This is a genomic window from Paraburkholderia monticola, from assembly GCF_001580545.1.
Lineage (GTDB): Bacteria > Pseudomonadota > Gammaproteobacteria > Burkholderiales > Burkholderiaceae > Paraburkholderia > Paraburkholderia monticola.
The window spans coordinates 452,364-507,365 of sequence record NZ_LRBG01000035.1; the positions used below are offsets into that span (position 1 = coordinate 452,364).

Sequence of the window (55,002 nt, forward strand, 5' to 3'; positions counted from 1 at the left end):
CGGCACGCCGATCACCCACAGGCCGAGCGTGTTGGTGGCGGGCGAGCGCTCGACGAACGACAGCGTGCCGAAGAAAAACAGATTGGTGAAAAGGCGGATCAGGTTCAGCAGAACGAAAGCGGCAATCGTGCTGACGAAGCCGATGCACGCGGCCAGCGCGAAAATGCCGGGTAGCCGTGCATTCGCCGCGAAGTCGCGTTTGTGGGTATCCATGCTCATGGTTAGTCGAGGTCGATCTGTGGAATCCGGAAGGAGCCTTCGAGCGATCTCAATTCGGCGCGATGCAGTTCCGCGAGCCGCTCGAGTACCCGTTCTCCCGCTGTTTCAATGTGTACTTCAACCTGGCGGCGATCGGTCTCGCTGATCTGGCGGCGCACCAGATTCAGTGCCTCGCAGCGCGATACCAGGGCGACGACGCCGTGATGCTGCGCCTGCAGACGCTCCGCGAGTTCGCCGACGGTGGCCCAGTCGCGCTCCGGATAGCCCTTGATGTGCAGCAACAACAGGTATTGCAGCGGCGTGATGCCCTCGTTTTGCGCGGCCTGCTCGGAGAAGCGCTCGAAACGCCGCATCTGGTAGCGAAACTCCGACAACTGCTCGAAATCGCTCTTGTGGAGCTTGCGAGTCCGTACTTTCATGGGTTATCCGCCGATCTGAAGAAATGCAAAATATATCACGACATGATGTATGTGGGTGAATTGCGGCCCTCGCAACGGCAGCGCGCGCCAGGTCTCCTCGGTCTTTTAGCTGACGTTCAGGCCGCCTCGCGGGCTCGGGTGGCGGTCTGTCGATACAGGCCGGAGATCAGGTCGACCTGCGTGATCATGCCGACCACGCGCCCCGCGTGATCGAGCACCGGTACGTGGTGATGGCCGAAGTTCGCGAACATCGGCACGAGTTCCGTGATCGGCGCGGTTGCGGCGACGGTGCAGACGTCGGTGGTCATCACGCTGCCGACGTTCGGGGTACGAAGCGCATCGCCGCGCAGCCAGCCGTCGAAGTAGTTCAGGATCGGCCCGAGCACGCCAAAGCTTTTCCGGTCGACGAAATCGGCGCGCGTGACGATGCCGAGCAATTTCTGTTTCGAGTCGACGACCGGCAGCGCCTTGACGTTGTGGCGCTTGAACAGCTCCCATGCGGCGGCGGCGCGCGTGCCCGCCGAGACTGACACGACGTGGCGCGACATCACGTCTTCGCAGCGCAATTCGTTGAAGCTGCGCGAAAAAGCCTGAAGCTGCGTTTCGCGCAGCAGCGAATAGAGGTCGTCGGTGTCGATGTCGAGCATTTCGTCGCGGCGTTCGAGCACGGCCTTGACGTCGTCGCGCGTGAAGCCGACGCGGGCGGCTTCGTCAGCGGCCTGGCTCGGCGTCGCGCGGTCCTGACGGCCCGCGTGAGGGTAGCGGTGGCCGGTCGCCGCGTGATAGACGAGCGCCGCGAACAGCAGCGCGGCCGACTGGATCGCGATCGGTTCGAGCACGAAGCGGTAGCCGAGCGCATGAATGACTGGCCCGCCCAGCACCGCGGTCAACGCGACTGCACCCGACGGCGGGTGCACGCAGCGCAGCGCGAACATGCCGCAAATCGACAGCGACACCGCGAGCGCGGCCGCGAGCGTCGGATCGCCGATCAGCATCGCACAGGTCACGCCGATCGTCGCGGACACGAGGTTGCCGCCGATGATCGACCAAGGCTGCGCAAGCGGGCTCGCGGGCACCGCGAACAGCAGCACGGCCGACGCGCCCATCGGCGCGACGAGCAGCGGAATGCTCGCGGTGGAACCGAGCAGCAGAAACATCAGACCACCGGTGAACGCGATGCCGAGCAGCGCGCCGAGGCATGAACGCGCACGCTCGTGCCATTTCACGGTGACCGGTGCGGGGAGAAAGCTGGCAAGCCGGCCGGGAACAGAGGTGCGGGACAAGATAGGAGCGGAAGTAGTCGAAAATGCCGGGCCCGACATTACCGGGGAAACCCTGGCAACGCGAATACAGCCTGGTCATGATTATATTTCAATGTGATATAAAAAACTCCCGACCCGTTTCGCGGCGCTGGAAAACCGTGGTCTATCGCAGACAGTCGGGAGCGCGGATGACGTCGTCCAGCAGGGGCCCGGATCGTCCTGCGCGCGCTCGTTTTATCATGTTGTGATATAAAATGATGGCAGATGGATTGGTAGATAGGGAGCCATTATGATGATCACATTTCAATCGACGGCGTCGCCCGATGTCGTCATGCTCCGGGATCTCGCGCAGTATCTGCTTGGCCTGATCGGTAAGCGGCTCGGCGAACGCGGCGTCATCAGTCACGATGAACTGCCGCGCGCGATCGATCGGCTCGAAACCGCCATCACCGAAGACGCGACTGCGGAAATGACGCTCGAAGCGTTGCACTGCTCGAGCAGCAATCAGCGCGATTCGCCCAACCGGCTGTCGCAGCGAGCGTGGCCGTTTCTCGACATGATGCGCGCGGCACACGCCTCGAACGCGGACATCATCTGGGGGCTGTAGTTCGTCGAAGGAGTCGACGATGAAACCATGTGCTGCGCGGCGACGTTTCGCAATCCTGCTGATTTCGGTTTGCGCCGTTCCGTTTGCCTATGCTTTGCCACCTGCGCAGGAGACCGGCCGATACCCGCCGCCGATGCGCGGCCCGTCGGCCGCAGCGTGCGATGAAGGGGTGCCAGGCAGCGTGATCGGTGTGTATGGCGGCACCGTTGTCGACCAGTTATCCAGCGGAGCCGTGGTGCTCGTGAAATGGCCGAACGGTTCGCCGCACGAAAAATGGAGCGCGCGATCGCACGGCTACCGGTTGCCGGTCGATCACACGACGAACGCTGCTCATGTTTTCTTCCTGTGGCCGGAGTCGTAGCGCGGCGTTCCGGGCCGACGCAACACACGAATCCCCTATCTTCACCCGACCGCGAGGAGCAGCAGTGCAGACCAACGCGTCAAAAGGCGACTTTGCCACCGATACCCGCCTGCTGCGTATCACGACGATTGCCGCCGTGGTCGGCAGGCTCAGCACGTTTGCCGCGGACTTCCTGCTTCACCTGATCCGCTTTTTCACCAACGTGTTCTTCTTTCGGACGTTGTCGATCGCGTGCCGGTCGTCGCCGATGCAACCGGTTATCGGCTGGTCGGCATCGTGTCGCGCCACGATCTCGTCAAACCTTCGCTGTCCATCTTCAACGAGGAACGCGAGCGAGAACGATTCCGCCGTTTTTCGCTATTTCACGGCCGCGATTCCGTTGCCACCGAACCTCGCGAATAGAGCCTTAATCCGGCGTTTCTGTAGGTATTTGCATGCATGAGTGTGCCCGGTATATATCACAAATTGACATATAATCAATTGACGATGTGCGGCGCACGCAACCCAAGGAGGTTCTCATGTCGGGCTTCAGGCGCATTCTTCTCTGCTACGACGGAACACGCGAAGGACAACACGCGTTGAAGGACGGTGCCGCTCTCGCACAGGATCTGACCGCGGAAGTGCACCTGCTCTCCGTGCTCAACAATACGGCCTGGATGCAGGGCGCGGACATCACGTCCGCGGTACCGCTCGACTTCATCAACGAATCCGCCAAAGCGGTGCTCGACGAAGGCTTGCAGAAACTCGCCGCACGCGGCATTCGCGCGACAGGTCACCTCGCAATCGGCGAACCGCTCGATGAGATTCCGTTTTTCGCCAACCATCTGAATGTCGATCTGGTCGTCGTCGGGCATCGTCGCAGTCATGGACTCGCGCGCTGGTGGAGCGGCCGCCATGACGGACTGCTGCTCGATCGCGTCACCTGCAGCGTCCTCGTGACGATGGGCGCGGCGGTCGAAGCGCCGGCCGCGGTCGCGGGCACGGGCGAAACCGCGCAGTCCGCCGAACAATCATGAGCGTTGAGTTGTGATGCGTTGGTGCGGTAGGCGAATCGCCCGGCACGGGCGACCACGTCACGTCGGAGCATTAGAAGTCCGTGCTGACCGACAGCAGGAACGTACGCGGCGCGCCCTGAGTCAGGTACGTCGTCGCACCATAGGCCGACACGGCCGACCAGTAAGCCTTGTTCGTCACGTTTTCCACGGTGGCGCGGAACGTCGTCCTCTTGCCATAGATGGACGTCTCGTAGCGCGCCCCCAGGTCGAAGCGGTTCCACGACGGGATCGACAGCGTGTTGGCCTGGTTCGCTTCCTGCGCGCCGGTGTGGATCCAGCGTGCGTTGACCGCGAGCCCCGGCACCTGCGGAATGTCGTAATCGGCACCCAGGTTGAACAGGAAGGTCGGGACGCCAACCGGACGGTTGCCGTCGAAGGTTCCGCCTTGGGTATTCTCGAGCGTCGCGTTCATCAGCGAAGCGCCGGCGAGCAGACGCAGGCCTTTGAGTGGCTCGCCGTGCACTTCGGCTTCGAGGCCGCGATGGCGTTCGTTGCCGTTCAGGCCATAGATATGCGTGGTCGGGTCGGTGTACGCCGACGGTTGTTCGATCTGGAATGCCGCAAACGACGCGCCGAGTCTTGCCGTGTCGTACTTGACGCCCACTTCCCACTGTTTGGTGCGCATCGGCGCCAGTTGCTGACCGTAGTTGAGCGTGCCGGCCGGCGCGATGCTGCCGGCGGCCAGCGCTTCGCTGCGGTTCGCGAAGATCGAGACGTTCTGCGTCGGCCGCAGCACGAGGCCGAACAGCGGCGTCGTAATGCCGTCGCTGTAGTTGCCGCTGCCGATGCCCGTGTTGTCGTAGTTGGCCGTCGCGATCTGCTGACGTCGCGCGCCGACCGTGAACAGCACGCGGTCGTGCAGGAAGCCGAGCGTGTCGGACGCGGACACGCTGCGGATCACCGTCGTGGCCGTCATGCCCGGATCGGCCAGATTGCCGCCCGATAGCGTCGTCGGCGGGTACGGCGTCTGGACCGTGTTGTAGAGCGAGACGTCGCCCATGTAGGCGTAGGTCCACGCGGAGTTGGTGTTCTCGCTCGTGATGGCGCCGCCCATGGCGACCATGTGCGACACCGGGCCGGTGTCGAAGCGGCCGCGCACGCCGACTTCGGCGGAGGTCGAGTTCTGGTTGTACGGCACGCCGAGACGGGCGCCGGTGACGGCGGTCGACGAATAGGTCGGCGAGTAGTATTCGCCCTGCTCGACCGTGCGACGCACACCGCCGGTCGCATAAGCGGTCCAGCCCGGCAGGAAATCGTATTCGGCCTTCAGGATGCCGACGGTATCTTCGAGGTTCGTGTACGACCAGTTCTGCGAGTAGTTGTAGGTTGCCGGCGGCACGGCGGGAATCGCGTCGGTGAAGTAGACGACCGGGCGGCCGTCGCTGACGTGCTCGCGCTGATACAGGAAGTCGCCGGACAGACGCAGTTTGTCGCCGCGCCAGTCGAGCGCGACCGCGGTGGTGTTGTCGCGGCGGTGTTCGCCGTCGATGCTGGTCTCGCCGTCGCGATTCGCCTGGTTCACGCGAATCCCGAACTGGCCTTCGCTGCCGAAGCGCCGGCCAACGTCGACGTGCGCGCCGAACTCGCCGGAGCCGCTGGTTTCGAGCGTGACGTTGTTCGTGGGTGTGTCCTCGGCCCGCTTCAGTTGCACGTTCACGCCGCCGCCGATCGCCGAACCCGTCGGCGATGCGCCGTTCAGGAACGCGTTCGCGCCCTTGAAGACGTCGACCCGTTCGACCGCCGCGGTCGAGACCAGCTGGCGCGGCGTCACGCCGTACAGACCGTTGATCGAGATGTCGTCGGCATTGAGCTGGAAGCCGCGAATCACGAACACTTCCGAGAAGTTGCCGTAGCCGTACGCAGTGCGCACCGACGGGTCGTTTTCGACCACGTCCGCGAGCGTGCGCGCCTGCTGATCCTTGATCAGCTTGGCCGTGTAAGTGGTCATGCTGAACGGCATGTCGATGTTGCGCTGCTTGCCGAGCACGCCGTAGTCGGCGCCGCGCGCGACCTGGCCGCCCGCGTAAGTCGGCGACAGATCGCCGGGCAGCTCGTCGACGGCGCTCGCCTGCACTTTGACGGTCGGCAGCGTGTTGTCGGCGGCGGGAGCCGGATCGGTGGATTGGGCGAACGCGCCGGCCGGGACACTAAAAGCGACGGCGATGGCGGCGAGGATGGTGGCGCGATGCAGAGTGGCTTGGGCAGGGATGGACTGCGGGCGATTCCAGGGTGAAACGGACATGAATTGGCAAATAGGCGTGGTCGTCGATCTTCCGTCCCGGGGCGCTGATTGGAATCCGGGCGGCATTTTCTTGGTTGCGCGTGCGGCCGCTGTTTCTTATGTAAGCGATCCGGACGCGGAACGAAAGGTTCGGCGGAATTATAGTGCAAATAGGAATCATTCCTATTGTAGAATTGCAACAATTAATAGAACAGATGGCAAAAGCGGGTGTTTTTGATGGTGTCAGACCGTCTGGATGCGCGGAATATGCGGCACCGCAGCCGGGGTACAGCGCTTGCTACCTCGCAAAAGGTTTATCCGCAGGCCGCCCTACATGCCACGAAATCCGACTACCTGCCAGAGATGGAGCGCCCGAGAGGTCCAGCTATTACACGACGTGCCGCGCGTTCTGGTCGTCGACGACAACGAGAACGCGGCCGAAGCGCTCGCCACCTGGCTTTCCTACGAGGGCGTCGAGGCGCGCGCGGCGACCGGCTGCGCGGCGGCGCTGCGCTGCGTGCGCAACTGGGTGCCCGACGTCGTCGTGCTCGACATCATGATGCCGGAGCGCGACGGCTACGAAACCGCGAGCGCGCTGCGCCGCTATCTGCCGACGCACAGCCTGGGCATCGTTGCGTTCACGTCGCTCGATGAAGACCACGTCAGGGAAACCGGCCGCGAGCGCCATAATTTCGATGGCTACTGCCAGAAGGGCACGGCACCGGCCACGCTGCTGGCACTGCTGCGACGGCTGTGGCGCGGCTAGCGTAGCGCGCTCGCGTCGACAAAAAAACGCGGCGGCGTGGAGACTGCTCCACGCCGCCGCGCTCTTTAGCCGGGCTCCTGGCCCGCCGCGCTCGACCGCTCAGCTCTTCTGGGCCACCTGCATCCAGCCGGCTTCGACGCCAATCCGTGCGATCTGTTTCGCGACCGCATCGCCGAGGCGCTTCGCATCGTCCGATACGCTCGCACGCTTCGTTTCAGTTACACCGTGCAAGCCCGCGCCGGCCGCGGCCGCGGTCGCGGCGGTGCCGGCCGCCGCGCCGACCCCGGCGGTTTCGACCATGCCCGGCATCTTGCCGCTGTCCGCGTTGGCCGTGAAGCTCTGTACGACACGCGGCGCGCCGCCCGCGGGCTGGTAGACGATCTGCACCGTGCTGCTCACGTCGCTCTTGCCCGCGCCCAGGCCGATCAGCGTGCGACGACGGCGATTGCCGGCATCGATCGTGTCGAAGCTGCCTTGCACGAGCAGCACGTTCTGGTCGGCGGGCACCGGCGCGTCGGTGCGCACCGCGTGCAGACCCATGGCCTGCAGTTGATGAACGATCTCGTCGGCGACCTGCTCGCGCACCTGGGCGGCGTCGGCAACCTGTTTCTGCTCGTCCGTCGAACCCGACATCTGCGTCTTCAGCTTCTGCAGCATGCCGCCGTGGTCGAGCTTGACCTGCTGCGGATCGGCATCGAACGTGTACACGTAGATCGTGTCCGGATGCACCGTCGATTGCGTGCCGGCGTTGGCGCTCACGGACGGGTTCGTCGCGCTCAGATTCGTGACGGTGGCGCCGGCACAGCCGCTCAGCAGCGCGCTGCCACATACGAGTGCCATGCAGGTGAAACGGGCGGCGTTCTTTTTGATGAAGTTCACTGAAGTCAACATGATGATCCTGTCGTCGGCACGCGGTGCCAGTCTGTTCGAGTCCATCGCCGATGATCGGGCAACCGAGGGATCGTCGATCATCGGCGAACGGATTCGCACGTGAAGCCTTTCGATCTCATGCGTCTGTGTTTCGTCACGCACCGGCAGCGAACGAAGTATGGGAGAGTCGGCCGTCGAACTCCATTCAACAATTATTTCGAGCGATGTCACGGGGAAATGAAGGCGCACAGCGCGGGTGCGCGCGGCGCTATGCGCGACGAAGCGCGACACCAAACAGGGGAAAGCGAGACGAAACAGTGGACGCGAACGTCGGGCAGCCGCTCAATTCAAAGCGAGCTTGACGATGCAGACGAGGACGAATACGAGCAGGGCGGCGGCAATGGCCATGTCCAGCGGATAGCGCATTCGATCACCCTGGGCGAGATGAGGTTACGTGGCGAAGCCCCTATCGTAATCACCTGACGGAAGATGAAAAGTGTCAGTGAAGCGCCAATGTGGGACAGCCCACGAAGTCCCGGAGAGCCGCGCGGGACGGGGCTGCGGGAACGCTTCCAGGGCAGGCGAGGGGCTGCGATCGCTTGCTCCCGCGCAAAAAAAGAGCGCCGCGTGGCGGGGCGCTCCATTCGCAAATCGCGATTGCAAAAACTATTGCGGCTGCGCTGGCGGCTGGCCCGGCGGCATGTCGCGCGGCGCCTTGTTCGCCGCCGCGAGATCCTCGGCGAGACTCGTGCGCAGTGTCGCGATCGCCTGCTCGGGATTGGCGGGCTTCAGTTGCTCGCGTGCCAGCGAGTCGTACACGTAGTGACGCAGCATCGGGTCCTGGGTCTTGTTCAACACGTCGTGGTAGACCGCGACGATTTCGCCCGCATGGCCGTTCAGCGCATACAGACGACGCAACTGCTCCAGGTCGTTGATCACCGCGAACGCGGGGGTCGGGTGGGCCATCATCGGGTCATGCCCGCGCGGGCCTTCGCCGCGCGGGCCGTCGCCGTGCTGAGCGGCGGGCGGGGCCGGCGGCACGCCATCGTCGGCGAGCGCGGCCGTCGTGACGATGCCGAGAACGGCGGCGAGGGCCGCGCTGAAGAATGCTTTTTTCATGATGTCGCTCCCATCGAAAACAGCGCCGGCGCCACGATGGTCCGGCTCCTCGCAACGATAGGCGACAGCCCGATCCGTCGGGTTACGAAAACCATTCAGTAACTTTCCCGGCCTTTCGCGGTACACGTCAGCGCGGGCCTTTCGCGTCAGGGTGAGTCCGCTGGCGCAATGCGGCCGGATAGCGCATGATTGCTGCGATGTGCCGTGCGACCCCAAAACCACCTCGCCGTGGCGGCACGCGCGGCACACGCCGCCGCCGGCATCGGCGTCGCGCCTCACGTGGGCGGCGTAATGGCGACGAGTCTTCAACCGCAAGGAGGATTTCGCATGGACCGACCTGAAGCCGCCAATCCGTTTGGCGATCTCACCAAAATGCTGGAGCAGTTCAAGCTCCCCGGCTTCGACGTGCCCGCCATCATGGAAGCGCGCCGCAAGGACATGGAAGCGCTGGTTCAGGCGAATCAGACCGCTTTCCAGGGGATGCAGTCGCTCGCGCAGAAACAGGCCGACATGCTGCGCGCCACGCTGGGCGAGCTACAGTCGCTGACGACGCAGCTCACGGCGGCCGGCGCCGCGCCGTCGAGCAAAACCGCCGAGCTGATCCAACAGAGCCTGCACAAGTCGCTCGCCGACATGCAGCAACTCGCGCAAGCCGCGTATCAGACGCAAGCGGAGTCGTACGCGGTCATTGCGAAGCGCGTCGAGGAGAACGTGCAGGAGCTGAAGTCGGTGCTTCAGCAGCAGAAGAAGTAACGCACTTCTTCGCACTTCTTCGCACGTTTTCGCACGTCTCGAGCGATCGATAACGCGGAGGGCCGCCCAGGCCCTCCGCGTTTTTTTTGCGCTTCGCGTTTTGCGTCGCAAGACGCATGTGGTCAGAGGAATGTGCCCTGGGTGCGCCCGTATTCAGAAAACGCTTACATCAGCGAAAAAACACGGCCCGCGTTCGCGACTTTTATCGATCGAGCAGGCGATTGCCTCAGTCTTGTCGCACTAAACGTCATACGGAAACGAAATAGGCGTCAAAGCATTGTCCCTAAAAGACTTTGTCCGCGCTGAGCGAACGGAATCGCACGACCGACGAATCCGCAAAGGTTTAAATCGCGCCGCAAACGATTGCCGCTCGCCATTCCACTGACTAAAGTTTCGCCCCGCCCTTCCGTAGACGCATTCACGCAGCCGAACCGGCGTGAAGGCAACCCGCCCTGGCCGGTCAGGTGTGCGCCCCTAGTTTCGCGTTTGTGATCGGCTTCATGCAGGTCGCGGGCGTTTCACCTCGAAGGAAGTCTCTTGAAACCGACGCTTTTCACCCGCATTGCCTGCGCGATGCTCGGGGCAAGCTGCGCGTTGCCGTTCGCCGCGCACGCGACACTCGGCCAGAGCGCCAGCACCGTCGACAGCGATCAGACGCGATTGCACGCGGTGGCGCGCGCGGCCAGCGCACAACGCGCGTATTCGGTGCACGCGCTGACGCTGCCGTCCGGGACCGAGGTGCGCGAGTACGTGGCGGCCAACGGCATCGTGTTCGGTGTCGCATGGGATGGCCCGACGCTGCCCGATCTGAAGGCCATGCTCGGCGCGTCCTTCGACACCTACATCGCCGCCAGCGCGGCGCGGCGCGGCGTGCCGCTCGCCGTGTCGAACAGTGACCTCGTGGTGTTCTCGAGCGGCCATCTGCGCGCTTTCACCGGCTACGCGTATCTGCCGCAGGCGGTGCCCGCGGGCGTCGACGTCAGCGTCATTCAATAACGGAGCGAATCATGCGATCCAGGTCTTCGTGGATGACTCTGCTGGGTGGGGTGCCCATCGTGGTGTTGGCGCTGCTGCTGAGCGCGTGCGGCGGCGGGGGCGGTGGCGGCGGTGCGAGCAGCACCGCCAGTTCGAGCACCTCTAACAGCCCGAACAGTTCGTCGGGTTCGACCGTGACCAACACCTCGCCGTCGCCGCAGGTGCTGGCCGCGAACGCGGTGCGCGTGACGGTCGACTCGGGCATCAGCAACGTGCCGAACATGCCGTTCGTCAGCCTCACGATCTGCGCGCCCGGCACCAGCAACTGCCAGACGATCGATCACGTGCTCGTCGATACCGGCTCGTGGGGCGTGCGCGTGTTCGCGTCGCAACTGCCCGCGTCGGTGAGCCTGCCGCAGCAGCAGGACGGCTCGGGCAACCTCGTCGCCGAATGCATGCAGTTCTTCGATGGCTATACGTGGGGCGCGGTCAAGCTCGCCGATGTGCAGATCGCCGGCGAGAAAGCCGCGTCGCTGCCGATCCAGGTGATCGATCCGGGCTATGCGTCGGTGCCCAGCGATTGCGCGGCCGTCGGCGCAGCGCGCAATACGCCGGGCGCCTTGCAGGCCAACGGCATTCTCGGCATTGGCGTGTTCAAGCACGACTGCGGCGCGAACTGCGTGACGCAGGCGATTCCCGCGACCTACTACGGTTGCAGCGGTTCGAGCTGCGCGTCGATCCCGCTTGCGGAGACCTATCAGGTCGCCAATCCGGTGCCGTACTTCGCGACCGACAACAACGGCTCGATGCTGAGCCTGCCGACCGTGTCGGGCGGCGCGCCATCGGTGTCGGGGCAACTCGTCTTCGGCATCGGCACGCAAAGCAACAATGCGCTCGGCGGGGCGCAGGTGATCGGCGTGAGTCCGTCGAACGGCACGTTCACGACGGTGCAGAACGGCGCCACCTACACGCGCAGCATCATCGACAGCGGCTCGACCGGACTGTTCTTTCAGACCAGCGCGATGCCGGCCTGCGCGAGCCCGAACGGCGCGTATTACTGCCCGACCTCGACGCAGCAGTTGAGCGCGATGATCGAAGGCGTGAACGGCACGACGAGCGCGGTGACGTTCAACGTCGGCAACGCGGTGTCGATCGCGCAGACCTATAGCGGGGACTCGGCCTTGCCGGGGCTCGCGGGACCGGCATTCGTCACGTCGACGGTGTTCGACTGGGGGCTGCCGTTCTTCTACGGCCGCAACGTGTACGCGGCGATCGAGCAGAAATCGACGCCGGGCGGCACGGGACCTTATGTGGCGTACTGAGGTGGCGTAGCCAGCTGCGCGCGGCACGATGATAGGTGTAATGAAAGCCCGCTGCGGCCCGGTCCGGCAGCGGGCTTTTTCATGCGCCGATGGACTCGCGCTCGCCATGCTTGTCGCGCTTGTCGCCCGCCGCCGCGATCACGCGATGCACGAAGCGCAGCTTGTCGACGACCGGCGCGGCGAGCGTGAACGGATAGCCGTCGGGCATGCCGAGACTGCGGTTCAGGCTGTTCAGCGCATAGGTGAGCGGAAACCAGCGCTTCATCAGATTGCCGAAGCTCGCATCCTCGACCGGCGTGCGGTCGGTCAGTGTCGGCTCGCTCGGATCGTCGGGCAGCAGGGCGAGTCCGTAGGTCGTCGACGTATCGAGCACGTCGACGATCAGCAGATAGTGCGCCCAGGTCTCCGCCCAGTCTTCCCACGGATGCATCGTCGCGTAAGCGCTGATGTAGGAGGCCTGCCAGTCGGCCGGCGCGCCGTTGCGATAGTAGGCGGCGAGCGCTTCGCCGTAGTCGGCCCGCTCGTCGCCGAACAGCTTGCGAAAAGGTTCGAGCCGGCGCGGCTCGTTTTCGATCAACTGGCTGAAGAAGTAGTGGCCCGTCTCGTGGCGGAAGTGGCCGAGCAGCGTGCGGTACGGCTCACCCATCGCGGTGCGCACTTTCTCGCGATGCGCGTCGTCGGCCTCGGCGATGTTCAGCGTGATCAGCCCATTGTCGTGGCCGGTCATCACTTGCTCGCCGTCGCCGCCGTCGGCCAGAAATTCGAAGGCGAGGCCGCGCTCGGGGTCCGCATCGAGCGATTGCGCGTCGAGGCCGAGCTCGGCCAGCGTGTACAGCAGACGCCGCTTGGCGACTTCGAGCCGATACCAGTAGAGCCGGTTGTCCGGTTCGCTCAGATTCGGAATCGTGCGGGTCAGCCGGCAGGCCTGACACAAGGTTTCGGGTGAATCGGCGGGAATCATCCAGTTGCAGATATTTTCGACCGCGTAGTTGTGGCATTGGCGGAACAGCGCGCCGTTCGCCTGGGGATGCAGGCTCCGCCAGCGGCCGTCGCCGGCATCTTCGAACGCGCTGATTTCTCGCAGTTCCGGCAGAAATCCGAGCAGCGACTCGCAGCGCTCGCAGCGGACGTTCTCGTAGAACACGAGTTGCTCGCAGCGGTTGCAGTGGAAGGTTTTCATCGGGCGGGCCTCGTGAGGAATGCGATGTCGTTGGCGAAAGCGGATCGCAATCTTCATGCCGCGATTGCCAGACGTCACCGCTTTAACGCACAGTATTGTCATGATCGTGCATCGGCGCTGCGCCGCTTTGGTGCACGGTCCGAGGCGAACCCTCGGCTAGGCAAAAGATACGCAACGCACACGCAATTCAGGCAATACCAGGCGGTTCACACGAGTTTGTCCAGTCACGGCATAGAGCTTGCTTTTTTGGCGGGCTGCCCCTTTCGTCGAGGAGTCCGGAGTGTCCATACGCGTCGCGTTGCATCACGTTACTCATTACCGCTACGACAGGCTCGTCACGCTGTCGCCTCAGGTCGTGCGGCTACGGCCCGCGCCGCACTGTCGTACGCCGATCCTGTCGTACTCGATGCGTGTCGAGCCCGCGAGGCACTTTATCAACTGGCAGCAGGACGCGTTCGCCAACTACCAGGCGCGGCTCGTGTTTCCCGAGCAGACGCGCGAGTTCAAGGTGACCGTCGATCTGGTCGCCGAAATGGCCGTCTACAACCCGTTCGATTTCTTCCTCGAACCGTCGGCCGAGCAGTTTCCGTTCGACTACGCGCCGGAGCTCGCGGCCGAACTCGCGCCGTACTGCGTGAAACGGCCGATGACACCGCGCTTCGCGGCGTTCGTCGCGAGCATCGACCGCACGCCGGCCGGTACCGCGAACTTTCTCGTCGCGCTGAACCAGCGGCTGCAACACGAGATCCGCTACCTGATCCGGATGGAGCCGGGCGTGCAGACGCCCGAGGAAACCTTGACCAACGCGTCGGGCTCGTGTCGCGATTCGGGCTGGCTGCTCGTCGAGACGCTCAGGCAACTCGGCTTCGCGGCGCGCTTCGTGTCGGGCTATCTGCTGCAGCTCGCGCCCGACCTCAGATCGATCGACGGCCCGAGCGGCACCGAGGTCGACTTCACCGACCTGCACGCGTGGTGCGAAGTCTATCTGCCCGGCGCGGGCTGGATCGGGCTCGATCCGACCTCGGGGCTGCTCGCGGGCGAAGGGCATATTCCGGTCGCCTGCACCCCGGAGCCCGGCAGCGCGGCGCCGATCTCGGGCGCGGTCGACGAATGCGAGGTCGAGTTCGAACATGCGATGTCGATCGCTCGTGTGCTGGAGTCGCCGCGCGTCACGAAGCCGTACAGCGAAGCCGCGTGGCACGACGTGCTGAAGATGGGTGAGCGGGTCGATTACGAACTCGCCGACATGGATGTGCGACTGACGATGGGCGGCGAGCCGACCTTCGTCTCGGTGCGCGATCGCGACGCCGCCGAATGGAACACCGACGCGCTGGGGCCCACCAAGCGCGGCTATGCGGTCGCCCTGATGGACCGGCTGCGCGAACGCTACGGCGCGAACGGCTTTCTGCATATTGGCCAGGGCAAGTGGTATCCGGGCGAGCAGTTGCCGCGCTGGGCGATGTCGTTGTACTGGCGCGCCGACGGCGAGCCGTGCTGGCACAACCCGGCGCTGTTTGCCGACGAACGGGAGCCTGGCCGCTACACGGCCGGCGACGCGCAACGCTTCATCGCGCATCTGGCCGCGAAGCTGTCGCTCGACGCGGATTGCATCCAGCCCGGCTACGAAGACACCTGGTACTACCTGTGGCGCGAGCGTCGCCTGCCAGTCAACGTCGATGCGTTCGACGCGCGCCTCGACGACGAACTCGAACGCGTGCGGCTGCGGCGCGTGTTCGACGCGGGGCTCGCGAGTCCGTCCGGCTACGTGCTGCCGATCGGCCGCGAGCGCGACGTGCCAGGCACCGCGCCGACATGGGTCACGGGCCGCTGGTTCTTCCGCGACGAACGCATGTATCTGATTCCCGGCGACTCGCCGATGGGCTACCGGTTGCCGCTCGATGCGCTGCCGTGGGTGTCGAAGACCGACTATCCGTATCAGCACGCGCACGATCCGTTCGCGCCGCCGCAGCCGCTGCGCACGGCCGCGCAGTTGCGCGTGCAGTACGACGTCGGGTACGAAGGTCGGCAGATCGCCGACGAAGAGATCCGCACACGGCAGGCGGCCGCGCTGTCGCTGTCGGCCGCCGATGTGCTGAGCGGCATGCCGCACGGCGGCGCGCTCGCCTATGCGCCGCAGCGCCACGACGAGTCGCCGCCCGCGCGCGGGCAGTCGTCGAAGGACACGCTGCGCACCGCGGTGTGCGTCGAGGCGCGCGACCCGAAACGCGCGGCCGGTCCGAAAGCCGAAGCCGATTCGTTCGGCAGCGGCCGCACCTTGCTGCACGTGTTCATGCCACCGCTGACCGAACTCGACGACTATCTCGACCTGCTCGCCGCGGTCGAGGCCACTGCCTCCGAGCTGCAGATGCAGATCGTGCTCGAAGGCTATCCGCCGCCGCGCGATGCGCGCCTGAAAGTGCTGCAGGTGACGCCCGACCCCGGCGTGATCGAGGTCAACATTCATCCGGCCGCGAACTGGGACGAACTCGTCGATCACACCGAGTATCTGTATCACTCGGCCTCGCACAGCTATCTGAGCAGCGAGAAGTTCATGCTCGACGGACGCCACACCGGCACCGGCGGCGGCAATCACTTCGTGCTCGGCGGCGCGACGCCGCCCGACAGCCCGTTCCTGCGCCGGCCCGATCTGCTGGCGAGCCTGATCGCGTACTGGCACAACCATCCATCGCTGTCGTATCTGTTCTCGGGCTTGTTCATCGGGCCGACGAGCCAGGCGCCGCGCGTCGACGAAGCGCGCAATGATCAGGTCTATGAACTCGAACTCGCGTTCGCCGAACTGCAACGGCAGGTCGATCTGCTCGGCGGCCGCGATAGCGGCAACCTGCCGCCGTGGATGATCGACCGCGCGCTGCGCAATATCCTGATCGACGTGACCGGCAACACGCACCGCGCCGAGTTCTGCATCGACAAGCTCTATTCGCCCGACGGCCCGACCGGCCGTCTCGGCCTGCTGGAGCTGCGCGGCTTCGAAATGCCGCCGCACGCGCGCATGAGTCTCGTGCAGCAACTGCTGCTGCGCGCTCTCGTTGCGCGATTCTGGCGCACGCCGTACACACAGCGCCTCACGCGCTGGGGCACCGAACTGCACGACCGGTTCCTGCTCGGCACCTTCGTGAAGATGGATTTCGACGACGTGCTCGCCGAGCTGGGCGAAGCCGGTTTCGCGTTCGACAGCGCATGGTTCGCGCCGCACTTCGAATTCCGCTTTCCGCTCGTCGGCGAGATGTCGCTGAGCGGCATCGACCTGACGATCCGCAACGCGCTCGAACCGTGGCACGTCATGGGCGAGGAGGGCTCCCCCGGCGGCACGGTGCGCTATGTCGATTCATCGGTCGAGCGGCTGGAGGTGCGCGCGCTGGGCCTGAACGGCAATCGTCACGTGCTGAGCGTCAACGGCGTGCCGGTGCCGTTGCAGCCCACCGGCCGCGTCAGCGAGTACGTGGCGGGCGTGCGCTTTCGCGCGTGGGCGCAACCGTCGGCGCTGCATCCGACCATCGGTGTGCATGCGCCGCTCACGTTCGATCTCGTCGACACCTGGAGCGGCCGCTCGTTAGGCGGATGCCAGTATCATGTCGCTCATCCGGGCGGGCGCAACTACCAGACCTTCCCGGTCAACGCCTACGAGGCGGAAAGCCGGCGGCGCGCGCGTTTCTTCGCGTCGGGTCATACGCCGGGGCCGCTCGCAGTGGGCGCGCCGCAGCGCAGCCTCGAGTTTCCGTTCACGCTCGATCTGCGCCACAGTTGAAAAACATGCATCACTGACATCACACGATCTTGGCCTTTCAATCGACTTTGCCCTTCGAAGCGTCCGCGATGCCCGCGGACGCTTCGTCCCTGCTGCGGTTACTGCCGGGTCATGACGGACATTGGGACGAGTTGCGCGACGCGTCGGGGGCGCTGCGCGAACCGTGGCGGCAGTTCTTCGCGCAGTTCGGCGAAGACGGCATCGCGCGCCTCGCGGACCATCACGTTTCGATCGCGCGGCAGATCCGCGATAACGACATCAGCTACAACGTCTACGCGGACAACGGCAAGTCGCGGCCGTGGGCGCTCGACCTGCTGCCGTTCCTGATCAGCGAAGCCGAGTGGGCGCATATCGAGCGCGGCGTGGCGCAGCGCGCGCATCTGCTCAACGCGATCGTCGCCGATATCTACGGACCGCAGACGCTGCTCGAACATGGCCAGTTGCCGCCCGCGCTGGTGTTCGGTCATCCGGGCTATCTGCGGCCGGTGAGGGGATTCACGCCCGCGGGTGGTCAGTACCTGCAGGTCGTCGCGCTCGATCTGGCGCGCACGCCGGGCGGCGAGTGGAGCGTGCTCGCGCATCGGACCGAGGCGCCGTCCGGTCTCGGCTACGCGCTCGAAAACCGCCTGATCGTCTCGACGCTGCTCGCCGAGCCGTTCCGCTCGCTGCGCGTGAGCCGGCTCGCGCCGCTCTACTCGCAACTGATCGCGACGCTCGTGCAGGCCGCCCAGGCGACGATGCGCGACGAGCAAGGCAACGACGCGTCGCCGCATATCGCGCTGCTCACGCCGGGGCCGTACAGCGAAACCTTTTTCGAACACGTGTTTCTCGCGCGCTATCTCGGCGTCACGCTGGTCGAAGGCAAGGATCTGACGGTGCGCGGCGACCGGCTCTATCTGAAGACCTTGGCCGGGCTCGAACGCGTGCACGTCGTGCTGCGCCGTCTCGACGATGCGTTCTGCGATCCGGTCGAGCTGCGCGCCGATTCGACGATCGGTGTGCCGGGTTTGTTGCAGGTGATGCGCGCGGGCAATGTGATCGTGTCGAACGTGCCGGGCTCGGGTTTCGCCGAATCGCCGGCATTGCACGGCTTCATGCCGGGTATCGCCGAAGCGTTGCTCGGCGAAGCGTTGTTGCTGCCCGGTGTGCCGACCTGGTGGTGCGGCGAACAGGCCGCGCGCGAGCATGCGTTCGCGCATCTCGACGAGGCGTTCATCGTGCCGACCTGGCCACTCGCGGGACGCGATGCGCCGCCCGATATCGAGGGGGGCACGCAGCCGCTCGCGGCATGGCGAGAGCGCATCGACGCATTGCCCGACGCGTTCACGATCCAGCAGGAGCAGCGCTTTTCCTGCACGCCGCGCTACGAGGAGGGCACGATCGGCGGCCGGCCGTCGGTGCTGCGCGTCTATGCGATCGCCGATGTCAACGGCGGCTGGCACGTGATGCCGGGCGGCTTCACGCGCATGGCCGCCGAGCGGCAAACGACGGTATCGATGCAGCACGGCGGCAGCAGCGTCGATACCTGGGTGCTGTCGAGCCAGCCGAGTTCGACGTTCACGCTGCTGCCTTCGCCGATGCAGCCCGCCGACCTCACGCGCAAGCATCGCACGGTGTCGAGCCGCGCGGCGGAAAACCTGTTCTGGGCGGGCCGCTACGGTGAGCGCGCGGAAAACAATGTGCGGCTGCTGCGATTGATTCTCGGCTCGCTCGAAGGCAACGACGCCGACGCGATGTTCACGACGTTGGTCGAACTCGCGACCTGGTGCGGCCTCGTGCAGCCAGGCGACCTGGCATCGCCGCACGCACCGGCCTCGCCGCGGACGTTCGAGCGCGCGCTCATCGCGAATCTCGGCGAGAACGCGGGCAGCGTCAGCATCAGTCAGAACCTGAATTGCCAGGCACGCTCGAACGGCGAGGTGCGCGGGCGTCTATCGAACGATCATTGGCGCATGATCCTCGCGGCCCGCAACGACTTTCAGGACGCGTTGCAGGGGTTGCTGCCGGGCGCGGGCAATGGCGGTACGAACGGCGTCGGCAGCGGCGGCGTCTTCGATCGCTACGACCGCGTGACGCTCGCGAATGCGCTCGAGCATCTGTCGGTGCAGCTCTCGGCGATCAGCGGCGCGCAGGGCGACCGCATGACGCGCGATGAAGCGTGGCGCCTGCTGTTCGTCGGACGTCATATCGAACGCGTCGCGACGATGGCCGCTTTCATGAGCGGCGTCGCCGCGAACGGCCAGCTCGCGACGCCGTCCGGCTTCGATCTGCTGCTGCAGGTGTTCGACAGTACGCTCACGTATCGCTCGCTGTATCCGGGGCGTTTCGAAGTGCCCGCGCTGCTCGACCTGCTCGTGATCGAGCCGCACAATCCGCGCGGCATTTACGGCGTGTACGAGCGGCTGCGCAACAAGCTCGACGAAATCGCGATCGCGGCGGGCAGCGTGCGGCATCGGCCGTTCGCGGAGCTGCTGCCGCCCGTCGAGTCGCTGCCGTCGCTCGAAGCGCTTTGCGAGGTCGACGAACATGGCTCGTACGGCAAGCTGATCGCGCTGTGCGATCAGATCGGCGGCTTCGCGAACGCGGCCGCGCATGAGATCAGCGCGCGCTATTTCAGTCACGCGACCACCGTCGCCTCGCAGGTGTGGGTATGAAGAACGCGTCGACGGTACTGTCGGTGTTGCATCGCACTACCTATCATTATTCGACGTATGTCGAAACCGCCCAGCATCTGGCGACGATCCGGCCGCTCGCGTGTCCGTGGCAGCGGGTGATTTCGCGCAGCGAACGGATCGAGCCGGAGCCATCGTATCTGCATAGCCGCATCGACGCGTTCGGCAACGACGTCCTGTACTTCGCGCTCGATTCGCCGCACGAGCGCCTGCAGCTCGTCAGCGAAACCACGGTCGCGCTGACGCCGCGCTGGACCGACCTCGACGCCGAGGCCACCCCCGGCTGGGAGAGCGTGGCCGAGGCGCTGCGCTTTCGCGTCGGCGGCGCGTTCCGTGCGGAGGCGGAGTATTGCTTCGGGTCGCCGAATATCGCGCTGCGGCCGTCGTTGCGCGCCTATGCGTTGCCGAGCTTCACGCCCGGGCGGCCGCTCGTCGCGGGCGCGATCGATCTGATGCATCGCATCTACGAGGACTTCGCGTACAAGCCGTCGGCGACGCTATTCGATACGCCGGCCGAACGCGCGTTCGAACTGAAGAGCGGGGTATGTCAGGATTTCGCGCAGGTGATGATCGGCTGTCTGCGCTCGCTCGGTTTGCCGGCGCGCTATGTCAGCGGCTATCTGCGCAACGATCCGCCGCCAGGTCATCCGCGCCTGATAGGCGCCGACGCTTCGCATGCGTGGGTGTCGGTGCATTGTCCGGGCAGCGGCTGGATCGATCTCGATCCGACCAATGACGTGCTCGCCGACGTCGATCATGTGACGCTGGCGATCGGCCGCGATTACAGCGACGTGTCGTTGCTGCGCGGGACGATACTCGGCGGCGGCGCGCATCGGATCGAAGTGGGGGTGACGGTGTTGGAGTTGTGAAGGCGGGCGCGGTTCGTTGCCGGTAGGCGACGTAGTTCGGCCATAATGGCGAAAACGTCGCCGGAGTTCATCCCCTCATGAAGTTCCTTTGCTTCGCAGCGGTTCTCGTCGTTCTCACTGCCGGCTGCACTTCGACGTCGCCGCCGGCGAATCCTCAGGCCGCGTACGATACGAACGCCTACATGCTGCACGCTCCCGACGCCGTACCACCCGGCGACGCCGCGTCGAGACCACCGCGACTCACCGTCGGCACCAGCTATTCCGACACGCAGCTGATTCTGCCGTGGTTCCTCAACGACATCATCAACTTCGTCAACTATCGCTAGCCGACGATCTGGCCGTGCGGCTCTTCACATGATCGATGAACGCACGCAGCTTCGGCATGATCTGGCGGCGGCTCGGATAGTAGAGAAACACGCCCGGGATAGTCGGCGCGTACGGCTCCAGCACCTGCGCCAGCTTTCCCGATCGCAAGCCTTCGGCGGCCATCGGCTCGGGTAGCTGGGCAAGGCCGATGCCTTCGATCGCCGCACCCAGCATGCTCGGAAAATCGCTGGCGATGAAAGGACCCGCGACGGCGATCTCGACCGGCTGGCCGTTGTTGTTGAACGACCACAACGCGAGTGCGCCGCTGGAGCGGCGCCAGCGAATACAGGCATGCTCGCGCAGATCGTCCAATTGCCCGGGGCGGCCGCGCGCCGCGAAATAAGCAGGACTCCCCACGACGACAAAACGGAACGGCGCCGAGAGCGGCACCGCGACCATGTCGGCGGCGACGAACTGACCCAGCCGCACGCCGGCGTCGAAGCCTTCCGTCGCGAGATCGATCAGTTCCTTGCTGGTCGCGACTTCCACCTCGACATCGGGATAGGCCTTGCAGAACGACGCGATCAGCGGCTCCAGCAGGATCGGCACGACTGCGCGCGGCACGGAAAGACGCAGCAGGCCGGACGGCCGCTCGCCGAGTCCGCGGGCTACCTCGCTGGCGGCGACCAGTTCTTCGAAAGCGGGCTTGGCGCGCGCCAGAAAGCGCTCGCCGGCTTCGGTCAAGCCGACGCTGCGCGTGGTGCGGATGAAGAGGGTCGCGCCGATGCGGGCTTCGAGCACACGCACCGCCTGACTGACGGCCGACGGCGTCACGCCGAGTTGCGCGGCGGCGCCGCGAAAACTGCGATGCTCGGCAACGCTGAGGAAGACCTCGACGCCGTCGAGCGCGCCCTGCCTGACTGTGAAGTTCTGCTTCATAGCCCATCAACATTGTGAGGAATAGTCGCTCGCGCGAGACGATGGTACACCTAACACCTGCGCAACCAACGTTCGACAGGAGACACCATGTCACCGCGGCTTCTTTTTCAGTTGCATCTCGTTCTCGGCTATGTCGCCTGGCTGTTGTGCTTCGGCGCCTACGTCTGGCCGAAGCTCAAGTCGATGGTCCCATTCGACGCACAACGCGCGATCGCCACCTTGCACAGCTTCCGCTTCTTCGGGCTTGCCTTCCTGTTGCCGGGCGTCGTCAGTCCGCAGTTGCCCGCGAGCTTCGCCACGTTCGCCGCTTATGGCGATTTCGCCACGGGCGTGCTGGCGATGCTGGCGTTGCTGACGGTCCGGATACGTCCGCTGTTCTGGTCGTTCGTCGTGGCTTTCAATCTGGTTGGTGCGGCCGACCTGATCCTCGACTACTACCACGCGGTAGCGATCGATCTGCCCGCGCATGCCGGCGAGCTGGGCGCCATGTATGCGATTCCGATCATCTATGTGCCGACGCTGGCGATCACCCACTTCGCCGCCTTCTATCTGCTGCTGCGCCCTCGGCTCAAGAGGCTTCACGCCATGCCTGCCGTGAGCCGCGACGCTTCCAGCGTGTAGCCTGCTCGACGCGCCGCAGTTCGGCAACCTAACCAAGAACCCGATCAACTTCGAGCGACGTTTTTCCGTCTTCCACCTGCGTTATGCTTTCGGTCGTCGAGTCGCTGCTCGCGGCCTGAACGAAGCAGGTGCGCAAACCCGGCGCAATGTGGCCGGGTGGTACCCTTCACTGGCTCTTCCGGCTTTCGTGCATGCGACCTGATTCTCGCGTCGCTTTTCCTGGCGACGCGAGCAATGGCCCGGAACCACCACTGAACTCACCGAGGTGCCGACGTGAAATATCGCATGCTCTTGCTGCCGCTGCTTCTCGCCGCCTGCGCACAGACACCAGAAGTGACAGCACCGGCTCCAACGGCGACCACGGCCGCCACGAACCCGGCGCCGCAGACCGGCACCGAACTGCTGAGCCGTTACCACTGGCAACTGACCAACGCGATCGACAGCAATGGCACCCATATCGATGCGCTGTTCGCCCGCCCGGATCGGCCGGTGCAACTGGACTTCAGCCCGTACCGGATCACCGTCGTCAATAGCTGCAACAACATGGGAGCGGGTTACACCGTGAGGAAAGGGCATCTGCAGATCGGCCCGATGGTCAGCACGATGATGGCCTGCCAGGATCCCTCGCTTGCCGCACTCGACGATGCGATCTCGCAGCGTGTACGCGGCAGCGTCACCGTGAACCTGCTGGCGCGCGACAACGCGCCAAGCCTGCAACTGGTCACCGACAGCGGCGATACGCTGAGCTTTACCGGCGTGCCCACGGCCGAGACACGCTACGGCGGTCCCGGTCAGATAGCGTTCCTTGAAGTCGCGCCGCAGTCCGTGCCCTGCAACAATCCGTTAATGCCGAACGCGCAATGTCTGCTCGTGCGCGAACGCTTCTTCGACGAGCAGGGGCTGGCGAGTGGCGCGCCTGGTCCGTGGCAACCGTTGAATCAGACTATCGAAGGCTATACGCACACGCCGGGCATCCGTAACGTGGTGCGGGTGAAGCGTTTCACCCTCAAGAACCCGCCCGCCGATGGACCGGCGACCGCTTACGTGCTGGATCTCATCGTTGAATCGGAGAAGGTCGGGCAGTAATGCCTCGTCGAAGGTGCCGCCGGCCACGCCGGCGGCACGGCTCAAGCCGCCAGCATCATTACCCCTTCTGAATCAGCCGCCCCAGCGGTGCGAGCGGTCCCACCGGCAGGTACTCATACTTCATCAGCCCGTCGGTCACGAGCGGCAACGCGTCCAGTATTGCCTTGGCCTCGTCGACCGATTCGACGTTCATCAGGAAGATCGGCCCGGCCTTGTCGCGGAACCAGAACTGCTCGACCTTGCCGTCGAGATAAAGCTGGAGTGTCGCCGGCACCTCGTGGGGCATGTGCTGCTGGAGCTTGTCCGGGGTGAGGGTCGGTTGCGCGGATGCGATGGCGAAAACTTTCATCAGTGACCTCCTTGGTCGACGTTCGTTGCGAAGTACAACGGGACTCACTGTAGCCCTCGGCCGGGAAAAGCTGTATCGTCGTAAATGACAACTTTATGGTCATTTACGCCATGCGCATCGCCGTGCTCGCCTTGCAGGGATTGTTCGACACCGGCCTCACCGTCATGCTCGACGCGTTCTCCCTCGCCAACCGGTTCGCGGCCGCGAAGATGGGCGGGCGGCCGCACTTCGAAGTGTCGGTGGTCGGCGTGCGCAAGAAAGTCCGCTCGGGGCAGGGGCTCACGATACCCGTGCAAGCGATCACCGCCGACCTGAAGCCGGACTGGGTGATCATTCCCGCGCTCGGTACCGGCACGCCGGAGCAACTGGTGCCGGCGCTCGACCGGCCGGACGTGCGCGACGCCAAGGCACAACTACTGGCATGGCATGAACGGGGCGCGCTGCTCGCCGCGTCGTGCATCGGCACGTTCCTCGTCGCGGAGACCGGACTGCTCGATCATCGCGAAGCGACGACGACGTGGTGGCTGGGTCCCTTGTTCCGGCAACGCTATCCGACGGTGTTGCTCGATGAATCGCGCATGCTGGTGCCGTCGGACGTCGGTGTGACGGCGGGCGCGGCGATGGGGCATCTCGATCTCGCGCTGTGGTTGATCCGCCGCGCGAGCCCCGAGCTGGCCGCGCTGGTGTCGCGCTATCTGCTCGCCGACCTGCGCTCGTCGCAGGCGCCGTTCATCATCCCCAACCATCTGGCGCAGGCCGATCCGCTGATTCAACGTTTCGAACGCTGGTCGCGCGATCATCTGAAAGAAGGCTTCTCGCTGCAGCACGCGGCGGCCGCATTGGCCACGAGCGCGCGTACGCTGCAGCGCCGTTGCCAGGACGTGCTCGGCAAATCGCCATTGGCTTACTTCCAGGATCTGCGCGTCGAGCACGCGCAGTCGCTGCTGCATGGCAGTGGCCTCGGCATCGACGCGATTGCGGCCGAGGTCGGCTATGTCGACGGCGCGACGTTGCGCACGCTGTTGCGCCAACGGCTTGGCAAAGGCGTGCGTGATCTGCGTGCGGATCTTCGTTGAAGGCGGGTAGCGCGTACGTTGCCGTCGGCTGAGACCCTGTCACGGGGATGCGCAATGCATGCCTCCGCGCGGCCGCTACTCGCGGCATGCCGCTTGCTATTGAGCGCATTGCCGTCGAGCTTCGCGCCTCACTTCCACCCAGCGTAGACACGGCGCGCGAGATGAAGCCGGCTCGTGCGACCACGTATCCCGATCGAGATGGAGACAGTCATGCCTATGCAGCGCGCCGTTCCGTCATTGTTCTCTGTTGCTCCCGTCCTCTGCGGCGTGCCATTGCTTGCGGTTCTATCGTTGAGCGGCTGTGGCAGCGGCGACACCCTCCAGCCGACCGCCGCGCAGCCGCTCAACTGCGCGCAGCTTGCCGGCAAGACCGTGCCGGCGTCGGCGATCGGTTTGCCCACCACCGGCGCGAGTGTGACCGCGGCGACCGTGATGCCCGCGTCCGGCTCGGGCGCGCAGGCGACCGGTGAATATTGCCTCGTGAGCGGCGCGATCAGCCCCGTCGATCCCGCCGCGCCGCAGATCAAATTCCAGATCGCGATGCCGACCAGGTGGAACAGCAAGATCATGATGTTCGGCGGCGGCGGCTACGACGGCACGATTCCCGCGCCGACCGGCAACGTGCCGGCCGGCCCGACCGCACAGTCGACGCCGCTCGGCCGAGGCTACGCGGTGTTCGCGAGCGACTCGGGACACCAGGCCAACGCGCTCGGCAGCGAGGACGGCTCGTTCGCCGTGAACGACGAAGCGATCAATAACTTCGACGGCGACGCGCTGAAGAAAACCCGCGACGCCGCCGTCTATCTGATCGACGCGCGCTACGCGGTGAAGGCGCCGAAGCGCGCGTATTTCGCGGGCGGTTCGTCGGGCGGACGCGAGGCGCTGGCGGTGGTGCAACGCTGGCCGCAAGACTGGGACGGCTCGATCGTGCTGTATCCGGCATGGGCGGCCGCGAGCCTCGACCTGCAATTCGGGCGCATCACGCGCGCGCTGGCGGCGCCGGGCGCCTATCTCGACCCGGCGAAGCGCAAGGTGCTGCTCGACACGGTGCTCGCGAGTTGCGACGCGCTCGACGGCGTCGCCGACGGTCTGATCAGCAATGTCGCCGCGTGCAACGCGAGCTTCAATCCCGCGACGGCGACGCTGAACGGCACGCCGCTGCGCTGCGCGGGCGGCGCGGATACCGGCGACACCTGTTTGTCCGACGCGCAGATCGCGGCGCTGAACGTCTACGACACGCCGATCACGTTCGGCTACACGCTCGGAAGCGGCGAGACGCAGTATCCGGGCTTCAACGTGTACGGCGCCGATCTTGGCATCGCGAATCCGTCCGCGTTGCAGCCGACGGTGACCACGCTCGCGCTCGGCATGTCGCAACCGGCCTCGCCGATGCCGACGAGCGCGCCCTACATGAGCGTGTTCTGGGATCAGTGGATCCGCTACTTCGTCACGCGCGACCCGAACTACAACTCGCTCACCGTCGATCCGCAGAATCCGGGCAGTCTGCAGGCGCGCATCAGTCAGCTGACGGGCTTGCAGGACGTCAACAAGACGGATCTGTCGGCATTCAATGCGAAGGGCGGCAAGATTCTGATGGCGCACGGCATGGCCGACGCGCTCGTCAGCACGCGCTCGAGCGAGCAGTACTATCAGCGTCTGCAAGCGACGATGGGCGCGTCGAAGGTCGCGAACTTCGTGCGCTTCTACGAGATTCCCGGCTATGGCCACGCGGTCAGCACGGTGTTCAACGCCTCGTGGGATTCGCTGACGACGCTCGAAAACTGGGTCGAAAACGGCGTGACGCCGCCCGCGCAGATCGTCGCCGATACGGCCGGCGTGCCGGGACGCACGCGGCCGCTGTGTGAGTATCCGACCTTTCCGCGCTATAGCGGCTCGGGCGACGTGAACGTCGCGGCGAACTTCACCTGCGCCAGCCAGTAAGCGCGGCTCAACTGACGTTGAAATGCACGCGGATGTCCTGCGTGCTTTCGACGGGCTGGCCGTCGCGCAGCGCGGGAAAAAAGCGCCAGCGCCGCAACGCGTCGAGCAGCAGCTGATTCAGACGGGGGTTCGGCGTTGCCTGAATCAGCTCGACGTCGACCGAGCCGTCGGCGTGAATCGTGAAACGCGCTGTCGCGACCGTTTGATAGGCCTGCTCGCGCAAGTCGTCGGGCAGGGACGGTAGCGGTTGCGAAATGGAACGGGCGGCGGTGCTGGACGGTGCCGCGGCGCCGGGCGCTGCGGCGTGCCCGGAGGATGTTTGCGGCGAAGCGCTGTCGGCCGGCTGCTCCGCCCGCTCATCCGGCGACGCGCGCTGAGCCTGACTCGCAACCGGTGCAGACGGCGCTGCGGCGGCAGGCGTCGTCTGCGTGGGTGGCCTGGCCGGCACAGGCGGCAGTGCGCGATGCGACGATGTGCGCGGTTGCGTCCGCGCGGGCGGTGGCGCCTGTTCCGCTGGAACCGCAGTCGGAGTCCGCGGCGCACGAGGTGCGGGCGGCGCAGGTTCGTCGAGTACGACTAGGTGCATATCCAACGGCGCAGGCTGTTGGAGCGGCGGGTTCGTGTTCAGCAATCCGGACGATAGCGCCATCAGCACCAACAGCCAGATTCCGAGCGCAATCAGACAGGCGACCGCGGTGCGCAACTTCCTGACACCGGGCCCCTCGGCCAACTCACGGCAAGCATTAATCACGATGCACGGCGATCAGAAAGTGTTCGGCGCCCGCACGTCGCGCGGCGAGCATCGCCTGCACGACGGCGCCGTGACCGGCGTGATCGTCGGCCGCGATGACGACGTTGCCATCCGCACGCAGCAGGCGCTTGACTTCGGGTTCGATCTGATCCGCGCGCACGAGGTGGCGATTGATCGAGACCTCGTCGTTGCCATTCACCGAGATCGTCAACGGCTCGCTCATGCTGAGCGGCTGCGCGCGGCCCGACGGCAGATTGATCCGCACCGCGTCGAGACGCTGCATCGCCAGCGAGGCGAGCATGAAGGTCGCGAGCAGAAAGAACATCACGTCGATCATCGGAATGATTTCGATGCGGCCGCGCCGCGAGGCGCGCGAGCGTTTGAGTTTCATCCTTGCTTCCCGCGCGCCTCGTGTTGCAGACGCAGTGCGCTGAGTCGCGCGTTGGCGAACGATTCGAGTTCGTCCATCAGACGCTCGAGCCGCCGCGAAAAATAGTTGAACGCGAACAGCGCGAAGACCGCGACGATCAGTCCGATCGCGGTCGCCACCAGCGACTGCGCCACCCCGCCCGTCACGCCGCCCGGATCGACGAGCCCATTGCCGCCGAATAGCTGGAACGATTTCATCATCCCGACGATCGTGCCGAGCAAGCCGAGCAGCGGCGCCGCCGTGACGATCGTCTCGAGCAGCCACAGACCGCGGCCCATGTCGCGCTCGATCTGCGAGGCGATCGCTTGCGCCGACGCTTCGCGCAGCCACAGTGGCGAGTCCGAGCCGGGCAGCCACGGCGCGGCCATGCGCCGGAACGCGTGGTGCGGGGTGAGCTTGTCGAGACGGCCGTCATCGGCTGACGTCGGTTGAAAAAGACGCGCGGGAGCGCTGGCGAAGCGGGAGAACACATACGCCCGCTCGATGATGATGGTCAACGCAAGCACGCCAAGCACGCTGAGCGGATACATGATCCATCCGCCAGTGCGCATCGCCGCGATAAATCCCGTCCATTCCTGCATGATGGTTCTCCGTGCCGTCGATCAGAAGTACTTGGTCACGCCCGCATAGACGGCGAAATGCGGACCGTACTGCGGCGCGCCGACGCCGATTCCCGAGCCGTCGCGCAACTCGTACACGCGGTTGAATGCGTTGATCACCACCAGACGCGCGTCCAACTTGCCGATCATCGGCTCGTTGAAGTGCTGGATCACGCCGAGGTTGAACTGCGCATAGACGGGCAGCCGATCGGTGTTCGCAAAGCCGCTGCGCAGGCCGGAACCGACGATGCCATCGAGCGTGAAGGTGGTTTGGTGAAAGTCATACGCCGCGCCGAACGAGGCCGTGACGCGCTGGTCGTGATCGAGAAATACCCAGTGGTTCGAGATGAACGCCAGTTCGTCCGCATCGAAATTGAATTGCGCCGAATTGATGTTCTTGCCTTGCGCACGGCTATACGCGACGTTCAGATACGCGGAGAGGTTGTCCTGTTTGTAGCTCGCGGTGAATTCCACGCCATAGGTTTTGCCGTATTGATAGTTGAACGGCGTGTAGATCAGCGCGGAGCCGAACTGTCCTTCGTCGAGCAGGTCGGTCGATTTCTTGTAGTACGCGTCGAGCCCGAGTGTGACGGTCGAGCCGAGTTTCTGCGTGACACCGAGGTCGAAGTAGTGACTACGTTCCGGCTGGACGGGATCGTTCTGCGTCACCGAGCTCTGATTGGTCGTGCCGTTGAACTTCGATATCGTCGAGCCGGACACGAGTTCGAACGGTGGCGGTGTGAAATAGCGTGCGTAGCCGGCGTGCAGCGTCGTCGAGGGCGTGAGCGTGTAGACGAGGCCGACGCGCGGGCTCAACTGGCTCGCGCTCGTGTACTCGTCCATGCGGTCGTAGCGCAAGCCATAGTTCAGCGTGAGCCGCTCGGTCAGCTTCCATTCGTCCTGTGCGTACAGGCTGTACAGATAGCCGGTCTTGCTGCTGTTGTCCTGGATATTGAAGGGCACGTCGGAGAGCTGGTTGCCATCCGCGTCGGCGGGGAAGACCGTCACGCTGTTGTCGAATACCGCATGCTCCTGCTGGAAGAAGACTCCCGCGCGAACCGTGTGGGTGTCGCTGACGCGCCAGGTCGTATCGACCTGCACGCCGTCGGCGGTGTTGCTGTGAAAGTCCTCCGACGCCACGCCGTTGAACATCAGGTCGCCGATCGGATCGGGGTTGAACTTGATGCGGCTATAGCGCGTGAAGAACGCGACCTGGTAATCGAGCGCGCCGCCGTTTGTGCCCTGAAGCGCGAGCGCCGCGAAGTTGTTCAGCTCCGATTGCGTTTCGTTCAGTTGCGACGAATCGAACGTGCTGTGGCCGGCGAGCGCGAAGTTCGGCGTCAGCCCGGGCGTGTTCGGAATCTCGAACTGGTTGCTGGTCGCGCCGAACAACAGGCTCACGCGCGTCAGCGGATTGATCAGATACGACAGATAGCCAAACGCGTTGCCCTCGCGCGTGTGATCGTGAATCGCATTGGCGCTGGCGGTCGGATTCTCGATGCCGAGATTGTTCATGCCGAGCGAGCCGCTCAGGTAGTAGCTGAACGGTCCCTCGTTGCCGAACACGTCTGCGCTCGTTTTGACGGTCTGATGGCTGCCGCCGAATACGTCGATCGAGCCGCCGTTGCCCGCGTCGCCCGATTTCGTGCGGATATCGACGATGCCGGCCGTCCGGTAGCCGTACTGCGCGGGCAGGGCGCCCGTGAGCAGGTTCATTTGATCGATGATGCGTGTGTCGAGCGACTGGCCGAAACCGCTGATCGGCTCGGGGATGATGATGCCGTTGATCCGGTATTGCAGATTGGCGTGCTCACCGCGCACGTGCAGCTGACCGTACGAGTCGTTGGCGACGCCGGGCGCTTGCAGCAGCACCTGATTGAGCGGCGTGTTCGCGCCCGCCGGCATCGTGGCGATATCGGCCTGCGTGAAGCGGTAGACGCTGCTGCCCGTTTCGGGCAGCAAGCCGTTGCGCGCCGCGTTCAGGCGTTGGGCACTGATTTGCACGTCGAGCGTGGCGCTTTCTTGCAGTTGCACGCTGACGCTCGCCGGCGTGTCGGACTGGGCAGTCGCGATGCGGCTGCCGCTTGCAAAGCCAGCCGCCGTGACGACGATGGCGTACGTGCCGGGGGCGATGCCGTCGATCGAGAAATGGCCGCTCGCGTCCGTGCTCGATGTGCCGATGGACGCGCCGCTCGGGTCCTGTATCTGCACTGTCGCGTGAGTGATGGGATGTCCCGCTGGATCTGAGACCGTGCCCGTCACTATGGCGTTGCCCTGCGCTCCCCATGCACTCGGTACGGCGGCACAGAACACGATCGCCGCCTGCGCGGCCAGTGTGCGTTTTTTCATTGTTATTACTCGCTCGATGGACGATGCGTTGATGAAAAGAAATCTTCGGCAAAAGCTCGCCCACCTCGCCCCTGGCCGGCAGGGGAAGGACAGGCGAACTGGACGTTGACGATTCGGGCTGCGCTCGTGAGACAGCGAGCCCGTCAATCGATCAGGACTGCGTTTCGGGGAGAGAGAATGGCGACTTGGTCATAGGCGGTGAATGAGCGTGGACTGTCCGCTCATAGGTCGGACGGATTTTGTTGGACGTCGCGGCGAGCGAGTATCAAGCCACAGCGGGACCGGAACGCCTGCGTCCAGAAATGTTATAACATATCATTTGTGGCTGGCAAGTCGCCAACTAGAGACTGGGTGGCGCAACCGGCGAGGCCTTGACCCGCCGTTCAACAAAAACTTGACACCGTGCATATGCACACATAGACTTCGCTGCATGAACCGTCCTATCTCCTACGACGAATGCAACTGCTTCGCGCTGCGCCAGGCGGCGCGGCACGTCACGCAGATCTACGAGCGCCATCTCGGCAGCGTCGGGCTGACGGCTGCGCAGTTCACGATCCTCGCGAAGCTCGCGCGCGCACCGAATCTGCCGATGGCGGAGCTCGCGGAGGCGATGGTCATGGAGCGCACCACACTAGTGCGCGCCATGAAGCCGTTGCAGCGCGACGGTCTCGTGCTGGCCGAAGCGGCGGACCACGACAATCGCACGTTGCTGTTCAGCCTGACGGAAAAGGGCGAGACCACCTTCGATCAGGCCTCCGTCGCCTGGCGCGCGGCGCAGGAAGAGTTCGAAAAGCAGTTCGGCCGAGCCCGGGCGAAGACGCTGCGGGCAGAGCTGTTCAGCATCACCGGCTAGATCGGTGTAGGAACCCGCTGCGGCGGGTTTTATAACGCCGTTTGATGTGCATATGCACTAACGAGCAAAGGAAGTGCCGCGAATGGAAGCGCTCTTAGACGACGACTGCTTTGCGATCCGCCAGGCCGCGCGTCACGTATCGCAGATCTACGACCGGCATCTGTCGAATGTCGGGCTGACGATCACGCAGTTTTCGCTGCTGGGGCGCCTGAAGCGCACCGGCCCGATGACGATGAAGCAGATCGCGGAAGCCATGCGTATGCAGCGCACCACGCTGGTCCGCACGATCCAGCCGCTGCGGCGCGACGGGCTCGTATCGAGCGAGGCGCTGGGCGCGGATGCACGCGCGTTGCTGATCTCGCTGACCGCCGAGGGCGAAGCGCGGCTGGTCGCGGGCCGCGCGCACTGGCATACCGCGCAGGCCGAGTTCGAACACCGCTTCGGCGAGGAACGCGCGGCCGCGCTGCGGACCGAGCTGTTTGCGATCACCCAGGATTCGCTTTGACATCAACGCAGAAGGTAGCGGAGGCCGGCGCGTTGCGCCGTTTTTTTCAACCTGAATAGTGCATACGCACATATCGACATCATGTCCACAACTCCTTCGACCGTCGCGCCGCCGAGCGCCGTACAACCTGCGAGAGCGGCGCGGCGTATCCCGTGGATGCTGCTCGCGATCCTCTCGGTTCTCGTCGTGCTGGCGCTGGCCACGTCGTACTGGTTCTTCGTCGGCCGCTTCATCGAGACGACCGACGATGCCTACGTCGGCGGCGACGTCACGGTGATGGCGCCGAAGGTCAACGGCTTTGTCACCGACGTGCTGGTGCACGACAACGAGTTCGTGCACGCCAACCAGGTGCTCGTGCGTCTCGATGCCCGCGACTACGACGCGCGGCTCGCGCAGGCCAACGCGGAAGTGGAGAGCGCCCAGGCGGCCGTCACCGAGCTCGAAGCGAAGAAATCGCTGCAACTCGCGACGATCAACGAGCAGGCCGCGGAAGTGCGCGCGTCCGGCGCCGAGCTCACCCGCAGCGCCGCCGATCAGACCCGCTACCGCGAGCTGGTGAAAGACGATGCCGTCTCGAACCAGGTGGTCGAGAAAGCCGACGCCGATCTGACCAAGGCGCGCGCCGCGGTCGATCGCAGCAACGCGGCGCTGATTGCGGCGCAACGCCAGATCACGGTGCTCGACGCGCAGATCGGCGACGCCAAAGCGCGTATCGCGACGGCGCAGGCCGCGCAGCGCGTCGCCGCGCTGAACGTCGAGTACACGACGATTCGCTCGCCGATCGACGGCTACGTCGGCAATCGGACCGCGCGCGTCGGGCTGCTCGCGAACACCGGCGTGTCGCTGCTGACGGTCGTGCCCGCGAGCGGTCTGTGGATCGACGCGAACTTCAAGGAAGACCAGTTGCGCAAGATGCGTGCGGGCGACAGCGTCGATGTCCAGCTCGATGCGTCGAACACCCCGCTGCATGGCGTGGTCGAAAGTCTTGCGCCGGCGACGGGCGCGACCTTCAGCGTATTGCCCGCGGAAAACGCGACCGGCAACTTCACGAAGATCGTGCAGCGCGTGCCGGTGCGTGTGCGCCTCGCGGTGCCGAAGGACATGCAGGGCGTGCTGCGTCCGGGCCTGTCGGCGACCGTGAAGGTGCATATCGACGCGGACCATGCGGCCGCGCAGGGATGAAGCGATCATGACTGACGTTCTCGACAACCCGGCCGACCAGCCGACCCGCACCAAGGTCTTCGCGTTCGCGCTGATGTGCGTGGGCTTTTTCATGGCGACGCTCGATATCCAGATCGTCGCGTCGTCGCTGCGCGATATCGGCGGCGGACTGTCCGCGAGCCAGGACGAGCTCTCGTGGGTGCAGACCTCGTACCTGATCGCGGAGATCATCGTGATTCCGATGTCGGGCTGGCTCACGCGCGTGTTCTCGACACGCTGGCTCTTCACGTTCTCCTCGTTCGGCTTCACGGTGACGAGCATGCTGTGCGGCCTCGCGTGGGACATCAACTCGATGATCCTGTTTCGTGGTTTGCAAGGCGCGCTCGGCGCCGCGATGATTCCGACCGTGTTTACGACCGCGTTCGTGCTGTTTCCCGGCAAGCAGCGTTTGATCGCGTCGACGACGATCGGCGCGCTCGCATCGCTTGCACCGACGATCGGCCCGGTGATCGGCGGCTGGATCACGTCGCAATGGTCGTGGCACTGGCTGTTCTATCTGAACCTCGTGCCGGGTGTCGCCGTGACGCTGCTGGTGCCGAAGTACGTGCATATCGACCGGGTCGATCTGTCATTGCTGAAGAAGGGCGACTACTTCGGCATCGTGCTGATGTCGGGCTTTCTCGGCTGCCTCGAATACGTGCTCGAAGAAGGGCCGCGCAAGAACTGGTTCGGCGACGACGTGATCGTACTGTGCGCGTGGGTCGCAGCGATCTGCGGGTTTCTGTTCCTCGTCCATGCGTTCACCGCGAAGGAGCCGATCGTCGATCTGCGCGCGCTGGCGCTGCGCAACTTCGGTATCGGCAGTCTGCTGTCGTTCATCACCGGGATCGGGATCTTCTGCACGGTGTTTCTGACGCCGGTGTTTCTCGCACGCGTGCGCGGCTTCGATTCGTTGCAGATCGGCCTCGCGTTGCTGTCCGTCGGCTGTTTCCAGTTGCTCGCGCTCGCCGCCTACTCGACGCTCGCGCGCTTTGTCGATATGCGCATGTTGATGGTGTTCGGACTCGCGCTGTTTGGCATCGGCTGCTATCTCTACGTGCCGTTGACGAACCAGTGGGGCTGGCAGCAATTGCTGATTCCGCAAGCGCTGCGCGGTATCGGACAGCAGTTCTGCATTCCGCCGATCGTGACGATGGCGCTCGGCGCGTTGCCGCCGTCGCGGCTGCGCTCCGCGAGCGGGCTGTTCAATCTGATGCGCAATCTCGGCGGTGCGATCGGCATCGCGGTCAGCAGCACGATGCTGAACGACCGTCTGAACCTCCACTACGAACGGCTCGACGAACATCTGAACGCGGGCCGTCCGGTCGTCGAATCGATTTTGCAGAAGCAGGCCGAGTATCTGGCGGCGGTCGGCGGCGATGTACTGAACGCCGCGAATGCGGGGCTCGCCGAATTGCACGCGGCATTGATGCGTGAAGCGCTGGTGCAGGCGTTCTCCGATGCTTTTCTGGCGGTGTCGCTGTGCTTCGTGGTCGGCTTGCTGAGCGTGCTGTTTTCGCGTCCGTTCGGCAACACCGCGCCGCCGCCCGATGCCCACTAGGAGCCCAACATGAAACGGATGGTGATGAAAATAATGGCGAGCGCGGCTTTGCTGACGCTCGCGGCCTGCGCGGTGCAACCGGCGACGCACGCGGATTTGCCTCACACGGTGCAGACACTCGCGCCTACCGCCTGGAGCGTCGACGCGCCGCAGGACAGCGTGAACACCGACGCATGGTGGTCGCAATTCGGCGACCCGGTCATGCATCAGTTGATCGAATCGGTGCTGACCGGCAACCTCGACGTGCAGGCCGCGGCCGAGCGCGTCAAGCAGGCGCAGGACCTGGTGACGCAGAATCGCGCGGCGCTCGTGCCGGAGCTGGACGCGAACGCGGGCGCGTCGACCGAGCGGCAGAACACGCCGCCGCCGCTCGGCTATGTGCGGCAGGCCGGCTTCGGACTGGCTTTGAGCTGGACGCCCGACGTGTTCGGCGGCGAACGTCTCGCGGTGCTCGCCTCGCAGGCGCAGGTGTCGGGCAGCGTTGGGGCGCTGAACCAGTTGCGGCTCGCGCTGGCCGCGAACACGGCAGCCGCGTATATCGATCTGCGCTGGGCGCAGGCGCAGTTGCAGATTCTCGACGACAACGAGCAGATTCGCAGCCGGGCGCTGAAGCTGACGCAGGAGCGTCTGCATTACGGACTGTCGACGCAACTCGACGTCGCCCGCGCGCTGAACCAGCTCCAGGACTTGCAGGCGCAGATTCCGCGCATGCAATCGACCGTGCAGCATCAATTGAGTCTGATCGCCGTGTACTCGGGGCGTACGCCGGAAAGCCTCGATACGCTGCTGCTTACCGACGCGCGCGCGATTCCGGTGCCCGCGCAAAGCGCACCACAGGCGTTGCCGTCCGACGCGTTGCTGCATCGGCCCGACGTGCGTACTGCTTACGCGCTCGTCGAGCAGCGTGCGGCGGAAGTGGGGGTATCGAAAGCGCAGCGCTATCCGCAGTTCAAGATCAATCTGACGAATGGGCTGCTGGCGTCGTCGTACCTCGGTCTGCCGACGCTGACCGACAACCTGTTCAGCGCGGCCTTGAACGCGACGAGCCCGATCTTCAACGCCGGTCGCATCACCGCGAACATCGACGCGAGCGAGAGCCGCATGCGCGAATCGCAGCTCGGCTTGCAGCAGACGATGCTGCAGGCGCTCAAGGAGATCGAGGACAACCGCAGCGATCTCGTCAGCGGCGCGGTGCAGGTGGAGCGTCTGGGCGGTGCGCTCGATGCGTCAAATCATGCGCTGCGGCTGTCGACCGAGTTGTACAAGGGGGGCGCGTCGAGCTTCCTCGATGTGCTCGCCGCGCAGGAAGCGTATCTGCGCGACTCGGAGTCGCTGAATCAGGCGCGGCGCGAGCATGCGCTTTCGGCGATCGCACTGTACCGCTCGCTCGGGGGCGGGTGGGATCAAGGGGAAACGGTGGCGGCCCAGTGACCGCAGAGGGCGCCCGACGCTGACCGCGCGCGCATCACATGGCCAACTCCAACGGCACTCGAACCAGGCTACCGGGAATCAATCCCCGATATTTGCTACATTCCTGCTCAAGCACCGCATACGCGGCAGCGTCAGGATGCGCCCATCAGCGACGCGCATGATCGGCGATAACGAAATCTCTCAAGAGGTTCAAGATGCGAATTCTGGTAGTGGGAGCGGGCGCGGTAGGCGGCTACTTCGGCGGACGCCTGGCGGCGGCGGGGCAGGACGTGACCTTCCTCGTGCGCGCCGGTCGCGCGGAAAGGCTTCAGCGCGACGGTCTCGTCATCAACAGCCCGCGCGGCAATCTGGAGTTGCGCGACGTGAAAACGATTCTCGCCGGGGTCTCGGCCGAGCCGTTCGACGTCGTGCTGCTCAGCTGCAAAGCCTACAGTCTCGACGACGCGATCGATTCGTTCACGCCATTCGTCGGCGAAGAGACGGTGATCCTGCCGATGCTCAACGGCATGCGCCATATCGACATGCTGATCGAGCGCTTCGGCAAGGAGCGCGTGCTTGGCGGCCAGTGCGTGATCGCCGCGACGCTCAACGCCGAGCAGCACATCATGCATCTGAACGACATGCAGGCGATCACGTTCGGCGAACTCGTCGGCGGCACCTCGGAGCGCACCGAGGCGATTACCGAGGCGATGTCCGGCGCGAACTTCGACGTCGCGGTCAGCGATAACATCCTGCTGCGCATGTGGGAGAAATGGGTGTTCCTGGCCACATTGGCCGGGAGTACCTGCTTGATGCGCGGTTCGGTCGGCGATATTCTGGCTGCGCCTGACGGCAAGCGCGTGATCGAGAACCTGCTCGGTGAATGCCGCGCGGTGGCCGAGTACAACGGCTTCACGATGGCCGTGGACTTCGACGCGCGTGCCACCCAGGTGCTGCTGACGCCGTCGCCGCTGACCGCGTCGATGCTGCGCGACGTCGAAAACCGCTCGCATACCGAGGCGGATCATATTCTCGGCGACCTGATCTCGCGCGGCGGCGACGCGCAAAAAGGCGAGCACGGCCTGTCGCTGCTGCGCATCGCCTATAGTCATCTGAAGACGTACGAAGCGCGCCAGACCCGCACGTCCTGACGGCTCGCCGAGCACGGCGCGAGCGCGGATCGGGCGGATGCAACGCCGCCGCAACCTGACGATCGGAGGTCAAGCATGCCGACTCCCACTGGATCGGTGCCCGCGCTCAGTGCCGCTTCGGCGACCGTGTTCTCGATCGGCATCGTGTTTCTCGGCTACTGGGGCATGTACGAGCCGACCGCCTGGCACAAGGCCGACATCGCGGTCTTCGTGCTCGCGCTGGCCGGCTTCGCATGCCTCGGCCTCGTGCCGTGGATGGCGACGAGTCCCGTCGAGCCGGAGAACAGCGACTCGCGCGTGCGCATCGCGCGACATCTGTTTCTCACGGGCGTGACCTCGATCTGGCTCGCGGTGGCGGTTTCCGTGATCTTCTGACGCCCCCGCGACTTCGCGCGCCGCTTAGTCGGGCATCTTCCTGAACGACACCGCAATCCGGTTCCAGCCGTTGATCGCCACGATCGACAGCGTCAGGTCGCTGATGTCCTGCTCGCTGAAATGCGGCTTCACCGCTCCCCATAGCGTATCCGGCACGCGCGTTTGCGCGACCAGCGTGAGCGCCTCCGTCCATTTTTGTCGAGCGTGCTCGCGAGTGTGGAAGAGCGCCCAAACGGGCGTCGGCAGCGTTAAGCTTACGGTCGTCACTGGCCGTCAGAAATAACTATTTCGCCGTTCATTGAGGTAACCACTCGAATGGACATTCACATCGCCGTCGAAGGTCATCACGATCTGTCGGGACAGATTTATCGGCAGTTGCGCGCGGGGATTCTCGAAGGACGCCTCGCCGGCGGTACGCGTCTGCCGTCCACGCGCGATCTCGCGACGCAGCTCGGCGTGTCGCGCAAGACCACGCTCGATGTATTCGAGCGGCTGCTGTCCGAAGGCTATCTGAGCGCCCGTGCCGGCTCGGGCACCTTCGTCGCCGACGGGCTCGAACGGCTGCCCGTCGAGCGCTCCGCGCAGGCGCGCGCGGCGGATCACTCGCGCGAGCGGGCCGCGGCGCAAGCGAAGGCCGCCGCGCGTGCGCAGCCGCTCTGGGAGCAGATGCCCGACAGCATGCCGTTACCCAGGCCGTCGGTGGCGTCGCCGCTCGACTTCATCGGCGGCGCGACCGACAAGTCGCTGTTTCCATTCGACGTCTGGCGCCGCTGCGTGAATCACGCGCTACGCGCCCAGGCGCGCAGCCCCGGCACCTATCGTGAAACGGCCGGCGACCAGCAACTGCGGCTCGCGATCTCGCGCTACCTCGCCTTCAACCGCGCGGTGTCGAGCAACTGGGACGATGTGATCGTCACGCAAGGCGCGCAGCACGCGCTCGATCTGATGGCGCGCATCACGCTGCGGCCCGGTGAAATCGCGGCGATCGAAGACCCCGGCTATCCGCCCGCGCATGCATGCTTCACCGCGACCGGCGCGCGCGTGGTGCCGGTGCCGGTCGATCGGGAAGGTTTGATCGTCGGCAAGCTGCCGGACAAGGCACGGCTCGTCTACGTGACACCCTCGCATCAGTTTCCGCTCGGCATGCCGATGAGCCTCGAGCGTCGCGTCGAGCTGCTCGAATGGGCGCAAAAGCGCGGCGCGGTCATCATCGAAGACGACTACGACTGCGAGTACCGTTTCGAAGGCCGGCCGATGGAGCCGCTGAAGAGCCTCGATCGCGCCGGCCTCGTCGCTTACGTGGGCACGTTTTCGAAGACGATCTTCCCCGAGCTGCGAATCGGCTACCTGGTGCCGCCGGCGTCGTTGCACGGCCCGCTGCTGAAGGCGCGGCAGATCGCCGATTGTCACGGCTGCACGCTGACCCAAACGGCGCTCGCGTCGTTCATGCTCAATGGCGACTTCGCGCGCCATCTTCGGCGCATGCACAAGGCTTACGCGGCGCGCCGCGCGATGCTGCTCGAGCATCTGCAAGGCGAGCTCGCGCGCTGGTTCGAACCGATCGTACCGACCGCCGGCATTCATCTGGCGGCGCGCTTGAAGGGACCGCTCGCGTCGCTCGGTGAAGAGGCGCTCGTCGCCGCCGCGCGTGCAGCGTCGATCGGCCTCTATGGACTCGCGCCATTTAACTATCGCGTGACACCACAGCCTGGGCTGATGTTCGGCTACGGCAGCATCGCGGCCGAACATATCGACACGGCGCTGACGACGCTCGCCGGCATCCTGCCGCGCATTGCACGCTGAAACGAAGCTTGCCGCTAGCGCTGCGCAAGCGTCATCGGTTGACGCGTCAAACGAAGAATATGCCTTGATTCAAGGGACGAAAACACCTGGTCGACCCGCAGCAATCGCCTCTGAAACGCAGCCGAAACGAACTGTAACGTGCGTTACGTATGCATCATAGAGATGTCGCTGCGCGCGTTTTACCCGCTAAAACAGGCACTAAAACGCGTTGCACCGTCGGCGGCGCGCAAAAAACTTCATTGCGATACATAAAAGAGTCGCGCAAATCGCTTGAGCGCTTGTAGAATCCGGCGTTGAAGCGTGCACATGCGGTGTGCGCTTCGAGCAATTCACTGACCACAACAGGTAGGAGAAACATGCCGACTTCCGCAAAAAAGGTGGCCAAGAAGGCTGCTGCCCCGGTACCGACCAAGAAGGTTGCTGCAAAGAAAGCGCCGGCGAAGAAAGCCGTCGCAGCCAAGAAGGTCGCCGTGAAGGCGTCTGGCGCACCGTCGCCGATCAAGGACACCTTCACGAAGGCCTCGTTGGCAGCTCACATCGCTGAGCGCGCTGCAGTGGAACCGAAGACCGCCAAGGCTGTGCTGGCCGCGCTCGAAGACACGATCCTCGGCACGGTGCACAAGAAGGGCGCTGGCGAATTCACGCTGTCGGGTCTGCTGAAGATCGTCGTGCAGGCTGTGCCGGCGAAGAAGAAGCGCTTCGGCAAGGACCCGTTCACGGGTGAAGAGCGCTGGTTCCCGGCCAAGCCGGCAAGCGTGCGCATCAAGGCACGCGCGCTGAAGAAGCTGAAGGACGCAGCGTCTGCCTAAGCGCGTCGCTTGAATCAGCATCTGCATCGCAGGTGATCGAAGTCCCCGTGGTTGAAAATCCACGGGGACTTTTTTTATGCACGCGCTTCGTAGTGCTCGTCGAATCCACTGGCGAAACAACCATCGCACGCCTCATAGTGTGCTCCCTGATGGCGCTCGCGCACCTGAGTGGCGCATCATGATCCACGACAGTACGATCGAGATCATGCACTGCCTTGCGAATGCGCCGTTAGCGTGCACGTCGCCACGCTCTACGACGACAGTTTCAATGGCACAACGCTTGCTTGATCGAATGTCGAGTACCGAATGCGCAGCGCATTCGCCTTCGATTTGACAACAAGACTGGGGCTGAGATGCGATGCTATGACGAGATGCGCCATCACGACGATGGCGTACGGCCGCATTACGCGCGCTTTGAGCGATGGCTGGACAGTCAGGGCAATGAAGCGATCGCACGCAAGCGTGCGGAAGCGGACCTGCTGTTCCGGCGCGTCGGCATAACCTTCGCGGTGAACGGCGACCTGTCCGGCACCGAGCGGCTGATTCCCTTCGATCTGATTCCGCGCATCATTCCGCGCGGCGAATGGCAGACGCTCGAAGCGGGTTTGCGCCAGCGCGTGCAGGCGCTCAATCTGTTTATCCACGACGTCTATCACGATCGCAACATCGTGCGCGCCGGCATCGTGCCGGCCGAACAGGTCTATACCAACGCGCAGTATCGTCCGGAGATGCAGGGCGTCAACGTGCCGCTCGGTGTTTACGCGCATATTGCGGGCGTCGACGTGGTGCGCGCCGGCGACGAAGGCGAGTTCTACGTCCTCGAAGACAATCTGCGTGTGCCGTCCGGCGTGTCGTACATGCTCGAAAACCGCAAGATGATGATGCGGCTGTTCCCCGAGTTGTTCGTGCAGAACCGCATCGCGCCGGTCGCGCACTATCCCGATCTGCTGCTCGATACGCTGCGCTCGGTCGCGCCCGAAGGCGTCGACGATCCGGTTGTCGTCGTGCTGACGCCGGGCATGTACAACTCCGCGTATTTCGAGCATACGTTCCTCGCTCAGCAGATGGGCGTCGAGCTCGTCGAAGGCAAGGATCTGTTCGTCGATGACAACTACGTGTTCATGCGCACCACCCAGGGGCCGAAGCGTGTCGACGTGATCTACCGGCGCGTCGACGACGACTTTCTCGATCCGCTCGCGTTTCGCGCGGACTCCGCGCTTGGCGTACCGGGTCTGCTCACCGCCTATCGGGCCGGCCGCGTCGCGCTCGCGAACGCGATGGGCACCGGCATCGCCGACGACAAATCGATCTACCCGTACGTGCCGGACATGATCGCGTTCTATCTCGGCGAAAAGCCGATTCTGAACAACGTGCCGACCTATCAGTGCCGCAAGCCCGAGGATCTCGCGTACACGCTCGCGCATCTGCCGGAGCTGGTGGTCAAGGAGGTGCATGGTGCGGGCGGCTACGGGATGCTCGTCGGGCCGGCGTCGACGAAGGCCGAGGTCGAGGCGTTTCGCGAGCGGCTGATCGCGCGACCGGCCGGTTATATCGCGCAGCCTACGCTCGCGCTCTCCGCGTGCCCGACCTTCGTCGAATCGGGCATTGCGCCGCGCCATATCGATCTGCGGCCGTTCGTGCTGTCGGGCAAAACCACCACGATGGTCGCGGGCGGCCTTACGCGCGTCGCGTTGCAGGAGGGCTCGCTCGTCGTCAATTCATCGCAGGGAGGCGGGACCAAAGATACCTGGATGGTCGACTGACACGGTTGCCGGCGCCTCGCTCGCCTCGCCCGTCATGGGGCGGCAGGGCGCGACGCCCGCAACCTGATACGCCGCCAGCGGCACGCACTGCGCCGTCGGCGCTTAACGGATAACCAGCGCGAACATTCGTCGCCGACGAAGGCCTCGCGCGTTCAGATCACAGACATGGAACGCCGTCATGCTTAGCCGAACCGCCGATCACCTCTTCTGGATGGCCCGCTATATGGAGCGCGCGGAGAACACCGCCCGCATGCTCGACATCAACCTGAAGGCGCAACTGTTGCCGCAGACGCCCGAACAGGAGGCCCGCGCGCAGCGCTCGGTGCTGCGTATCTCCGAGCTCGAAAGCGCGTTCGAGCAGCGCTTCGACGAACCGACGCGCGACCACGTGCTCGACTTCATGGTCGCCGACGCGAGCAATCCGTCGAGCATTCATTCTTGCCTGCAGGCCGCGCGCGAAAACGCTCGCGCGGTGCGCGGCACGCTGACGACCGAGTGGTGGGAAACCATCAACGACACGTGGCTCGAATTCAACGAGCGGCTCTCGAGCGGGCAGGCCGCGAGCAATCCTGGCTCCCTGTTCGAGTGGGTCAAGTTTCGCTCGCATCTGTCGCGCGGCGTGACGATCGGCACTGCGCTGCAGGACGACGCGTTCTTCTTCACGCAGCTCGGCACCTATCTGGAGCGCGCCGACAACACCGCGCGGATTCTCGACGTGCGTTTCGCGAACGTCGAGCCGAATTCGCGCGACGCCGCGCGTCAGCTCGAGGACTTCTATTACTGGACCTCGATCCTGAGTTCGGTGTCGGCGCTCGAAATCTACCGCAAGGTGTATCGCGACGTCGTGACGCCCGCGCGCGTCGTGGAGCTGATGATCCTCAATCAGCAGATGCCGCGCTCGCTGCTCGCCTCGCTCGACGGCGTGTGCAGCAACCTCGCGATGCTGCGCACCTCGGGCTCGAACCAGTGCGAGCGCGTCGCCGGCAAGCTGCGTGCCGAGTTGCTGTACGCCGACATCCGGCAGATTTTCGAAAGCGGTCTGCACGCCTATCTGACGCAGTTCCTCGCTCGCGTGTTCGAGCTGGGCAATCTGGTGGCGCGCACTTATCTGATGCTGCCAGTGGCCTGACGGAGTTCTTCTCATGTACCTGACGATCCGCCACGACACCTCATATCGCTACGAAGCGACGGTTCATTATTCGATCCAGCAGCTGCGCCTGACGCCCGCGAGCGGCGCCGCGCAGGCCGTGCGGCGTTGGAGCATCGACGCGCCGGGTAAGCTCGACGCCACGCTCGACGCCTACGGCAACGTGCTGCACACGCTCGTCATCAACAAGCAGCACGACGAGATCCATCTGCGCGTGTCGGGCGAAGTGGACACGATGCCGCTCGTCGACGGCGTGCTGCGCGATCCGCCCGGACCGATTCCGCTCGAGCATTTCACTTGTGCGACGCGCCTGACCGAAGCCGACGGCGCGATCCGTGAGCTGGCCGCATCGGTGCCCACGCTGACGAGCCCGGCCGGCCTGATTGCGCTGTCCGAGCAGATCGTGCAGCGGGTCCAATACCAGCCCGGCGTGACCGCGGTTACGAGTACGGCCGCCGAGGCGCTCGCGCTCGGCAACGGCGTGTGCCAGGACCATGCGCATCTGCTGCTCGCGTGCTGCCGCGCGCGCGGCGTGCCGGCGCGCTACGTGAGCGGTTATATCGAGCCGGGCGACGTGCCGCATGGCGCGAGTCACGCGTGGGTCGACGTGTGGCTCGACGGCAAAGGCTGGATTTCGATCGACGTCACGCATGCCGCGTTTGCCAGCGAGATCTACTGCCGGCTCGCGGTCGCGCGTGACTACGAGGCGGCGGCGCCGGTGCGCGGTCGGCGCATCGGCGGGCTCGAAGAGGAGCTCGACGTGGCGGTGAGCGTCAGCACGCAGATGCCGCAGTAGCCGGGATGCAACGCCAGCGCGCGGCGCTATTTAACATTCCTGATAGTTTGGCGGGATCAGCCGACGAAACACTGCAAAAGAGGCTGAAAAAAAGGCCGTAAACACGGATAAAAGGCGCCTGCGCGTCGCATTACAATAGGCCCGTTCACCTGCCTCCTGCGGATTCCTTATGACTTACTGCGTAGCGATGGCCGTCAACGACGGCCTCGTTTTCCTGTCCGACACGCGTACCAACGCGGGCGTCGATCACATCAGTACCGCGCGCAAGATGTCGGTGTTCGAGCAACCTGGCGAGCGCCTGCTGGTGCTGCTCGGCGCCGGCAATCTGTCGATCACGCAGGCGGTCCTGCACGAGCTGTCCGAGCCCGCCGATGCCAGCGAGCCCACGCTGTGGAGCGTGCCGACGATGGCCGACGCCGCCCGCGTGGTCGGTGGCGCGGTGCGCCGCGTGCACGAGCGCGAGGCCGAGGCGCTGAACAAGTTCGGCGTCGACTTCAATTGCAGCTTCATTCTCGGCGGGCAGATCGCGGGCAACCGGATGCGCCTGTTCATGGTCTACGCGGCGGGCAATTTCATCGAGTCGTCGGCCGTGAATCCGTATTTCCAGATCGGCGAGGCGAAGTACGGCAAGCCGATCATCGACCGGGTGCTGACGCCGTCCACGCCGCTCGACGAAGCGGCGAAGTCCGCGCTGATCTCGATGGACTCGACGCTGCGCTCGAACCTGTCGGTGGGCTTGCCGCTCGATCTGCTGGTGTACGAGAAGGATGCGCTGCGCGTCACGCGTTTCGTGTCGATCGATCGCGACAACGCGTACTTCGACATGATTCACCGCACGTGGGGCGCCCGGCTGCGCCAGGTGTTCGCCGAAATTCCCGACCCGGACTGGCAGCAGTCGCTGGATGCGCCGTCGCCGCAATCGGAGCGGGCGCTGGTGATGTATCGCGCCCCGGTCGGCGCCGATGGCATCGAGCACGAGCAGGACATGCCGCCCGCGCAGATCCTCGCGCAGGCCGACAAGGGGAAGGCGCAGCGGCGCTAGCCGCCCTGGATGCGGAAGGGCCACCGGGCATCAGGCGCACCCGGCTCCGCCACCCGGCTCAGGACGAAAAAAAACCAGCCATCGGCAACGCCTTTGGCTGGTTTTTTTTGGGGCTACGCAGCTCGTCAGCTGCGTAGCGGGTCCGACTCGAAGTCCGATTAGAACTTGTGACGGATACCGACGCTGACCATGACCTGGTTGTCGGTGCTTGCCTGGTTGCCGTACGAGCCGATCGAAGCCGTCGACGACACGAGGCCGCCGCCGACACCCGGAACACGCTGTTGGCCACTTGCATGCTGCCATGCGGCAACCGTGTACACGTCGGTGCGCTTCGACAGCGAGTAGTCGCCGCCCAGCGAAACCTGGTTGTACGTTGCCACTGCGTCGCCCGTACCGCGGGTGTACGCGTAGCCGAGACCCAGCAGGGCTGCCGGCGTGATCTGGTAGCCGACGTATGCGCGGCCGACGTTGAAGATCTGCGTCGACGTGAACGTCGATTGGCCGTCCGGCTTGTAGCGTGCGTTGCTGTACGACAGGTTAGCCGTGAACGGGCCCGTCACGTACTGAGCAGCTGCCGAAGCGATGCTGATCGACTTCGCCGTGGTGTAAGCCTGGTTGATGCCAGCGTTGTTCGGGAAGTTGGTGTCGAACGTAGCGCCCGGAACCGTCGTGCTGTTCCAGCCCGTGCGGACCGGCAGGTTGGTGCTTGCGTTGTCGGTACGCAGGTAGCCGCCAGCGACGCTGAACGGACCCGTTGCGTACGTTGCCGCGCCAGCCCACGTTTGACCCGAACCCGTCGCGCCTGCGACGCCGCCCAGAGCGTACATGCCTTCGAACTGGAAGCCCGACCACACCGGCGACACATACTTCAGCGAGTTGTTCACGCGGAAGCTGTTGTCGTTGTTGTCGACGTCACCCGGCGTTGCGAACGTGCTGCCGAAGTAGTTGTCGCCCGTCAGCGGCTGGATCATGTCGACCAGCGGGTCGTACTGACGACCAGCCGTGAACGTGCCCCAGGAGTCGCCCGTCAGACCGACATAAGCCTGACGACCGAACATCAGGCCGCCCTGACCGAGCTTGCCGGTATTGATGTCAAAGCCGTTTTCCAACTGGAAAATTGCCTTCAGGCCGCCGCCGAGGTCTTCCGTGCCCTTCAGGCCGAAACGGTTACCTTGCAGGTTGCCGCCAAACATTTGAAACACATGCCCGCCAGCCGGCGTAGCGTTGTTCACGTACTGGATCGACTCATCCAGCACACCATAGAGGGTCACGCTGCTTTGCGCGTGTGCGACACCAGCGACGCCGAGGAGCGCCAGCGAGAGGGTAGACAGTGCGATTCGTTTCATCCATTTCTCCACGCAGATGATTGTTCGTTGTTGCGGAAAGCAGAATAGCTCACCGCCTCCACGGGGTAGTAATGGAAAAAAAAGAGTGTCGCCAAAAACTGACAATCGGCGCAAACCCTTGTATTTAAAGCTGATCAACGATTATTTCTGTTTGCGCAATATTTATGGGTATGGTGCGCAATATTGTTGATTCGTTGATAGTGACTGGGGAAATTAGCCCGCTATACGCATCAATTTGAATGCGCAATGTAATCTAGTCGTCTAAATGTCCGCCCGGTTTTGTAGCGAAAGCATAAAAACGACGGCGATCGAAATGACGAGGCAGGCTGGACAGAGTCAGTACGTTGTGTCCAGGCGAAACCGACCGGCCGGTCCAAAAGTGCAATCGTGGTGCATCCATCAAGGTAGCGACGACGGGAAAGGCGGTGTGCCTTGCCCGTGTCAGCGCTTGCCGCTGCCGCGGCGCGCCACCGCCGCGGCGGTGAGTCCCGCGGCGGCGGCGAGCAGCACTGAGGTCCAGGGGTTGCGTCGCACGTAGCGGTCGGCGCTCGTCGCGTGGCGACGCGCTTCGACCAACGCCGACGCCGCGAAACGAGTCGCTACCGCTTCGGCGTCGAGCACCTTGCGCGTGACGTCGACCGCCGTCTCATGCGCGGTGCGATGGTGCGCGGTCTCGATCGTTTCCGCCGACGGCGCGGCGGCCGATTGACCGTCGACCCCCGCCGCATCATGAGCCAGCGGCGCGGCATTCGCCTTGAACGTCGATGCCGCCAGCACCGACGCGAGCTTCGCGCGGCTACCCGGCGGCGCTTCGCCCTGCATGCCCCAGCCGCCACGCGGATCGTGCAGCCGGCCGCGCGCCGCCGAGAACTCCGCGCCGAGCAGCAGCACCGCCGCCGAGAAGTACAGCCACATCAGCAGCACCGCGAGCGAGCCGGCCGCGCCGAACGAACTGGCCATCCCGGCATGCGCGAGATAAAGCGCGAACAGCTTCTTGCCAGCTGTAAACAGCACGGCCGCGACGACGCCGCCCACCAGCGCATCGCGCCATAGCACCCGCGCGTCGGGCAGAAACTTGAGCAACCCGGCGAACGCGAACACCAGCACGAGCAGCCCGACGCCGAGCTGCAGCAGATTGCCGATCACGACATACGGCGAGTCGCCCCACAGCCAGTCGCCGACAGCGACGATCACCGTGTCGAGCACCAGCGACACGATCAGCAGGAACGCGACGCCGAGCACGAGCCCGAACGAAATCAGCCGCACCCGCACCATCGCCATCACGCTCGACGTGCGCGGCCCGCTGTACGGCCACACCATATTGAGCGCGCTGTTCAGCGACGAGAACGTCGCCGACGCGCCGATCGCCAGCAACGAAAACGAAATGATCGTCGCGATGCCGCCTTTGGCGCCCGCGTGATGCGCGTTCTCGACGATCGTCTGCACGCCGGCCGCGGCCTGGTTGCCGATCAGGCCGTTGATATGGCCGTACAGTTCGCCGCGCGCGGCGGCCGGGCCGAAGAACCAGCCCGCCACCGCGATGACCATCACGAGTGTCGGTGCGAGCGAGAACGCCGCATAGAAGGCGATGCTGGCGGCCAGCGCCGGACAGCGGTTCTCGGTGAACTGCCGCAGTGCGCCCATCGCCCAGTTGGCCTGCTGACGCGCGGCCAGTTGGAGGTTCTCGCGAGAAAGGGTGTCGATGTCCATGATCGGTTCTGAAACGTGACGGCGCCTTCACGGGCTTGCTTAGTTTTTGCGCAAACCTTGTGCCCGTCACTATACAAGCCGGGCGGCCCGTTGCGCGGCTGGCCGCGCATACCGCTAGAATGCGGCGGGTTACTCTCACATTTGCCCTCATCATGCATTCGCACGAACTCGTACAGCAACTGGACGTCATCGAGCGCGACCAGTGGGGCGCGCATCTGCCCGCACACGTCACCGAACAACTGCCGGCGCAGGGGATCACGGTGTTCGCCGTCACGGACGACGCCTCCGACACCGCCGCATTCAGCGCACGCTATGGCTTCGGCCTCGAAGACTGCGCGAACACGATCGTGGTCCGCTACAAGAAAGACGGCGGCGAGCACTACGCGGCGCTGGTGTCGCTCGGCTCGCGGCGGCTCGACATCAATGGCGCGGTGAAGGCGGCGCTCGGCGCGCAACGGCTGTCGTTCGCCAAGCGCGAGGCGGCGGTCGAGCATAGCCAGATGGAGTTTGGCGGCATTACCGCGTTCGGTCTGCCGGCCGACTGGCGCGTCCTCGTCGACGCCGCGGTGATGGAGCGCGCGCAGATCGTGATGGGCGCCGGCGTGCGCGCGGCGAAGCTGCTGATGGCGCCCGACGTGCTGCGGCAGTGGCCGCGCTGCGAGGTCGCCGCGTTGACGCTGCCGGCGGAGTGAAGCCCGCAACCCTGAAGTCACACTGAAGTTTTCCCCCGTCGCGCCGTTAATCCCGACAACGTCATGAAACGTTTGCGGCGCCCGCCCGCGCGGAGCGCCGCCGACTACTACAAGGGATACGGAAGATGGAACGGTTTCGCCTGAAAGTGCGGTTGTGGCTCGCACTCGCGGTGATGTGCATGGGCATTCTGGCAATCGGCCTGTGGGGCGCATACAAGACGCGCGATACGATGATCGCCGATCGCGAGGCCGAGCTGAAAAACGTGGTCAGCATCGCGTATAGCGTGCTCGATCGCTACAACGCGCTGGTCGGGGCCGGCACGATGCCGCTCGCGGACGCGCAGCGCGCCGCGATGGACGACCTGCGCGCGATGCGCTACGACGGCGCCGGCGGTTATCTCGTGCTCGAAGACAGCCACGCCCGCGTGCTGATGCACGCCACCCGCGCCGACCTGGTCGGCAAGGACATGACCACGGTCACCGATCCGGACGGGCGTCACGTGTTCAAGGAAGGCTCGGAGCAAACGCAGCGCGAAGGCGAGGCCTTCGTCCATCTGCAGTTTCCGAAGCCCGGCACCGACAAGCTCGGGCCGAAGACCAACTACATGCGGCTTTATAAGCCGTGGGACTGGACCATCGTCACCGGCGTCTTCACCGACGACATCGACGCCGTGTTCTATCGCACCCTCGCGCAATACCTGATCGCGGCACTGGTGCTCAGCGCGCTCGTGTCGCTGGTGATCGGCGTGATCGTGCGCAGCATTCTGCGCCAGCTTGGCGGCGAACCGGCGTACGCGGTGCAGATCGCGTCGCGTATCGCGGATGGCGATCTCGACGTGGTCGTCGATGCGAAGGCCGGCGACAGCACGAGTCTGCTCGCCGCGATGCAACGCATGCAGCAGCGTCTCGCGCAGGCCATCGAGCAGATTCGCGGCGGCGCGACGCTGATTGCCTCCGTATCGAACGAGATCGCCGCGGGCAACTCGGACCTGTCGCGCCGCACCGAGCAGCAGGCGGCCGCGCTCGGCGAAACCGCGTCGAGCATGGAACAGATCACCGCGACCGTGCGCCAGAACGCCGACAACGCGAAGCAGGCGAGCCAGCTCGCGCACAACGCGTCGGACACCGCGGCGCGCGGTGGCGAAGTCGTCGGCCAGGTGATCGAGACGATGCGCGGGATTTCGCAGTCGTCACACCGGATCGGCGACATCATCGGCGTGATCGAAGGGATCGCGTTTCAAACCAACATTCTCGCGTTGAACGCGGCCGTCGAGGCGGCGCGCGCGGGCGAGGAGGGCCGCGGCTTCGCGGTGGTCGCCGGCGAAGTGCGCACGCTCGCGCAACGCAGCGCGGCGGCCGCGAAGGAGATCAAGGCGCTGATCGAGGAATCGGCCGCGCAGATCGCGGGCGGCTCCGAGCACGTCGGCCGCGCCGGCCACACGATGCAGGAAGTCGTGCAGGCGGTGCGTCGCGTGAACGACATCATGGGCGAGATCAGCGCGGCGTCGGCCGAGCAGACTTCGGGCATCGAGCAGGTCAATATCGCGGTCGCGAGCATGGATCAGACGACCCAGCAGAATGCGGCGCTCGTCGAGGAAGCGAGCGCGTCCGCCGATGTGCTGAAGACGCAGACGGGGCAGTTGTCGGCGGCGATCGCGGTGTTCAGGTTGCCAGGGCAGCGCTAGTCAATCGGCCGTGCGCCTCACGCCAGGCCAATGCCCGCGCGGCTCAGCAATTGCCGGTTGCGCTCCGACAGGTTCTTCATGCGCAACTGCTTGCCGGCCTTGCGATAGCGCTCGGCGAGCCCCTGCAACGCGGCGAGCGCCGAATGATCGGCGAGCAGCAGATGACTGCAATCGACGGTCACGCTCGCCGGGTCGCGCGCCGGATCGAACCGCTCGTGAAAGCGCGCGGTCGACGCGAAAAATAGCGTGCCGCGCGGCGCGTTCGCGCCACGGGTCCGCAAGCGGATAGCTCCGCTCAGAGGCTCAGATGATCAGCCGCGACACCTTCGTGCCTTCGAGCGACACCCCGGCCATCAAGCCGGCATTGGTCAGCACGAAAGCCTGCACTGGGCTCGTCGCGGTCGACGAATCGATCGCGCCGTTCGCGCCGACCTTCACCACGGCGACGGTCGCATTCGCGCCGACTGCCCAACCCTGGCTGTGCAGGAATTCGTCGAGCGCTTCCTGCGTCATGAACAGGAACACGAGCGCCTTCGACTGCGCGCCGATCTGCAATCCGAACGAGCCCGCGGCCGTGCTGTAGAAGCCGGCCGTGCGGCCGTCGATGCGCAGCGCCCCTTCGCCATACTGTCCGCCGACCCAGAAGCCGGCCGAGATCACTGAAGGAAACACCAGCACGCCGCGCGCTTTGGAAACGAGTTCGCGCGCACCGTCGACGTTTTCGTACAGACGTTCGAGCGTCGAATCGACGCCGGCGTTGATCGCGTCGCGCTTGCCGGCGTTGGCCGAAGGCGATGCGTTCGAGGACAGCGAAGTCGTCGTGCAACCGGTGAGGCTCAGGCCTGCGACGGCCAATGCAGCGCTACCGGTCATGATGAATTGTCGTCTGCGCATGACTGTTTTCCTTTGCGTTTCTCACGCATGTTGTTCGTTATGGAAGAGGGCGACGCGTGGCCTGCCTCCCTTTGTTCTCATTTGCGCACGAGAGGTTCCGCGCGCACGGTCATGACAGCAAGCAAGTGTGCCGCGACGCCCGCATGACGGGCGTCCAGCGCTGAAATAGCAGGTCACGTGCCCAATAGCCGCACCGCCTTGCGCGCGGGCGGTGCGGCCGGTCGCAGTGGGGCATGGGTCGCCGCTCTGCGTCACGCTTCGTCGCTATGCCGTGGGGCGAATGTTCTGGTTATGGCGGAACAGATTGCGCGGGTCGTAGCGGTTCTTCACGGCGACCAGCCGTTCATAGTTAGTCCCATAGGCGTCCGCGATGCGCCCGCCTTCTTCCTGCGTCATGAAATTCACGTACACGCTGCCGAGCGCAAAGGGTCGCGACGCGTCGAAAAACGCGCGCGCCCATGCGATGCAGCGCTCGTCGTCGCGCGCATCGTCCCAGCGGCCGTGCACGTTCATCGCGTATAGCGTCTCGCGAGCCGGGTAGGCGGTCGCGTCTGCCGCCACGCGCTGCGTCTGCGCGCCGATCAGTCCGAAAAAGATCTCGCATTGCGGGGACGGCAGCGTGTCGATCGCGTGGATCAGCGCGTCGATCAGGCCATCGTCGATCCCGGCGAGATTGTGCGACTTCCAGTAGTTGCGCGCGCCCGGCGTGAGCAGCGGATCGAAGGCCTGCTGCCACATTTCGTAGGGCATCGGACCCAGATGTTCGCCGAGCGGCTTGCCGTAGCCGCGCACGGCTTCCACCGCCGCGGGGCCGTCCTGGACCGGTCCGTTGTAGCACATCGCGAACACGAGCACGGGCTTGCCGTGCACCTCTGGCGGCAGGAACGGCAGCGGCGGGGCGAGTCGCGCGACGGCCCAGACGGCCAGCTCGTCGGGCATCGACGGCGCGGCATCGCGGTATTGGATCAGTGCTTCCTTCGCGTCGGCGAGCGGCAACACGACGAGGCCGCCGTACACGGTCGGGCCGACCGCATGCAACGCGAACTCGAATTGCGTCACGACGCCGAAATTGCCGCCGCCGCCGCGAATCGCCCAGAACAGATCGTCGTTAGCGGTGGCGCTCGCGTGGTGTAGCGCGCCGTCCGCGGTGACGATATCGGCCGCGACGAGGTTGTCGATCGTCATGCCGTAACGGCGGCTCAGCCAGCCGAAGCCGCCACCGAGCGTCAAACCCGCGACGCCGGTGGTCGAGTTGATACCAAGCGGCGTAGCGAGTCCGAAGGCCTGCGCTTCGTGATCGAAATCGTGCAGCGTCGCGCCAGGCTCGACGTACGCGCGTTGCGTGTCGGGGTCGATGCGCACCGATTTCATCGCCGACAGATCGAGCACGAGGCCGTCGTCGCACAGCGCGCTGCCGCCGATGTTGTGACCGCCGCCGCGAATCGCGAGGGGCAGGTTGTTGTCGCGCGCGAACGCGACGCCGCGGCGCACGTCCGCGACGCCCGCGCAACGCAGGATCATCGCGGGCGAACGGTCGATCATTGCGTTCCAGATGCTGCGTGCCGTGTCGAAGCCCGGCGAGTCGGGCAGTAGAAGCTGGCCGCGCAGGCCGGATTTGAATTCGTCGACCGCGCTGCTGGAGATAGTAACCATCATGTACCTCGTCGGAAGGGGGAAGGCGCTAGCAGAACGCTACGCAGCAGACCAAACTCAATGCGAGGGGGAAATGAAAGCGGATTGAGAGGTTCGGCTGCGTGCAGTAAACGGGGCGGAGCGTCGAAGTCAAACAAAGGTTTACCCGTGTCTGTGGACGATCGCGCGCGGCGGCTTCGCGGGACAGGCTTTCCGGGCACGGCCCACGACGATGCGCGGCCGTGGCGCCGAAGATGGTGGAAATGCTTCGGAAAAAACGCGCGCGTAGATGTGTTGGTTATCGCATGTGCTGGTGGTTGTGCCGCGACACTTTGCGTCCAGGCAGGGGTTGCGATTGCGTGCGTACGACGTAAGCGTTGGTCGACTGTGTGAGGTAGCGCACCTCGCGACAGCGATTTCACTACGCGTGCGCGCCGCGCAGCGCCGCGCAATGTTCCGCGCGCGCGTTTCGGTGATTTTCAATGCGTCGTCTATGGGATTGCGCTCATTCGGATTTTCTCATTTTAGTTTTTATGTGCGGATGAGCACATGAATTAAAACGTCGGATGTTTGAATGGCAAGAATTAGTCCGAAAAAACCTTGTGCGGTTTTTATTTTGTCGAGCCGATCGGGTCGATATAGATAGTTTCCACTACCTGTCTGAAGAATATCGAATAGCGGCGGTTTCGGGCATTTCGGCCGATAAAGACCCTCTGGTAGGCCGAATCCGCGCTATTGCCTTGCGTGGTCTAGCGCACGGTCGCGCGATTGCGCTGCGAATAACTTCAACGTCCATCAAGTCTCGCTATGCGGTTTTAAAGATGGTGTGCGCGCATGGCTAGCCAATTCTCCCGAAGTACGTCAAATCGGACCGGGGATTTTCCGCGGGAGAAGAGTTTAGTGTGGGCGCATATTAATTCGCATATAGCGAAGCTGGATGGCGGTTTTGAATTTTCGTTTTCTTGAGGAGCGGAGATTCACTCGTTTATTGGACCGGTCATTCTGGATGAAATAATTAGGAGAGTGAAATGAAAAAGCAAAACGGGGACGCGTGGATTCTGGGCACGCGGCGGGCGGCCCTGGCAGTGGCGGTCAGTCTTTATGCGGCGATGGCCGGTGCGCAGACCACTACGGGGAGCGCCGCCGAGTCGGCAACGAATTCCGGAATGATGGTGCTCGCCGAGGCGAGTCCGCACGGCGGGTGTCCGTCGGGCGGCGGCCCGGGCTGCACGTCGCAAGGAGGCGGTGCGGCCAGCGCGGGCGCTTTCGGCGTCGCGGCCGCGGGGCTCGGCACGACGTCGTCCCCTGGTTCGACGGCGGGCAATGGGACCTCATCGACGGGCGCAAACAGCAGTGGCGGAAATAGCTCGGCGAACTCCGGCCCTGGCGGGGTGGGCTCGGGCAATACCGGCGGCAACACGGGCAGTGGCGGTTCCGGCGACAACGGTAACAGCGGCGCGGGTAGCGGCGGTGATGGCGGATCGGGCAATGGCGGCACCGGCGGCGATGGCGGCGGTGATACGGGCGGAGACGGCGGGGACAGTGGTGGAGATGGTGGGCATGGACATGGCCACGGGCATGGGCATGGACATGGTCATGGTGGGGATGGTGATGGTGATGGCGGTCATGGCCATGGCCACGGTGGCGATGGTGACGGCGATGGCGGTCACGGTCATGGCCACGGTGGCGATGGTGACGGCGATGGCGGTCACGGTCATGGCCACGGTGGTGATGGTGACGGCGAT

52 protein-coding genes and 2 pseudogenes (1 of these 54 cut by a window edge) are annotated in these 55,002 nt (G+C 64.8%); 34 read left to right on the forward strand and 20 right to left on the reverse strand.

Translation table 11 applies throughout. The annotated features are described in order from the left end of the window. The 3 genes from CI15_RS22860 to CI15_RS22870 all read right to left on the reverse strand — a co-directional run. Positions 1 to 219, reverse strand: partial view of a chloride channel protein gene (locus tag CI15_RS22860; RefSeq protein ID WP_062131465.1) — the 5' end (the start) only. Its footprint begins 1,581 nt before the window's first position; 219 of the gene's 1,800 nt are visible here — the first part of the coding sequence; its start codon is at positions 217 to 219; its stop codon lies off the left edge, out of view. Positions 220 to 221: 2 nt separating this feature from the next. Continuing rightward, positions 222 to 638 (reverse strand): MarR family winged helix-turn-helix transcriptional regulator, encoded by a 417-nt coding sequence (locus CI15_RS22865; RefSeq protein ID WP_062131468.1) that lies wholly within the window; start codon positions 636 to 638, stop codon positions 222 to 224. Positions 639 to 754: 116 nt separating this feature from the next. Next, positions 755 to 1,921, reverse strand: a complete 1,167-nt coding sequence (locus CI15_RS22870) for an HPP family protein (RefSeq protein ID WP_174543252.1) — start codon at positions 1,919 to 1,921, stop codon at positions 755 to 757. A 268-nt stretch (positions 1,922 to 2,189) separates the two neighbouring features. On the opposite strand from CI15_RS22870, the gene CI15_RS22875 reads away from it, so the two are divergent. The 4 genes and pseudogenes from CI15_RS22875 (at position 2,190) to CI15_RS22885 (ending at position 3,884) form a co-directional block, all read left to right on the forward strand. Next, positions 2,190 to 2,507 (forward strand): DUF1840 domain-containing protein, encoded by a 318-nt coding sequence (locus tag CI15_RS22875; RefSeq protein WP_062131474.1) that lies wholly within the window; start codon positions 2,190 to 2,192, stop codon positions 2,505 to 2,507. 19 nt (positions 2,508 to 2,526) lie between these two features. Beyond that, positions 2,527 to 2,868 (forward strand): hypothetical protein, encoded by a 342-nt coding sequence (locus CI15_RS22880; RefSeq protein WP_062131477.1) that lies wholly within the window; start codon positions 2,527 to 2,529, stop codon positions 2,866 to 2,868. Positions 2,869 to 3,090: 222 nt separating this feature from the next. Continuing rightward, a pseudogene (locus tag CI15_RS37770) lies at positions 3,091 to 3,270 on the forward strand (CBS domain-containing protein); the annotation flags it as partial. 116 nt (positions 3,271 to 3,386) lie between these two features. Then, positions 3,387 to 3,884, forward strand: coding sequence for a universal stress protein (locus CI15_RS22885; RefSeq protein ID WP_062131480.1), 498 nt, complete (start codon positions 3,387 to 3,389; stop codon positions 3,882 to 3,884). A gap of 70 nt (positions 3,885 to 3,954) precedes the next feature. On the opposite strand, the gene CI15_RS22890 is transcribed toward CI15_RS22885, so the two are convergent. Next, positions 3,955 to 6,165 carry a TonB-dependent receptor gene (locus tag CI15_RS22890; protein WP_062131483.1) on the reverse strand — a complete coding sequence of 737 codons (2,211 nt, stop codon included), beginning with the start codon at positions 6,163 to 6,165 and terminating at the stop codon, positions 3,955 to 3,957. Between the two features lie 313 nt (positions 6,166 to 6,478). On the opposite strand from CI15_RS22890, the gene CI15_RS22895 reads away from it, so the two are divergent. After that, positions 6,479 to 6,910: a response regulator gene (locus CI15_RS22895; protein WP_062131486.1), complete on the forward strand. Its 432-nt coding sequence runs from the start codon at positions 6,479 to 6,481 to the stop codon at positions 6,908 to 6,910. Between the two features lie 99 nt (positions 6,911 to 7,009). On the opposite strand, the gene CI15_RS22900 is transcribed toward CI15_RS22895, so the two are convergent. Beyond that, entirely contained in the window at positions 7,010 to 7,750 is a 741-nt protein-coding gene (locus tag CI15_RS22900) for a DUF4410 domain-containing protein (RefSeq protein WP_241495895.1), read from the reverse strand. Here CI15_RS22900 and CI15_RS37775 point away from each other — a divergent pair. Both CI15_RS37775 and CI15_RS36645 read left to right on the forward strand, forming a co-directional pair. Continuing rightward, complete coding sequence (locus tag CI15_RS37775) at positions 7,659 to 7,904, forward strand: hypothetical protein (protein WP_241495898.1); 246 nt, start codon at positions 7,659 to 7,661, stop codon at positions 7,902 to 7,904. The two genes, CI15_RS22900 and CI15_RS37775, sit on opposite strands and share 92 nt — an antisense overlap. Then, positions 7,901 to 8,263 carry a hypothetical protein gene (locus CI15_RS36645; protein WP_153041165.1) on the forward strand — a complete coding sequence of 121 codons (363 nt, stop codon included), beginning with the start codon at positions 7,901 to 7,903 and terminating at the stop codon, positions 8,261 to 8,263. Before CI15_RS37775 ends, CI15_RS36645 begins: the two co-directional genes overlap by 4 nt. Before the next feature lie 183 nt (positions 8,264 to 8,446). On the opposite strand, the gene CI15_RS22910 is transcribed toward CI15_RS36645, so the two are convergent. Then, entirely contained in the window at positions 8,447 to 8,899 is a 453-nt protein-coding gene (locus tag CI15_RS22910) for a hypothetical protein (RefSeq protein WP_062131493.1), read from the reverse strand. 327 nt (positions 8,900 to 9,226) lie between these two features. Between CI15_RS22910 and phaP the strand changes: the two genes are divergently transcribed. The 3 genes from phaP to CI15_RS22925 all read left to right on the forward strand — a co-directional run bounded on the left by phaP (position 9,227) and on the right by CI15_RS22925 (position 11,949). Beyond that, positions 9,227 to 9,652, forward strand: a complete 426-nt coding sequence (gene phaP / locus CI15_RS22915; RefSeq protein ID WP_062131496.1) for a phasin family protein — start codon at positions 9,227 to 9,229, stop codon at positions 9,650 to 9,652. Between the two features lie 573 nt (positions 9,653 to 10,225). Then, positions 10,226 to 10,648, forward strand: coding sequence for a DUF2844 domain-containing protein (locus tag CI15_RS22920; RefSeq protein ID WP_174543259.1), 423 nt, complete (start codon positions 10,226 to 10,228; stop codon positions 10,646 to 10,648). Between the two features lie 11 nt (positions 10,649 to 10,659). Next, positions 10,660 to 11,949, forward strand: a complete 1,290-nt coding sequence (locus CI15_RS22925) for a DUF3443 domain-containing protein (RefSeq protein ID WP_062131505.1) — start codon at positions 10,660 to 10,662, stop codon at positions 11,947 to 11,949. A gap of 79 nt (positions 11,950 to 12,028) precedes the next feature. Here CI15_RS22925 and CI15_RS22930 read toward each other — a convergent pair whose 3' ends face one another. Next, entirely contained in the window at positions 12,029 to 13,129 is a 1,101-nt protein-coding gene (locus CI15_RS22930; protein ID WP_062131507.1) for a zinc-binding metallopeptidase family protein, read from the reverse strand. 280 nt (positions 13,130 to 13,409) lie between these two features. Between CI15_RS22930 and CI15_RS22935 the strand changes: the two genes are divergently transcribed. The 4 genes from CI15_RS22935 (at position 13,410) to CI15_RS22950 (ending at position 20,762) form a co-directional block, all read left to right on the forward strand. Continuing rightward, entirely contained in the window at positions 13,410 to 16,895 is a 3,486-nt protein-coding gene (locus CI15_RS22935) for a transglutaminase family protein (protein ID WP_062131510.1), read from the forward strand. Positions 16,896 to 16,963: 68 nt separating this feature from the next. Then, positions 16,964 to 19,549: a circularly permuted type 2 ATP-grasp protein gene (locus CI15_RS22940; protein ID WP_062131667.1), complete on the forward strand. Its 2,586-nt coding sequence runs from the start codon at positions 16,964 to 16,966 to the stop codon at positions 19,547 to 19,549. Further along, on the forward strand, positions 19,546 to 20,436 hold the full coding sequence (locus tag CI15_RS22945; RefSeq protein ID WP_062131513.1) for a transglutaminase family protein: 891 nt from the start codon (positions 19,546 to 19,548) through the stop codon (positions 20,434 to 20,436). Before CI15_RS22940 ends, CI15_RS22945 begins: the two co-directional genes overlap by 4 nt. Positions 20,437 to 20,513: 77 nt before the next feature. Further along, positions 20,514 to 20,762: a hypothetical protein gene (locus CI15_RS22950; RefSeq protein ID WP_062131516.1), complete on the forward strand. Its 249-nt coding sequence runs from the start codon at positions 20,514 to 20,516 to the stop codon at positions 20,760 to 20,762. Here CI15_RS22950 and CI15_RS22955 read toward each other — a convergent pair. Further along, positions 20,749 to 21,681, reverse strand: coding sequence for a LysR family transcriptional regulator (locus CI15_RS22955; RefSeq protein ID WP_062131518.1), 933 nt, complete (start codon positions 21,679 to 21,681; stop codon positions 20,749 to 20,751). The genes CI15_RS22950 and CI15_RS22955 overlap by 14 nt on opposite strands. Before the next feature lie 87 nt (positions 21,682 to 21,768). Here CI15_RS22955 and CI15_RS22960 point away from each other — a divergent pair, with 87 nt between their 5' ends. Together CI15_RS22960 and CI15_RS22965 are read left to right on the forward strand one after the other, a co-directional pair. Continuing rightward, entirely contained in the window at positions 21,769 to 22,302 is a 534-nt protein-coding gene (locus CI15_RS22960) for a hypothetical protein (protein ID WP_062131521.1), read from the forward strand. Between the two features lie 273 nt (positions 22,303 to 22,575). Further along, positions 22,576 to 23,388 carry a DUF4377 domain-containing protein gene (locus CI15_RS22965; RefSeq protein WP_153041166.1) on the forward strand — a complete coding sequence of 271 codons (813 nt, stop codon included), beginning with the start codon at positions 22,576 to 22,578 and terminating at the stop codon, positions 23,386 to 23,388. Positions 23,389 to 23,446: 58 nt separating this feature from the next. On the opposite strand, the gene CI15_RS22970 is transcribed toward CI15_RS22965, so the two are convergent. After that, positions 23,447 to 23,737 (reverse strand): hypothetical protein, encoded by a 291-nt coding sequence (locus CI15_RS22970; protein ID WP_062131523.1) that lies wholly within the window; start codon positions 23,735 to 23,737, stop codon positions 23,447 to 23,449. A 110-nt stretch (positions 23,738 to 23,847) separates the two neighbouring features. Between CI15_RS22970 and CI15_RS22975 the strand changes: the two genes are divergently transcribed. Together CI15_RS22975 and CI15_RS22980 are read left to right on the forward strand one after the other, a co-directional pair. Beyond that, positions 23,848 to 24,813, forward strand: coding sequence for a GlxA family transcriptional regulator (locus CI15_RS22975; RefSeq protein WP_062131672.1), 966 nt, complete (start codon positions 23,848 to 23,850; stop codon positions 24,811 to 24,813). Positions 24,814 to 25,023: 210 nt separating this feature from the next. Then, positions 25,024 to 26,754, forward strand: a complete 1,731-nt coding sequence (locus tag CI15_RS22980) for a tannase/feruloyl esterase family alpha/beta hydrolase (RefSeq protein WP_062131526.1) — start codon at positions 25,024 to 25,026, stop codon at positions 26,752 to 26,754. 7 nt (positions 26,755 to 26,761) lie between these two features. On the opposite strand, the gene CI15_RS38080 is transcribed toward CI15_RS22980, so the two are convergent. The 4 genes from CI15_RS38080 to CI15_RS23000 all read right to left on the reverse strand — a co-directional run bounded on the left by CI15_RS38080 (position 26,762) and on the right by CI15_RS23000 (position 30,883). Further along, positions 26,762 to 27,403: a TonB family protein gene (locus CI15_RS38080; protein WP_082814270.1), complete on the reverse strand. Its 642-nt coding sequence runs from the start codon at positions 27,401 to 27,403 to the stop codon at positions 26,762 to 26,764. A 94-nt stretch (positions 27,404 to 27,497) separates the two neighbouring features. Beyond that, complete coding sequence (locus CI15_RS22990) at positions 27,498 to 27,896, reverse strand: ExbD/TolR family protein (RefSeq protein ID WP_062131532.1); 399 nt, start codon at positions 27,894 to 27,896, stop codon at positions 27,498 to 27,500. Beyond that, the gene (locus CI15_RS22995; protein WP_062131536.1) at positions 27,893 to 28,516 is read right to left on the reverse strand and encodes a MotA/TolQ/ExbB proton channel family protein; all 624 of its coding nucleotides are present in this window, start codon (positions 28,514 to 28,516) and stop codon (positions 27,893 to 27,895) included. Before CI15_RS22995 ends, CI15_RS22990 begins: the two co-directional genes overlap by 4 nt. Positions 28,517 to 28,537: 21 nt before the next feature. After that, on the reverse strand, positions 28,538 to 30,883 hold the full coding sequence (locus CI15_RS23000; RefSeq protein ID WP_062131539.1) for a TonB-dependent receptor: 2,346 nt from the start codon (positions 30,881 to 30,883) through the stop codon (positions 28,538 to 28,540). A 430-nt stretch (positions 30,884 to 31,313) separates the two neighbouring features. On the opposite strand from CI15_RS23000, the gene CI15_RS23005 reads away from it, so the two are divergent. The 7 genes from CI15_RS23005 to CI15_RS23035 all read left to right on the forward strand — a co-directional run bounded on the left by CI15_RS23005 (position 31,314) and on the right by CI15_RS23035 (position 37,938). Continuing rightward, positions 31,314 to 31,736, forward strand: a complete 423-nt coding sequence (locus tag CI15_RS23005; RefSeq protein WP_062131542.1) for a MarR family winged helix-turn-helix transcriptional regulator — start codon at positions 31,314 to 31,316, stop codon at positions 31,734 to 31,736. A gap of 82 nt (positions 31,737 to 31,818) precedes the next feature. Beyond that, positions 31,819 to 32,241, forward strand: coding sequence for a MarR family winged helix-turn-helix transcriptional regulator (locus CI15_RS23010; protein ID WP_062131545.1), 423 nt, complete (start codon positions 31,819 to 31,821; stop codon positions 32,239 to 32,241). 81 nt (positions 32,242 to 32,322) lie between these two features. Further along, on the forward strand, positions 32,323 to 33,423 hold the full coding sequence (locus tag CI15_RS23015; protein WP_174543254.1) for an HlyD family secretion protein: 1,101 nt from the start codon (positions 32,323 to 32,325) through the stop codon (positions 33,421 to 33,423). A gap of 7 nt (positions 33,424 to 33,430) precedes the next feature. Further along, positions 33,431 to 35,002, forward strand: coding sequence for a DHA2 family efflux MFS transporter permease subunit (locus CI15_RS23020; protein WP_062131675.1), 1,572 nt, complete (start codon positions 33,431 to 33,433; stop codon positions 35,000 to 35,002). Between the two features lie 9 nt (positions 35,003 to 35,011). Continuing rightward, positions 35,012 to 36,433 carry an efflux transporter outer membrane subunit gene (locus CI15_RS23025; RefSeq protein WP_062131552.1) on the forward strand — a complete coding sequence of 474 codons (1,422 nt, stop codon included), beginning with the start codon at positions 35,012 to 35,014 and terminating at the stop codon, positions 36,431 to 36,433. A gap of 194 nt (positions 36,434 to 36,627) precedes the next feature. Next, positions 36,628 to 37,563, forward strand: a complete 936-nt coding sequence (gene panE, locus CI15_RS23030; RefSeq protein ID WP_062131555.1) for a 2-dehydropantoate 2-reductase — start codon at positions 36,628 to 36,630, stop codon at positions 37,561 to 37,563. A gap of 75 nt (positions 37,564 to 37,638) precedes the next feature. Then, complete coding sequence (locus CI15_RS23035) at positions 37,639 to 37,938, forward strand: hypothetical protein (protein WP_062131558.1); 300 nt, start codon at positions 37,639 to 37,641, stop codon at positions 37,936 to 37,938. A gap of 24 nt (positions 37,939 to 37,962) precedes the next feature. Here CI15_RS23035 and CI15_RS37165 read toward each other — a convergent pair whose 3' ends face one another. Then, on the reverse strand, positions 37,963 to 38,205 hold the full coding sequence (locus CI15_RS37165) for a carboxymuconolactone decarboxylase family protein (protein ID WP_062131561.1): 243 nt from the start codon (positions 38,203 to 38,205) through the stop codon (positions 37,963 to 37,965). A 48-nt stretch (positions 38,206 to 38,253) separates the two neighbouring features. On the opposite strand from CI15_RS37165, the gene pdxR reads away from it, so the two are divergent. Beyond that, entirely contained in the window at positions 38,254 to 39,741 is a 1,488-nt protein-coding gene (gene pdxR, locus CI15_RS23045; protein ID WP_062131564.1) for a MocR-like pyridoxine biosynthesis transcription factor PdxR, read from the forward strand. A gap of 154 nt (positions 39,742 to 39,895) precedes the next feature. Here the strand turns inward: pdxR and CI15_RS36650 are convergent, their stop codons facing one another. Next, the gene (locus tag CI15_RS36650) at positions 39,896 to 40,099 is read right to left on the reverse strand and encodes a hypothetical protein (RefSeq protein WP_153041167.1); all 204 of its coding nucleotides are present in this window, start codon (positions 40,097 to 40,099) and stop codon (positions 39,896 to 39,898) included. On the opposite strand from CI15_RS36650, the gene CI15_RS23050 reads away from it, so the two are divergent. The 5 genes from CI15_RS23050 to CI15_RS23070 all read left to right on the forward strand — a co-directional run bounded on the left by CI15_RS23050 (position 40,098) and on the right by CI15_RS23070 (position 45,298). Continuing rightward, the gene (locus CI15_RS23050) at positions 40,098 to 40,550 is read left to right on the forward strand and encodes an HU family DNA-binding protein (protein WP_062131567.1); all 453 of its coding nucleotides are present in this window, start codon (positions 40,098 to 40,100) and stop codon (positions 40,548 to 40,550) included. The genes CI15_RS36650 and CI15_RS23050 overlap by 2 nt on opposite strands. A gap of 353 nt (positions 40,551 to 40,903) precedes the next feature. Then, positions 40,904 to 42,313: a circularly permuted type 2 ATP-grasp protein gene (locus tag CI15_RS23055; RefSeq protein ID WP_062131570.1), complete on the forward strand. Its 1,410-nt coding sequence runs from the start codon at positions 40,904 to 40,906 to the stop codon at positions 42,311 to 42,313. A 178-nt stretch (positions 42,314 to 42,491) separates the two neighbouring features. Continuing rightward, positions 42,492 to 43,442 carry an alpha-E domain-containing protein gene (locus CI15_RS23060; protein WP_062131573.1) on the forward strand — a complete coding sequence of 317 codons (951 nt, stop codon included), beginning with the start codon at positions 42,492 to 42,494 and terminating at the stop codon, positions 43,440 to 43,442. Between the two features lie 13 nt (positions 43,443 to 43,455). Then, a complete protein-coding gene (locus CI15_RS23065) occupies positions 43,456 to 44,256 on the forward strand; it encodes a transglutaminase family protein (RefSeq protein ID WP_062131575.1) in 801 nt (266 codons plus the stop codon). 169 nt (positions 44,257 to 44,425) lie between these two features. Beyond that, entirely contained in the window at positions 44,426 to 45,298 is an 873-nt protein-coding gene (locus tag CI15_RS23070) for a proteasome-type protease (protein ID WP_062131578.1), read from the forward strand. Positions 45,299 to 45,456: 158 nt separating this feature from the next. On the opposite strand, the gene CI15_RS23075 is transcribed toward CI15_RS23070, so the two are convergent. Then, positions 45,457 to 46,644: a porin gene (locus tag CI15_RS23075; RefSeq protein WP_062131581.1), complete on the reverse strand. Its 1,188-nt coding sequence runs from the start codon at positions 46,642 to 46,644 to the stop codon at positions 45,457 to 45,459. A 441-nt stretch (positions 46,645 to 47,085) separates the two neighbouring features. Beyond that, positions 47,086 to 48,354 (reverse strand): YihY/virulence factor BrkB family protein, encoded by a 1,269-nt coding sequence (locus tag CI15_RS23080; protein ID WP_062131584.1) that lies wholly within the window; start codon positions 48,352 to 48,354, stop codon positions 47,086 to 47,088. A gap of 152 nt (positions 48,355 to 48,506) precedes the next feature. On the opposite strand from CI15_RS23080, the gene CI15_RS23085 reads away from it, so the two are divergent. Together CI15_RS23085 and CI15_RS23090 are read left to right on the forward strand one after the other, a co-directional pair. Continuing rightward, the gene (locus tag CI15_RS23085; protein WP_062131586.1) at positions 48,507 to 49,046 is read left to right on the forward strand and encodes a YbaK/EbsC family protein; all 540 of its coding nucleotides are present in this window, start codon (positions 48,507 to 48,509) and stop codon (positions 49,044 to 49,046) included. Positions 49,047 to 49,171: 125 nt separating this feature from the next. Next, positions 49,172 to 50,731, forward strand: a complete 1,560-nt coding sequence (locus tag CI15_RS23090) for a methyl-accepting chemotaxis protein (RefSeq protein ID WP_062131589.1) — start codon at positions 49,172 to 49,174, stop codon at positions 50,729 to 50,731. Positions 50,732 to 50,748: 17 nt separating this feature from the next. Here CI15_RS23090 and CI15_RS23095 read toward each other — a convergent pair. From CI15_RS23095 to CI15_RS23105, 3 genes and pseudogenes are all read right to left on the reverse strand, one after another. Further along, a pseudogene (locus CI15_RS23095) lies at positions 50,749 to 50,988 on the reverse strand (STAS domain-containing protein); the annotation flags it as partial. 46 nt (positions 50,989 to 51,034) lie between these two features. Continuing rightward, positions 51,035 to 51,625 carry a BPSL1445 family SYLF domain-containing lipoprotein gene (locus CI15_RS23100; RefSeq protein ID WP_062131595.1) on the reverse strand — a complete coding sequence of 197 codons (591 nt, stop codon included), beginning with the start codon at positions 51,623 to 51,625 and terminating at the stop codon, positions 51,035 to 51,037. Positions 51,626 to 51,889: 264 nt separating this feature from the next. Next, positions 51,890 to 53,278 (reverse strand): FAD-binding oxidoreductase, encoded by a 1,389-nt coding sequence (locus CI15_RS23105; RefSeq protein WP_062131598.1) that lies wholly within the window; start codon positions 53,276 to 53,278, stop codon positions 51,890 to 51,892. A gap of 1,467 nt (positions 53,279 to 54,745) precedes the next feature. On the opposite strand from CI15_RS23105, the gene CI15_RS36655 reads away from it, so the two are divergent. After that, positions 54,746 to 55,002, forward strand: a 257-nt coding sequence (locus tag CI15_RS36655; protein ID WP_153041168.1) for a hypothetical protein, incomplete at its 3' end; no start/stop codon positions are given.

Excerpts from the sequence above, each read along its gene's own strand:
- CI15_RS23020 (WP_062131675.1), top strand. The coding sequence starts at position 33,431 with ATGACTGACGTTCTCGACAACCCGGCCGACCAGCCGACCCGCACCAAG.
- CI15_RS23055 (WP_062131570.1), top strand. The coding sequence starts at position 40,904 with ATGCGATGCTATGACGAGATGCGCCATCACGACGATGGCGTACGGCCG.
- CI15_RS23025 (WP_062131552.1), top strand. The coding sequence starts at position 35,012 with ATGAAACGGATGGTGATGAAAATAATGGCGAGCGCGGCTTTGCTGACG.
- CI15_RS23090 (WP_062131589.1), top strand. The coding sequence starts at position 49,172 with ATGGAACGGTTTCGCCTGAAAGTGCGGTTGTGGCTCGCACTCGCGGTG.
- CI15_RS22885 (WP_062131480.1), top strand. The coding sequence starts at position 3,387 with ATGTCGGGCTTCAGGCGCATTCTTCTCTGCTACGACGGAACACGCGAA.
- CI15_RS22990 (WP_062131532.1), bottom strand. The coding sequence starts at position 27,896 with ATGAAACTCAAACGCTCGCGCGCCTCGCGGCGCGGCCGCATCGAAATC.
- CI15_RS36650 (WP_153041167.1), bottom strand. The coding sequence starts at position 40,099 with ATGTTTCTCCTACCTGTTGTGGTCAGTGAATTGCTCGAAGCGCACACC.
- CI15_RS22910 (WP_062131493.1), bottom strand. The coding sequence starts at position 8,899 with ATGAAAAAAGCATTCTTCAGCGCGGCCCTCGCCGCCGTTCTCGGCATC.
- CI15_RS23010 (WP_062131545.1), top strand. The coding sequence starts at position 31,819 with ATGGAAGCGCTCTTAGACGACGACTGCTTTGCGATCCGCCAGGCCGCG.
- panE (WP_062131555.1), top strand. The coding sequence starts at position 36,628 with ATGCGAATTCTGGTAGTGGGAGCGGGCGCGGTAGGCGGCTACTTCGGC.
- CI15_RS23035 (WP_062131558.1), top strand. The coding sequence starts at position 37,639 with ATGCCGACTCCCACTGGATCGGTGCCCGCGCTCAGTGCCGCTTCGGCG.
- CI15_RS23000 (WP_062131539.1), bottom strand. The coding sequence starts at position 30,883 with ATGAAAAAACGCACACTGGCCGCGCAGGCGGCGATCGTGTTCTGTGCC.
- CI15_RS22875 (WP_062131474.1), top strand. The coding sequence starts at position 2,190 with ATGATGATCACATTTCAATCGACGGCGTCGCCCGATGTCGTCATGCTC.
- CI15_RS23085 (WP_062131586.1), top strand. The coding sequence starts at position 48,507 with ATGCATTCGCACGAACTCGTACAGCAACTGGACGTCATCGAGCGCGAC.
- pdxR (WP_062131564.1), top strand. The coding sequence starts at position 38,254 with ATGGACATTCACATCGCCGTCGAAGGTCATCACGATCTGTCGGGACAG.
- CI15_RS22895 (WP_062131486.1), top strand. The coding sequence starts at position 6,479 with ATGCCACGAAATCCGACTACCTGCCAGAGATGGAGCGCCCGAGAGGTC.
- CI15_RS22975 (WP_062131672.1), top strand. The coding sequence starts at position 23,848 with ATGCGCATCGCCGTGCTCGCCTTGCAGGGATTGTTCGACACCGGCCTC.
- CI15_RS22980 (WP_062131526.1), top strand. The coding sequence starts at position 25,024 with ATGCCTATGCAGCGCGCCGTTCCGTCATTGTTCTCTGTTGCTCCCGTC.
- CI15_RS22920 (WP_174543259.1), top strand. The coding sequence starts at position 10,226 with ATGCTCGGGGCAAGCTGCGCGTTGCCGTTCGCCGCGCACGCGACACTC.
- CI15_RS23100 (WP_062131595.1), bottom strand. The coding sequence starts at position 51,625 with ATGCGCAGACGACAATTCATCATGACCGGTAGCGCTGCATTGGCCGTC.
- phaP (WP_062131496.1), top strand. The coding sequence starts at position 9,227 with ATGGACCGACCTGAAGCCGCCAATCCGTTTGGCGATCTCACCAAAATG.
- CI15_RS23075 (WP_062131581.1), bottom strand. The coding sequence starts at position 46,644 with ATGAAACGAATCGCACTGTCTACCCTCTCGCTGGCGCTCCTCGGCGTC.
- CI15_RS23080 (WP_062131584.1), bottom strand. The coding sequence starts at position 48,354 with ATGGACATCGACACCCTTTCTCGCGAGAACCTCCAACTGGCCGCGCGT.
- CI15_RS23070 (WP_062131578.1), top strand. The coding sequence starts at position 44,426 with ATGACTTACTGCGTAGCGATGGCCGTCAACGACGGCCTCGTTTTCCTG.
- CI15_RS22865 (WP_062131468.1), bottom strand. The coding sequence starts at position 638 with ATGAAAGTACGGACTCGCAAGCTCCACAAGAGCGATTTCGAGCAGTTG.
- CI15_RS22960 (WP_062131521.1), top strand. The coding sequence starts at position 21,769 with ATGTCACCGCGGCTTCTTTTTCAGTTGCATCTCGTTCTCGGCTATGTC.
- CI15_RS22945 (WP_062131513.1), top strand. The coding sequence starts at position 19,546 with ATGAAGAACGCGTCGACGGTACTGTCGGTGTTGCATCGCACTACCTAT.
- CI15_RS23050 (WP_062131567.1), top strand. The coding sequence starts at position 40,098 with ATGCCGACTTCCGCAAAAAAGGTGGCCAAGAAGGCTGCTGCCCCGGTA.
- CI15_RS22930 (WP_062131507.1), bottom strand. The coding sequence starts at position 13,129 with ATGAAAACCTTCCACTGCAACCGCTGCGAGCAACTCGTGTTCTACGAG.
- CI15_RS23015 (WP_174543254.1), top strand. The coding sequence starts at position 32,323 with ATGTCCACAACTCCTTCGACCGTCGCGCCGCCGAGCGCCGTACAACCT.
- CI15_RS22955 (WP_062131518.1), bottom strand. The coding sequence starts at position 21,681 with ATGAAGCAGAACTTCACAGTCAGGCAGGGCGCGCTCGACGGCGTCGAG.
- CI15_RS22950 (WP_062131516.1), top strand. The coding sequence starts at position 20,514 with ATGAAGTTCCTTTGCTTCGCAGCGGTTCTCGTCGTTCTCACTGCCGGC.
- CI15_RS22880 (WP_062131477.1), top strand. The coding sequence starts at position 2,527 with ATGAAACCATGTGCTGCGCGGCGACGTTTCGCAATCCTGCTGATTTCG.
- CI15_RS38080 (WP_082814270.1), bottom strand. The coding sequence starts at position 27,403 with ATGGCGCTATCGTCCGGATTGCTGAACACGAACCCGCCGCTCCAACAG.
- CI15_RS22900 (WP_241495895.1), bottom strand. The coding sequence starts at position 7,750 with ATGGCACTCGTATGTGGCAGCGCGCTGCTGAGCGGCTGTGCCGGCGCC.
- CI15_RS23005 (WP_062131542.1), top strand. The coding sequence starts at position 31,314 with ATGAACCGTCCTATCTCCTACGACGAATGCAACTGCTTCGCGCTGCGC.
- CI15_RS22970 (WP_062131523.1), bottom strand. The coding sequence starts at position 23,737 with ATGAAAGTTTTCGCCATCGCATCCGCGCAACCGACCCTCACCCCGGAC.
- CI15_RS23105 (WP_062131598.1), bottom strand. The coding sequence starts at position 53,278 with ATGGTTACTATCTCCAGCAGCGCGGTCGACGAATTCAAATCCGGCCTG.
- CI15_RS23060 (WP_062131573.1), top strand. The coding sequence starts at position 42,492 with ATGCTTAGCCGAACCGCCGATCACCTCTTCTGGATGGCCCGCTATATG.
- CI15_RS22890 (WP_062131483.1), bottom strand. The coding sequence starts at position 6,165 with ATGTCCGTTTCACCCTGGAATCGCCCGCAGTCCATCCCTGCCCAAGCC.
- CI15_RS23065 (WP_062131575.1), top strand. The coding sequence starts at position 43,456 with ATGTACCTGACGATCCGCCACGACACCTCATATCGCTACGAAGCGACG.
- CI15_RS22995 (WP_062131536.1), bottom strand. The coding sequence starts at position 28,516 with ATGCAGGAATGGACGGGATTTATCGCGGCGATGCGCACTGGCGGATGG.
- CI15_RS22925 (WP_062131505.1), top strand. The coding sequence starts at position 10,660 with ATGCGATCCAGGTCTTCGTGGATGACTCTGCTGGGTGGGGTGCCCATC.
- CI15_RS22940 (WP_062131667.1), top strand. The coding sequence starts at position 16,964 with ATGCCCGCGGACGCTTCGTCCCTGCTGCGGTTACTGCCGGGTCATGAC.